At 36.9% G+C, this 57,671-nt stretch carries 56 protein-coding genes and 1 tRNA gene (1 of these 57 only partly in view); 27 read left to right on the forward strand and 30 right to left on the reverse strand.

Translation table 11 applies throughout. The annotated features are described in order from the left end of the window. The 4 genes in view from QV06_RS08625 to QV06_RS08640 are tightly spaced (at most 10 nt apart) and all read right to left on the reverse strand, a layout consistent with a single transcriptional unit that may run on beyond the window. On the reverse strand, positions 1–213 hold the 5' portion of the coding sequence (locus QV06_RS08625) for a YciI family protein (protein WP_065237795.1). The gene continues 84 nt to the left of window position 1, outside the view; the window shows 213 of its 297 coding nt (coding positions 1–213); it begins with the start codon at positions 211–213; its stop codon lies off the left edge, out of view. 10 nt (positions 214–223) lie between these two features. Next, positions 224–679 carry an acyl-CoA thioester hydrolase YciA gene (yciA, locus tag QV06_RS08630; protein WP_065237796.1) on the reverse strand — a complete coding sequence of 152 codons (456 nt, stop codon included), beginning with the start codon at positions 677–679 and terminating at the stop codon, positions 224–226. A gap of 3 nt (positions 680–682) precedes the next feature. Further along, positions 683–1,237: a septation protein A gene (locus QV06_RS08635; RefSeq protein ID WP_065237797.1), complete on the reverse strand. Its 555-nt coding sequence runs from the start codon at positions 1,235–1,237 to the stop codon at positions 683–685. Continuing rightward, positions 1,234–1,971, reverse strand: coding sequence for a hypothetical protein (locus tag QV06_RS08640; RefSeq protein ID WP_065237798.1), 738 nt, complete (start codon positions 1,969–1,971; stop codon positions 1,234–1,236). Before QV06_RS08640 ends, QV06_RS08635 begins: the two co-directional genes overlap by 4 nt. Positions 1,972–2,089: 118 nt before the next feature. Between QV06_RS08640 and QV06_RS08645 the strand changes: the two genes are divergently transcribed. Continuing rightward, entirely contained in the window at positions 2,090–3,838 is a 1,749-nt protein-coding gene (locus QV06_RS08645; RefSeq protein WP_065237799.1) for a protein-disulfide reductase DsbD, read from the forward strand. Positions 3,839–3,892: 54 nt separating this feature from the next. On the opposite strand, the gene pdxT is transcribed toward QV06_RS08645, so the two are convergent. From pdxT to nagK, 7 genes are all read right to left on the reverse strand, one after another. Beyond that, positions 3,893–4,462: a pyridoxal 5'-phosphate synthase glutaminase subunit PdxT gene (gene pdxT, locus QV06_RS08650; protein ID WP_065237800.1), complete on the reverse strand. Its 570-nt coding sequence runs from the start codon at positions 4,460–4,462 to the stop codon at positions 3,893–3,895. A 1-nt stretch (position 4,463) separates the two neighbouring features. Beyond that, positions 4,464–5,351, reverse strand: coding sequence for a pyridoxal 5'-phosphate synthase lyase subunit PdxS (gene pdxS, locus QV06_RS08655; protein ID WP_065237801.1), 888 nt, complete (start codon positions 5,349–5,351; stop codon positions 4,464–4,466). Positions 5,352–5,480: 129 nt separating this feature from the next. Continuing rightward, positions 5,481–5,738, reverse strand: a complete 258-nt coding sequence (gene yfaE / locus QV06_RS11550; RefSeq protein WP_065238827.1) for a class I ribonucleotide reductase maintenance protein YfaE — start codon at positions 5,736–5,738, stop codon at positions 5,481–5,483. 10 nt (positions 5,739–5,748) lie between these two features. Continuing rightward, positions 5,749–6,465 carry a kinase gene (locus QV06_RS08665; RefSeq protein ID WP_065237803.1) on the reverse strand — a complete coding sequence of 239 codons (717 nt, stop codon included), beginning with the start codon at positions 6,463–6,465 and terminating at the stop codon, positions 5,749–5,751. A gap of 19 nt (positions 6,466–6,484) precedes the next feature. Continuing rightward, positions 6,485–7,897: a nicotinate phosphoribosyltransferase gene (locus QV06_RS08670; protein ID WP_065237804.1), complete on the reverse strand. Its 1,413-nt coding sequence runs from the start codon at positions 7,895–7,897 to the stop codon at positions 6,485–6,487. 24 nt (positions 7,898–7,921) lie between these two features. Then, positions 7,922–8,569, reverse strand: a complete 648-nt coding sequence (locus QV06_RS08675) for a hypothetical protein (protein ID WP_065237805.1) — start codon at positions 8,567–8,569, stop codon at positions 7,922–7,924. 24 nt (positions 8,570–8,593) lie between these two features. Then, positions 8,594–9,511, reverse strand: a complete 918-nt coding sequence (gene nagK, locus QV06_RS08680) for an N-acetylglucosamine kinase (protein ID WP_065233902.1) — start codon at positions 9,509–9,511, stop codon at positions 8,594–8,596. Positions 9,512–9,776: 265 nt separating this feature from the next. Here nagK and ribA point away from each other — a divergent pair, with 265 nt between their 5' ends. After that, the gene (gene ribA / locus QV06_RS08685) at positions 9,777–10,403 is read left to right on the forward strand and encodes a GTP cyclohydrolase II (protein WP_065233903.1); all 627 of its coding nucleotides are present in this window, start codon (positions 9,777–9,779) and stop codon (positions 10,401–10,403) included. A 57-nt stretch (positions 10,404–10,460) separates the two neighbouring features. On the opposite strand, the gene lptD is transcribed toward ribA, so the two are convergent. The 5 genes from lptD to hinT all read right to left on the reverse strand — a co-directional run bounded on the left by lptD (position 10,461) and on the right by hinT (position 16,684). Continuing rightward, on the reverse strand, positions 10,461–12,806 hold the full coding sequence (gene lptD / locus QV06_RS08690; protein WP_065237806.1) for an LPS assembly protein LptD: 2,346 nt from the start codon (positions 12,804–12,806) through the stop codon (positions 10,461–10,463). 178 nt (positions 12,807–12,984) lie between these two features. Beyond that, complete coding sequence (gene tal, locus QV06_RS08695; protein WP_065233905.1) at positions 12,985–13,935, reverse strand: transaldolase; 951 nt, start codon at positions 13,933–13,935, stop codon at positions 12,985–12,987. A 101-nt stretch (positions 13,936–14,036) separates the two neighbouring features. Further along, a complete protein-coding gene (ubiD, locus tag QV06_RS08700) occupies positions 14,037–15,503 on the reverse strand; it encodes a 4-hydroxy-3-polyprenylbenzoate decarboxylase (protein ID WP_065237807.1) in 1,467 nt (488 codons plus the stop codon). A 12-nt stretch (positions 15,504–15,515) separates the two neighbouring features. Next, a complete protein-coding gene (bacA, locus tag QV06_RS08705) occupies positions 15,516–16,322 on the reverse strand; it encodes an undecaprenyl-diphosphate phosphatase (RefSeq protein ID WP_065237808.1) in 807 nt (268 codons plus the stop codon). A 14-nt stretch (positions 16,323–16,336) separates the two neighbouring features. Continuing rightward, on the reverse strand, positions 16,337–16,684 hold the full coding sequence (gene hinT / locus QV06_RS08710; RefSeq protein WP_065233908.1) for a purine nucleoside phosphoramidase: 348 nt from the start codon (positions 16,682–16,684) through the stop codon (positions 16,337–16,339). A 315-nt stretch (positions 16,685–16,999) separates the two neighbouring features. On the opposite strand from hinT, the gene focA reads away from it, so the two are divergent. The 3 genes from focA to ggt all read left to right on the forward strand — a co-directional run bounded on the left by focA (position 17,000) and on the right by ggt (position 22,161). Beyond that, the gene (gene focA / locus QV06_RS08715) at positions 17,000–17,842 is read left to right on the forward strand and encodes a formate transporter FocA (protein WP_065233909.1); all 843 of its coding nucleotides are present in this window, start codon (positions 17,000–17,002) and stop codon (positions 17,840–17,842) included. 40 nt (positions 17,843–17,882) lie between these two features. Further along, positions 17,883–20,195 (forward strand): formate C-acetyltransferase, encoded by a 2,313-nt coding sequence (gene pflB, locus QV06_RS08720; RefSeq protein ID WP_065237809.1) that lies wholly within the window; start codon positions 17,883–17,885, stop codon positions 20,193–20,195. 193 nt (positions 20,196–20,388) lie between these two features. After that, the gene (ggt, locus tag QV06_RS08725; protein ID WP_082985077.1) at positions 20,389–22,161 is read left to right on the forward strand and encodes a gamma-glutamyltransferase; all 1,773 of its coding nucleotides are present in this window, start codon (positions 20,389–20,391) and stop codon (positions 22,159–22,161) included. Positions 22,162–22,302: 141 nt separating this feature from the next. Here the strand turns inward: ggt and QV06_RS08730 are convergent, their stop codons facing one another. The 5 genes from QV06_RS08730 to QV06_RS08750 form a co-directional block, all read right to left on the reverse strand. Continuing rightward, a complete protein-coding gene (locus QV06_RS08730) occupies positions 22,303–22,692 on the reverse strand; it encodes a hypothetical protein (protein ID WP_082985078.1) in 390 nt (129 codons plus the stop codon). A 187-nt stretch (positions 22,693–22,879) separates the two neighbouring features. Next, complete coding sequence (mglC, locus tag QV06_RS08735) at positions 22,880–23,890, reverse strand: galactose/methyl galactoside ABC transporter permease MglC (protein ID WP_065237811.1); 1,011 nt, start codon at positions 23,888–23,890, stop codon at positions 22,880–22,882. A 20-nt stretch (positions 23,891–23,910) separates the two neighbouring features. Next, the gene (gene mglA / locus QV06_RS08740) at positions 23,911–25,428 is read right to left on the reverse strand and encodes a galactose/methyl galactoside ABC transporter ATP-binding protein MglA (RefSeq protein ID WP_065234476.1); all 1,518 of its coding nucleotides are present in this window, start codon (positions 25,426–25,428) and stop codon (positions 23,911–23,913) included. 60 nt (positions 25,429–25,488) lie between these two features. Further along, positions 25,489–26,481: a galactose/glucose ABC transporter substrate-binding protein MglB gene (gene mglB, locus QV06_RS08745; protein ID WP_065234477.1), complete on the reverse strand. Its 993-nt coding sequence runs from the start codon at positions 26,479–26,481 to the stop codon at positions 25,489–25,491. Positions 26,482–26,693: 212 nt separating this feature from the next. Then, entirely contained in the window at positions 26,694–27,698 is a 1,005-nt protein-coding gene (locus QV06_RS08750) for a substrate-binding domain-containing protein (protein WP_065234478.1), read from the reverse strand. Positions 27,699–27,874: 176 nt separating this feature from the next. Between QV06_RS08750 and galT the strand changes: the two genes are divergently transcribed. From galT to QV06_RS08765, 3 genes are read left to right on the forward strand one after another with little or no spacing between them, the layout of a single operon-like run. Then, on the forward strand, positions 27,875–28,921 hold the full coding sequence (gene galT, locus QV06_RS08755) for a galactose-1-phosphate uridylyltransferase (RefSeq protein WP_065237812.1): 1,047 nt from the start codon (positions 27,875–27,877) through the stop codon (positions 28,919–28,921). Between the two features lie 15 nt (positions 28,922–28,936). Then, positions 28,937–30,091 carry a galactokinase gene (gene galK / locus QV06_RS08760; protein WP_065237813.1) on the forward strand — a complete coding sequence of 385 codons (1,155 nt, stop codon included), beginning with the start codon at positions 28,937–28,939 and terminating at the stop codon, positions 30,089–30,091. Continuing rightward, entirely contained in the window at positions 30,085–31,113 is a 1,029-nt protein-coding gene (locus tag QV06_RS08765; protein WP_065237814.1) for a galactose-1-epimerase, read from the forward strand. Before galK ends, QV06_RS08765 begins: the two co-directional genes overlap by 7 nt. A gap of 35 nt (positions 31,114–31,148) precedes the next feature. Here QV06_RS08765 and QV06_RS08770 read toward each other — a convergent pair whose 3' ends face one another. Next, a complete protein-coding gene (locus QV06_RS08770) occupies positions 31,149–31,550 on the reverse strand; it encodes an NUDIX hydrolase (RefSeq protein WP_065237815.1) in 402 nt (133 codons plus the stop codon). Between the two features lie 103 nt (positions 31,551–31,653). Here QV06_RS08770 and QV06_RS08775 point away from each other — a divergent pair, with 103 nt between their 5' ends. From QV06_RS08775 to QV06_RS08785, 3 genes are read left to right on the forward strand one after another with little or no spacing between them, the layout of a single operon-like run. Then, the gene (locus QV06_RS08775; protein ID WP_065237816.1) at positions 31,654–32,004 is read left to right on the forward strand and encodes an ArsC family reductase; all 351 of its coding nucleotides are present in this window, start codon (positions 31,654–31,656) and stop codon (positions 32,002–32,004) included. Further along, a complete protein-coding gene (dapE, locus tag QV06_RS08780; RefSeq protein WP_065237817.1) occupies positions 32,004–33,137 on the forward strand; it encodes a succinyl-diaminopimelate desuccinylase in 1,134 nt (377 codons plus the stop codon). Before QV06_RS08775 ends, dapE begins: the two co-directional genes overlap by 1 nt. A gap of 4 nt (positions 33,138–33,141) precedes the next feature. Continuing rightward, positions 33,142–33,822 (forward strand): M15 family metallopeptidase, encoded by a 681-nt coding sequence (locus QV06_RS08785; protein ID WP_065237818.1) that lies wholly within the window; start codon positions 33,142–33,144, stop codon positions 33,820–33,822. On the opposite strand, the gene QV06_RS08790 is transcribed toward QV06_RS08785, so the two are convergent. After that, the gene (locus QV06_RS08790; RefSeq protein ID WP_065237819.1) at positions 33,823–34,695 is read right to left on the reverse strand and encodes an endonuclease/exonuclease/phosphatase family protein; all 873 of its coding nucleotides are present in this window, start codon (positions 34,693–34,695) and stop codon (positions 33,823–33,825) included. Between the two features lie 106 nt (positions 34,696–34,801). Between QV06_RS08790 and QV06_RS08795 the strand changes: the two genes are divergently transcribed. The 11 genes from QV06_RS08795 (at position 34,802) to QV06_RS11555 (ending at position 44,615) form a co-directional block, all read left to right on the forward strand. Then, positions 34,802–36,133 (forward strand): cation:proton antiporter, encoded by a 1,332-nt coding sequence (locus QV06_RS08795; RefSeq protein ID WP_065237820.1) that lies wholly within the window; start codon positions 34,802–34,804, stop codon positions 36,131–36,133. Positions 36,134–36,227: 94 nt separating this feature from the next. Then, positions 36,228–36,908, forward strand: a complete 681-nt coding sequence (gene cmk / locus QV06_RS08800; RefSeq protein ID WP_065234488.1) for a (d)CMP kinase — start codon at positions 36,228–36,230, stop codon at positions 36,906–36,908. Between the two features lie 103 nt (positions 36,909–37,011). Beyond that, complete coding sequence (gene rpsA, locus QV06_RS08805; RefSeq protein WP_065234489.1) at positions 37,012–38,661, forward strand: 30S ribosomal protein S1; 1,650 nt, start codon at positions 37,012–37,014, stop codon at positions 38,659–38,661. Between the two features lie 84 nt (positions 38,662–38,745). Then, on the forward strand, positions 38,746–39,024 hold the full coding sequence (locus QV06_RS08810; RefSeq protein WP_065234490.1) for an integration host factor subunit beta: 279 nt from the start codon (positions 38,746–38,748) through the stop codon (positions 39,022–39,024). Between the two features lie 175 nt (positions 39,025–39,199). Beyond that, complete coding sequence (locus QV06_RS08815) at positions 39,200–39,496, forward strand: LapA family protein (protein ID WP_065234491.1); 297 nt, start codon at positions 39,200–39,202, stop codon at positions 39,494–39,496. Next, the gene (gene lapB / locus QV06_RS08820) at positions 39,496–40,683 is read left to right on the forward strand and encodes a lipopolysaccharide assembly protein LapB (protein WP_065237821.1); all 1,188 of its coding nucleotides are present in this window, start codon (positions 39,496–39,498) and stop codon (positions 40,681–40,683) included. Before QV06_RS08815 ends, lapB begins: the two co-directional genes overlap by 1 nt. 29 nt (positions 40,684–40,712) lie before the next feature. Beyond that, positions 40,713–41,408, forward strand: a complete 696-nt coding sequence (pyrF, locus tag QV06_RS08825) for an orotidine-5'-phosphate decarboxylase (protein ID WP_065234493.1) — start codon at positions 40,713–40,715, stop codon at positions 41,406–41,408. Between the two features lie 3 nt (positions 41,409–41,411). After that, positions 41,412–41,732, forward strand: coding sequence for a stress response translation initiation inhibitor YciH (gene yciH / locus QV06_RS08830; RefSeq protein WP_065237822.1), 321 nt, complete (start codon positions 41,412–41,414; stop codon positions 41,730–41,732). A 269-nt stretch (positions 41,733–42,001) separates the two neighbouring features. Further along, positions 42,002–42,808, forward strand: coding sequence for an MIP/aquaporin family protein (locus QV06_RS08835; protein WP_065237823.1), 807 nt, complete (start codon positions 42,002–42,004; stop codon positions 42,806–42,808). A 25-nt stretch (positions 42,809–42,833) separates the two neighbouring features. After that, complete coding sequence (gene glpK / locus QV06_RS08840; RefSeq protein ID WP_065237824.1) at positions 42,834–44,354, forward strand: glycerol kinase GlpK; 1,521 nt, start codon at positions 42,834–42,836, stop codon at positions 44,352–44,354. A 105-nt stretch (positions 44,355–44,459) separates the two neighbouring features. Further along, positions 44,460–44,615, forward strand: coding sequence for an IS3 family transposase (locus tag QV06_RS11555; RefSeq protein ID WP_082985079.1), 156 nt, complete (start codon positions 44,460–44,462; stop codon positions 44,613–44,615). Positions 44,616–44,658: 43 nt separating this feature from the next. Here QV06_RS11555 and QV06_RS08845 read toward each other — a convergent pair whose 3' ends face one another. The 6 genes from QV06_RS08845 to putA form a co-directional block, all read right to left on the reverse strand. After that, the gene (locus QV06_RS08845) at positions 44,659–44,946 is read right to left on the reverse strand and encodes a type II toxin-antitoxin system RelE family toxin (protein WP_065237825.1); all 288 of its coding nucleotides are present in this window, start codon (positions 44,944–44,946) and stop codon (positions 44,659–44,661) included. Then, positions 44,936–45,196 (reverse strand): type II toxin-antitoxin system Phd/YefM family antitoxin, encoded by a 261-nt coding sequence (locus tag QV06_RS08850; protein WP_065235078.1) that lies wholly within the window; start codon positions 45,194–45,196, stop codon positions 44,936–44,938. Before QV06_RS08850 ends, QV06_RS08845 begins: the two co-directional genes overlap by 11 nt. A gap of 102 nt (positions 45,197–45,298) precedes the next feature. Further along, complete coding sequence (locus QV06_RS12215; RefSeq protein ID WP_082985080.1) at positions 45,299–45,535, reverse strand: P2 family phage major capsid protein; 237 nt, start codon at positions 45,533–45,535, stop codon at positions 45,299–45,301. Beyond that, positions 45,491–45,580 (reverse strand) — tRNA-Ser (locus QV06_RS08855). Before QV06_RS08855 ends, QV06_RS12215 begins: the two co-directional genes overlap by 45 nt. 187 nt (positions 45,581–45,767) lie before the next feature. Continuing rightward, a complete protein-coding gene (gene putP, locus QV06_RS08860) occupies positions 45,768–47,273 on the reverse strand; it encodes a sodium/proline symporter PutP (RefSeq protein ID WP_065237826.1) in 1,506 nt (501 codons plus the stop codon). Positions 47,274–47,292: 19 nt separating this feature from the next. Further along, positions 47,293–50,733, reverse strand: coding sequence for a bifunctional proline dehydrogenase/L-glutamate gamma-semialdehyde dehydrogenase PutA (gene putA / locus QV06_RS08865; protein WP_065237827.1), 3,441 nt, complete (start codon positions 50,731–50,733; stop codon positions 47,293–47,295). A gap of 278 nt (positions 50,734–51,011) precedes the next feature. Here putA and QV06_RS08870 point away from each other — a divergent pair, with 278 nt between their 5' ends. The 5 genes from QV06_RS08870 to QV06_RS08890 all read left to right on the forward strand — a co-directional run bounded on the left by QV06_RS08870 (position 51,012) and on the right by QV06_RS08890 (position 56,611). After that, the gene (locus QV06_RS08870) at positions 51,012–52,607 is read left to right on the forward strand and encodes an ABC transporter substrate-binding protein (protein WP_065237828.1); all 1,596 of its coding nucleotides are present in this window, start codon (positions 51,012–51,014) and stop codon (positions 52,605–52,607) included. A gap of 104 nt (positions 52,608–52,711) precedes the next feature. Further along, a complete protein-coding gene (locus QV06_RS08875) occupies positions 52,712–53,722 on the forward strand; it encodes an ABC transporter permease subunit (RefSeq protein WP_065237829.1) in 1,011 nt (336 codons plus the stop codon). Positions 53,723–53,735: 13 nt separating this feature from the next. Next, on the forward strand, positions 53,736–54,626 hold the full coding sequence (gene dppC, locus QV06_RS08880) for a dipeptide ABC transporter permease DppC (protein WP_065237830.1): 891 nt from the start codon (positions 53,736–53,738) through the stop codon (positions 54,624–54,626). 10 nt (positions 54,627–54,636) lie between these two features. Then, positions 54,637–55,620 (forward strand): dipeptide ABC transporter ATP-binding protein, encoded by a 984-nt coding sequence (gene dppD, locus QV06_RS08885; protein WP_065237831.1) that lies wholly within the window; start codon positions 54,637–54,639, stop codon positions 55,618–55,620. After that, positions 55,613–56,611 carry a peptide ABC transporter ATP-binding protein gene (locus QV06_RS08890; protein WP_065237832.1) on the forward strand — a complete coding sequence of 333 codons (999 nt, stop codon included), beginning with the start codon at positions 55,613–55,615 and terminating at the stop codon, positions 56,609–56,611. The genes dppD and QV06_RS08890 overlap by 8 nt, the downstream gene beginning before the upstream one ends. A gap of 113 nt (positions 56,612–56,724) precedes the next feature. Here QV06_RS08890 and QV06_RS08895 read toward each other — a convergent pair whose 3' ends face one another. Continuing rightward, positions 56,725–57,483 carry a hypothetical protein gene (locus QV06_RS08895; RefSeq protein WP_065237833.1) on the reverse strand — a complete coding sequence of 253 codons (759 nt, stop codon included), beginning with the start codon at positions 57,481–57,483 and terminating at the stop codon, positions 56,725–56,727. Between the last annotated feature and the right edge of the window lie 188 nt (positions 57,484–57,671).

Consider the following 57,671-nt stretch of genomic DNA (forward strand, 5'->3'; position numbering starts at 1 on the left):
TGCTTCTTCTAATGAAGCAAACTCAGCAATCACAGTAGAACCCGTAAAGCCAGCTGCTCCCGGATTTTCATCATCAATAGCTGGATTTGGTCCTGCTACTAATAAACGCCCTTGTTCTTGTAATAAAATAAGGCGTGCTAAATGTTTTTCTCTCACGGCTAAACGTTTATCTAACGTATTTGGTAAATCTTGTGCAAAAATAACGTAATACATATTCACTCCTTTATGCTTGCTGCTGATATTCAGTAATAATTTGTAATGCTTGATCTAATTCTGGATTATTTTCTCGTGGCACAGGACTTGGTCTGCCTTGTTCATCAATTGCTACATAAGTAAATAACGCATCTGTCACTAAATAACGATCAGAAATAGCATCTTGAAAAACACGTTTTACCCAAACTTCAACTTTAACTTGAATTGAAGTATTACCTACCTTAGTACAGCGCCCATAACAACAGACAACGTCCCCAACCGAAACAGGTTTATGAAATGTCATATTATTTACGTGGACTGTCACTACTCGGCGATGTGCAATTTCTTTTGCTAAGATTGCACCACCAATATCCATTTGTGACATAATCCAACCACCAAAAATATCGCCATTAGCGTTAGTATCTGATGGCATTGCTAATGTTCTCAGTAATAATGTGCCATCCGGTGTGCGAACTGTTGTTTCCATTAATTAATCTTCCTTATGATTCTGTTTTGCTTGAGAATTAAGATATGGATAAATATAAATACCAGTTAATAACGATGCGACTAAGGTTAAACCAAAGAAACCAAATGATTTAAAATCTACCCAAATATCATCCGATAAAAATTGGCTCACATAGATATTAATCAACATACAAACAACAAAAAATATTCCCCACCCTAAATTAAGATTTGCCCATACTTTTTCAGGAAGTTGAATCTCTTTGCCTAACATACTTTTGATTAATAATTTTTTAAAGCCATATTGGCTAACTAACAAGATTAAGGCAAATAACGCATAAACAATCGTCACTTTCCATTTTAAAAATTCAAGATCATTAAAGTAAGCTGTTAAACTACCAAAAAAGACGATCCCAATTGCCATAATCCATTGCGACTTTTCAATCTTACCGTATTTCACTTTTAAGATAATAAATTGAACAATGGTCGCCACAATCAAAATAATCGCTGCTTCGCGAACACCATATAATTTATAGACGGCAAAAAATAAGATCAGTGGGATAAATTCTAATAATTGTTTCATAGTGAGTTTGCCTTAATAAAAATACGGTAAAAACGATAGGCAAAAATTAGTGAGAATAAATTGATAAATGAGGTGATTAAAGTAAATAACACCAATAAATTTGCACCTAATAAGCCTACTAATAGATTACTGAATAATATTGGCACAAGATAAACTAACAGTAAATAAACCACCATTACCTTATATTGTTGGCGATGATTAACTAACTGATATAAAGCTCTTAGCCCCTTTCTGCCCGGTTCCAATAAATATGCATATGGCAGTAATGCAATACGAGTTAATAAATAACCACTTACTAATAAACACACTACACCACCGATAAAGAGTGAAATCCCGCCACTTACTGAGCCAATACTAATTCCCATAATAAATGGCATTAATGCCAGAATTAATAAGCAGTTATAACCAATAAATCCGATTAATTTTTGTAATACGGTTGGAATACATGAAAAGATATCGCCAATCCGATTGGTAGAAACCTGATCAATAGTCAAAATAAACCATATATTCAGGATCACAGAAAAAATTAAATTGAAAAAAGAAGCAAATATCACACTAGATGAGATTGAATTTGGCGTTGTTTGCAGCTGTTCTAAGCCACCATTTGCTTCCATAATGAGCTGAAAAATTAATGTATTCAATGCATACAATACAGTAAAAGTAACAACGATTGGGTAACGATTACGCACAAAATAGCTACTTTCTTGCAAAATTCGTACAAAATTTATCGACATTGTTTCCTCTTTCTTATGTACAACTTAAAATTAGCGAGTATAACAATTTTAGTTAAGAAATTCAGCTGTAAGTATGCTAAACTTCCACTTCTTTTATTCATCTATCAATAGTTACAATATGATTAGAAAATATTTATCATTTTTTTCCACTTTTATCTTATTTTTCTTAAGTATAACAACAACATTTGCTGGTATTTTTGATAAAAAAGCAGACTTCTTAACCGTTGAACAGGCTTTTCCATTTTCCCTACAAGCTACACCACAAAAAATCACTCTGCATTGGGATATTTTGCCTAACTACTATTTATATAAGCATACCGTCACCGTCAAAAGTGATAATGTTGCTTTTAATCAGCAAATTACCCCCATTATTGAAAAAACACACGAGGATCCTTACTTTGGTAAAACGCAAATTTTTGAACAAGGCTTAGATATTGTTCTTACCCCGACTCAAAATCAATTTGAGCCACAAGGCAAATTAATTATTAATTATCAAGGTTGTACAGAAGGATTATGTTATCCACCACAAACTCAAGAGATTGAGTTATCACAATGGATTAAACCTAGTACAGCTCAGGTTACTACCTCTGATTTAACCAACGAAAACGCACAAAGTAATACTACTGAAACCACGCCTTTTACTGAGCGCTTATTTCAAAGTAAATTTGCGGTATTTTGGTTCTTTTTACTCGGTATTGGCTTAGCCTTTACCCCTTGTGTATTACCAATGTTACCGTTGCTATCTGCTATCGTTATTGGCAAAGAACAACGTGTTAATACAGGTAAAGCTTTATTGTTAAGTATTATTTATGTACAAGGAATGGCTCTCACTTATGCGTTACTTGGGTTAGCTGTTGCTGCTGTTGGGTTATCCTTACAAGTTTGGTTACAAAGCTCTTACGTATTAGGAGCTTTTGCACTGCTATTTATCCTACTGGCTTGTTCTATGTTTGGTTTATTTACTTTACAGCTTCCTGTGAGTTGGCAAACTAAATTAACAGCATTAAGTCAAAAACAATCAGCTGGTATGTATGGTGGCGTATTTATGATGGGCGCTATCGCTGGCTTGATTGCATCCCCTTGTACTTCTGCCCCACTCTCAGGCGCCTTACTGTATGTGACACAAACTGGTGACTTAATTACAGGTGCCTTAACGCTCTATTTATTAGCGCTTGGTATGGGAACGCCATTGATCGCTATTACTGTCTTTGGCAATAAGATTTTACCTAAATCAGGTGCTTGGATGGAGAATGTAAAAATCGCTTTTGGCTTTGTATTATTAGCTCTACCGATTATCTTACTTGCCCGTTTTTTACCAAATTATTGGGAAAATATTTTATGGTCACTACTCGGGATTGCTTTCTTTGCTTGGCTAATCACCCTAGCAGGTAAACATAGCCGCATTTGGCAAGTTTTATCAATAATGGCGATGATGGTTGCTGCTGCACCGTTCTATGCTGCGATACAACAATTGTTACATCCTCAAATACAGCAATCAACTAACCATCAAGAATTTATCCAGGTTAAAGATTTAGCAAAATTACAGCAGCAACTACGCAATAATCCACATAAAATTGCAATGGTTGATCTCTATGCAGATTGGTGTGTCGCCTGCAAAGAGTTTGAACATAAGACTTTTAATCAAACAGAAGTTCAACAGCGCTTGCAAAAAATTCTTTTATTACGTGTTGATATGACCAAAAACAGTACTGCTAATCAAGCACTTAGCAAGGAATATCAGGTGTTAGGTTTACCGACTATTCTGTTTTTTGATCAACAAGGCAAAGAGATTAGTAATAGCCGTGTTACTGGATTTTTAGATGCCAAACAGTTTAGTGAATGGTTAGATCGATTAGCCACAGATTAAATCACAATACCTCACGTTTTCTCAACAGATGAAAAATTGTGAGGTATCAATTAATTATCTACATAACGTCAAAAACAATTTTAAAATTGCTAAATTATCCGTTAATTCTGGATGAAAAGAGCAAGCAAGTAACTTACCTTGGCGAGCTAATACAGGATGCCCCGCAAAAGAGGCTAACACTTCAACAGTGTTGCCTGTTTTCACAATATACGGCGCCCGAATAAATACCGCTGGTACAGGTTGTTCAATCCCTGTAACCTGTAACTCTGTTTGGAAGCTATCCACTTGCCGCCCAAATGCATTACGTTGTACTTGAATATCCAACAGCTGTAAATATGCTGATTCACCACCAACAATCTCTCTCGCTAATAAGATCATGCCCGCACAAGTACCAAAGATTGCTTTTGTCTGTGCAAATTGTTGTAACGCATCAATAAAACCATATTGGCGCATTAACTTGCCAATCGTTGTACTTTCACCACCTGGTAAGATAATTCCATCCAATTCTGCAAGCTGTTCAACACGTTTAACCGCAACACCCGTCACACCTAATTGTGCAAGTTGAGCTAAATGTTCACTAACAGCACCTTGCAAAGCCAATACACCTATCTTTAATGCTTTCATATTACCAACCACGATCTTGCATTCTTTCAGCAGCAGAAAGCTGTGATATTTCAATCCCTTTCATCGCTTCACCAAGATCTTCAGATAAACGAGCGATCAAATCATAGTCTTGATAATGTGTGGTAGCTTGTACGATTGCTTTGGCAAATTTTTCAGGATTTTCAGATTTAAAAATACCTGATCCAACAAAAACACCATCCGCGCCTAATTCCATCATTAATGCCGCATCTGCTGGTGTAGCAACACCACCCGCAGCAAAATTAACCACTGGCAATCTTCCTAACTGTTTAATCTGTAATAATAATTCAAAAGGAGCACCTAAATTTTTTGCCTCTGTCATTAATTCATCATGACTCATCGCAACTACCTTGCGAACTTGTGCATTGACTTTCCGCATATGACGTACCGCTTCTACAATATTGCCTGTTCCCGGTTCACCTTTGGTGCGCAACATTGCAGCCCCCTCACCAATACGTCTTAAGGCCTCACCAAGATCACGACAGCCACACACAAAAGGAACGGTAAACTCACTTTTTAACAAATGAAACTCTTCATCTGCTGGCGTTAATACTTCACTTTCATCAATATAATCCACGCCCATCGCTTCTAATACACGAGCTTCCGTAATATGACCAATTCTCGCTTTAGCCATTACAGGGATAGATACGGCATCCATCACTTCTTTAACGATACGTGGATTCGCCATTCTCGCCACGCCGCCAGCTTTACGAATATCAAAAGGTACACGTTCTAATGCCATCACCGCCACTGCACCCGCAGCTTCTGCAATACGAGCTTGCTCTGCATTGACTACATCCATAATCACGCCACCTTTTTGCATCTGTGCCATACCGCGTTTTACTACATCACTACCAATAATTGTACTCATCAATTTATCCTCCGTTGTTATTTGAACGAACTTATTCTGGCGTAAATTGATGGGTTTAAAAGTGTCAATTTTTGATTATTTAATGGGGTCAGAAAAAATAAATGATGTAGTAGAAATAGCAAATAATGATTAAAGATCGAGTTCAAGATCAGACTCTACCTGACAACAACAAAGTAATACATCATCCTCTTGTAAAAAGGCTAATGGTGGCTGGCGATAACTTACCTGCCCTTGTAATAATTTTGCACGGCAAGCCCCACAATATCCTGAACGACATTGATATTCATGGGGAATATGTTGCTGCTCTAAGTTTTCCAGTAATGAACATTGATTATCATGCGAAAAAACGTGTCCGCTTCGTGTCAATTTGATTTGGTAAATCTTCATATTCAGTACTCTACTTACCGTAAGCCAAAACAAAACGGAATAAATTCAATAATGCAATTAGATCAGTACGTGCAATACAACGGAATAAACGTAGTCCTGCATACAACCAGCGCCATTTATTGACTAATTGGTAAGTATATTGCCATTGCTGTTCACCACCTTGCTGTCGGTAAACTGAAATGCTCTCTGCAATTTGTTGATCAGATACTTTTTCACTTACATAAAGACTATGGATATAGAACAATAAATCACGTGCTTTTTGTAATTGCAAATTCTTACTAAATACTTGGGATTCAAAATCAATAAAACGCACGCCATCTTCTTTCCATCCCATATCTCGAATAGCTGGACGACCATGGAAAAGATCTTGCTGATGTAACTGCGCTAATGCGGTAGCTGCATCACTCAGTAGCCTTTTTGCAAATTCAGGGGTTGTAGTTGGTTCATTTAAGTATCGTTTTACTGATTGCCCAACATCTTCAATCACAAAATAAGTTTCTGCGACTAACACTAACGGTGCGACTGCGGCATGACGTTGATTTAAATCTTGCAGTGTTTTGATTTCCCGTTGTAATGAGGCTGTTGGATTTGGCTTTAACAGACGCATTGCCCCTGTTGTTTGTTCAACCTGTTTAATCCAATATTTCTTATCTGCATACTCAAATGGAAAAACCCTTTCATCAGGGTTTTTCGCAACTAAATCGGCAACATATTCAGAAAAATTCATAAAAACATCCAGAACTTTATTATTTTGTTACTTGTGGCTGATAACGCTGGGCATTCTGTTGTACGTCAGCTAAATTCCAATCTATGAGTAATTTCCCATTTTCAAATATAGTTTGCATCATTGAATTTTCTGCATATTCGTTTAATGGTAAGTGATCAATATTGATCGTTTTATATTTTTCACCATCCCAAATTAAATCTAAGCGTCCTTTTTTGCTTACTTTACCTTTATCTGTGATTGGTGCTTTATACACATCAACTAACTTACTATCTGTAATTACACAACTACATTTCATTGCAAAGCGGTGAGTATCTCGATTAATACTGGTATCAAAATTACCTTGTAGTAACGAACCACCACAACCGAGAATTAAATTTTCTACTGAGAAGCCATTATCTTGTAACGCTTTTAATAAATCCCATGTACTATTCTCATTAATCCCATCGCCCTGTAATACTCTGACATTATTTAATACAAGATAGCCTTTCTGATTACGAGTAGTACCAAAAGTCTCTGCCAATTTTTCACACGCGAACAGTACATTCGTGATTGCATCACCACTATCTGGACGTAAAACTAGTGGATATTTACGCTGTTTCACTTTATCCGCTAACTGCTTACAAAAGATATTGCCAATTGCGTTATAGTAGTCATAACTGTCAACCACAATCGAAATTACAGAATCTTGGTACTTATCGAGTAAATTAGCATACGCTTCTGCTTCTCGTGCTTTTGACCACGACGTTATTGTACTATGTTCAGCCGCAGGCACACTAAAGCCAGCCATTTCTGCTGCATAATATTGACGCATAAACAGCAACGCACTGACATTATCTGTCCCTTTAAAATTGACTAAATGCGCACCACCGCCAATTGAAGCACTTTCTTCACTCGATACCCCACGATAACCAAAATCATGCAGCATAAAAGGTAATGCATCAAAACTCTCTGCCGTTTCTTGTAGGAATTTACGACAAATTCGTTGATAGGAATGAGAAAGTGTTGCCACTGTACATGGATACCAAATTTTTAATAATAATGTTTCAAAAAAACTGACTAACCATGCACAGTTCTGATCGGTATTTTCTACTGTTAATAACACATTATGATTATTAACTAAGCTTCCTTCCGGTACGGCACGAATTCGCAACGGAAGATAACCTTTATGCGTATCCAAAATATATTGCCAATTCACCCGATCAAATGGTAATCCATGTATCCGCATAATTTCTTCTGCTTCATCAATCATGGCTTGGGTAATAGGTTGGCAAAGATATTTTTTTAAATAATATTGCAAACCAAAAAACTGGGTATATCCATAACGCCCACCACGACTTTCAATATAATGATGCATATACGTCATCTTGTTTGGATATTGTGCTGAGTGGGAATATTTATATGAATCACTCATCAAGATAATATTTTTTTCCATTATGGTTATCCTCTTGGCTTTAGCTTATTTTGCGATCAAACTTAATTTCGCTACCCGATCCCCTGAAAGGACACAGTCCATTTGATAAAATTTATTTCCATTCAAACGCATAGACGCTGTTAAACGCGATGTACTTTGCGCACTATTAGCTGAAGTACGTAATACTTTTTTCGTTCCCGCAACTTGTTGGATTTTTGCAATACATAAATAATTTAATTTTGCTTCATCACCTGTACGAACAGCAGAAATATTGCGATCCGCAGAGTTATAGCCTAATTTTTGCACCCATTTTTCTGCTGCTTTTTCTACTGCTAATTGTTCATTATTTAGATTACCTTTACTGAAATCATAGTAATGTTGATCATTGTTCACTGCTGCAACTCGCCCATTCTTCAAATAGATATTCTCTACTTTTTTTGGCGATTTCACGGTAATAAAGGTGATTTGTTGTTGATTAAAATAAGCGGTTGCTGTTTGTTGTCCTGTTTCATACGTGAAACTTGGTAAGCGTTGTGCAGTTTCTCTGATCGCTTTTAATGCAGCATCTTCTTTCGCTAATGGATCTGACACACTTTTAGATTCAGATACAGACGCTGTAGGAAAATGTAATTGACTACACGCTGATAATAATAATGCCACCAACATAGAGGTGAATACTGATAATTTTTTCATCTTTTTACTTCTCCATCTTATTAATTAATCTCGACTTAAAAATAATGCTGCTGCTCCGCGCACACCGCCAGAATCCCCATGTTTTGCTTTCAAAATTGCAGGTACTACAGCACTACGCATTAAGTGTTTTGGTAAGCGTTGTGGTAACGCTTCATAGATATAATCAAAATTAGATAATCCACCACCTAAAAAGATAGCGTCTGGATCTAATACTGTAATCAAATTACCAAAACAAATTGCCATTAATTCAATAAATTTATCAACAAATTCCACCGTTTTTGCATCATTTTGATAGAAGCGTTGAATAATTTCTTTTGCTGAAAGCTTCTCTTTGAGTAAATCATGGTGTAATAGCTCAAAGCCTCGCCCTGAAAGATAAGTATCTAAGCAGGCTTCATTACCACAACCACATTGATAAATTGGTGCTTGATCCCAACCAAGGAGTTTCAATGCATGGTAATTGAGTTGAATATGCCCCACTTCACCTGCCATACCAACTTTACCAGAATGTACTTTACCATTAAAGACTAAGCCACCACCAAAGCCGGTACCAATAATTAGCCCTAATACGGTTGCATATTGTTGACTATCAGCATCCCATGCTTCTGATAATGCAAAACAGTTTGCGTCATTTTCAATTCGTACTTCTCTTTGCAAACGTTCTGTTAAATCACGAATAATTGGTTTGTTATCTGCTACACGAATATTAGTAATTTCAGCAATCCCTGTATCACGACGCACAAAACCGGGTACACCAATACCCACTGTCCCCTTGCAATTAAATTTTGCATCTGCTCTCTCTACTAATTGCACTACCGCATTTAACCAATCTTCATAAGATGTTTGTGGCGTATCAACTCGTTCACTATGAAGCTTTTCTAATTGTTGATTAAATACTGCCAATTCAATTTTAGTACCACCAATATCAATTCCGTATAACATAATCTACGCTCGCTTAAGTTAGTCAAACTGGGCGGAATTATATCTTATTTTCTGGGCTTTACTAACCTTCCAAATCAATCATCAAGTTGTTATTAGAAACTATGACAATTTTTGCCTACAATACTGCAATAAATAAAATACCCATAGTTCCTAAATAATCATCAAAAAGTAACAGAAAAATCGACAAATAATGTATATAATGTCACCCTTTTACATTTTTATTTGATTAGCATCACGCCATACATAACATAACTAAGGACAGAAAATGGCAAAAATTGAACTTGTTGCTCAGGCAAACTTACCAACAGAATTTGGTATTTTTAAAATTATCGGTTTTGAACATCCAGAAACTCATAAAGAACACGTTGCTTTAGTGTTAGGAGATGTCACCAATGATGAACCTGTATTAGCGAGGATTCATTCAGAATGTTTAACTGGTGATGCATTACATAGTCTAAAATGCGACTGTGGCTTTCAATTACAAGCAGCATTAAAGCAAATTAGTGAAGCAGGACGAGGCGTATTAATTTATCACCGTGCAGAAGGTCGTGGGATTGGATTAATCAATAAAATTCGTGCTTATGCGTTACAAGATCAAGGAATGGACACAATCGAAGCAAACTTAGCACTTGGATTTAAAGAAGACGAACGTGATTTTAGTGTTTGTGCTGAAATGTTTGAGTTATTAGGTGTTAAAGCCATTCGTCTATTAACTAATAATCCTGAAAAAATTAATACGATGAAACAAGCAGGCATTAATGTAGTTGAACGTGTACCATTAAATGTAGGTGAAAACCGTTATAACACTGGCTATCTCACCGTAAAAGCAGAAAAAATGGGGCATATGATTGTGCATACTCATGATTGCCAATGCGATCAACATAAAAAATAACAAAACCCCCAGATTTATTATATAAATCTGGGGTTTTATCCTTTACTGGATTGAGATTTAACGTAAGCTAAATGGATCTGAATATGGGATAATTCCAGTACTTAACATCTTACTCATACTGCTACCGTGGCGATTACCCAATCCTGAAATCTCAAAGTTAATTCCAAATGAATTATTATAGAAGGTATCATTACGATTTGAGTATTGTTGCCCTTCTTTTGGCGCTGTGAGATAACGTCTTGCACCAATATTTGCTTTCCAACAACAGGTACGGTATTCAACACCAATATATTGCTCTACTGGCTTATTCAATGAAATATCTTGATATACATGCCCAACAACGGCCCAGTTGTCGTTAATCTGCCACGCCGTTGCCAACCCTACTTGACGAATCTTCTGATCATACACATTGCTTCCCGTTAAATTTTGATCAATATATTTTTCACTAACATAACGATAAGATAATTGGATCAAATTTTCGGTAGATCGACGATACTCAAGCGCCATATTCATTAATGCAGTTTCATCAAATAAAGTATCGTATTGATAACCGCCTTTCCAATTCCATTGTTGGTTAATCTTCCAGTTGGCTTCTGCCGCCCAAGAAGAGGAAGTTCCTTGAGTACGATTTCTACTACTTTCATCAATTTTTGACGGCGTAAAATAAAGAATTTGCCCTAAAGAAAGATTAAAACGTTCATCTGCATCTTTATCAAAGAAGCGTGTTGTTCCACCAATAGTTAATTGATTTGCTGAAGCTATCCGGTCTAAACCACTATAACGTCTATCATTAAATAATGAGTAGAAATCTTGCTGCAATAAAATTGAATCATAGCCAAAGCCTAAATAACTGTAATTATCAGTTCCAATATTACTTTGATTTCGATAAGGGCGATAAACGTATTGTACTTTTGGTTCAATAGTTTGAGTATAGCCATCAAATAATGTTTTATTTGATGCTAATACAGTAGCCACTTCTGCTTTAAACTGAGGAATTACACGATTCACCGATTTTTCCACCTCTACCGCATCAACAGCTTCGCCTTTTTTCTGCGAATAATGGGTTGCATACAATTTCGTTTCTAAATTTAGACTGCCATATCGATTGACCAATGGCATCGAAAGAGTAGGTTCCATATGGAAACGCCATGCTGATGGCATTTTTGCACTATCGTTTTTAAATTGTACGGCTTGTGAATAGAGAGAAAAATCAACTAAATCATTAAATAATCCATCACGATAATAATTAAAATCAATCTGCGGCAAAGTCCGATAAGGTCCTACCGATACGGTATCAAATACTTGGAATTGCGTTGCAGATACGGTGAGATTGTAATTTGGTTGATAATAGCTTAATGCGAAACTTTGAGTGGCATAACCATCAGTACTACTACCATAAGGTGATGAAAAATCATTAAAATAACGAGGATCACTCACTTTAGTATAATTCACATTAAAACGCCAATTATCCCAAAGAGAACCACCATTTTGCCAATACACTAAATAACGAGGGTCATCCTGCGTATAATCTTCATAACGATCATTTTTGATATATTCACCCGCTACAACTCCAGAACCTAAAATATTTAAATAACGCGCTTCACCCAAAAATTGTATCCCTCGACGACTCATATATTTTGGCGTAATCGTCATATCATAATTAGGTGCAAGATTAAGATAAATCGGTTGCGCATAATAATAGCCATCTGTACTTGAAGCCCCAAAATCTGGCATCAATAACCCTGAACGGCGACGATCTCCTATTGGGAATTGAACATAAGGAAAATAGAACACTGGCACGTCTTTTACATAAAACACCGCATTCCATAAATCTGCATACTCTTCTTTGATATGTTGCTTCATTTCAGAGGCACGAATCTTCCATGAATTATTATTTGGCAAACAAGAAGTGAACGTCGCATTCTTTAATAAACGGTAATCTTGACGTAACTCTGCTTTTTCAGCATCACCACGGCCTTGTCGATCAACAAATTGGTAGTTGGAACGATAAATATTGGCATCTTTAGAATTAAGATGAATATCTGCTTTTTCCCCAACAACTTGCACTAAATTATCTTGGTAATTCATATTACCATTTACATACGCATAACGTTGAAGATCTTGCTTATTTCCTTTTTGCTCGACAAAAACAGAATCAGCTTGTAATTTACGATTCCCCTGCTCAACTTGCACATTACCCGTATAAAGGGCGTTATTAGGTTGGTTAATTTCCGCACTATCAGAATCAATATAAACAGGTAAATCATTAGGATCAGTTTTCACAACCTCCCCAGTAAAATGAGGAACACCTAATAAACATTGACTGGTCAAATCAGCATAGCTCGCTTGACTATATAACGCCGAGAGAATCGACAAGGATAAGAATGAATAATATTTTTTCATCGGACGTTTCAACTATCTCTTTAACAACAAATGGTCAGCATTATAGCCTAAAACTAGGCCAAAGATGAGTAGTAAAATGAAATAAAAAAGCGTTGGGTAAGGAGAATATTAACACCAACGCTTTTTCTAAAAAATACAGGAATTATCTTACTGTATTAACATATCAATTCGCAATCACTTATAGTTTTGCACTTAACATTGCTTCTAATTTTTCGATATCTGCCGCAAATTTACGAATTCCATCAGCAAGTTTTTCTACTGCCATCGCATCCATATTATGTTGCCAATAGAACTCAGCTTCTGTCATGGCTGCTGGGCGTGGTAACACTTCACCTTGATAATTAAGTTTACGTGGTAACTCGCCATTATTCTCTTGTAATTCTTTTAATAATGCAGGAGAAATGGTCAAACGGTCACAACCAGCTAACTCAGTGATTTCACCAATATTACGGAAACTTGCTCCCATCACCACAGTTTTATAGCCATATTGTTTGTAGTAGTTATAAATCTTAGTTACAGAAATCACACCCGGATCTTCACTTGGTGCGAACTCTTTCTTATCGCCATTTGCTTTATACCAGTCTAAAATACGGCCTACAAATGGTGAAATTAAATAAACACCCGCTTCTGCACAAGCACGAGCTTGAGCTTCAGAGAATAATAGAGTGAGGTTACAGTTAATGCCTTCTTTTTCTAGAATTTCCGCAGCACGGATACCTTGCCAAGTTGAAGCAATTTTAATCAAAATACGATCATTGCTAATACCTGCTTCATTATAAAGCGCAATGAGTTTACGTGCTTTGGCAACGGTTGCTTCAGTATCATAAGAAAGACGCGCATCCACTTCAGTAGAAATACGTCCTGGGACAATTTTTAAAATTTCTAAACCAATATTTACCGCTAATTTATCTTCTGCATCAATTAATTGTTGTGCTTTATCTGCACTTTTACTTTTTGCATAAGCAACAGCTTCATCAATTAATGAAGCGTATTGTGGTAACTGTGAGGCACTTAAAACAAGTGATGGATTGGTTGTTGCATCTTCTGGTTGGTATTTTTTAATTGCTTCGATATCACCAGTGTCTGCAACGACAACTGTCATTTTGCGTAATGCATCAAGTTGAGACATGAATTTACTCCTTTATTTGTGTCTGAAAAACTTTTGCATAGTATCACAGAACAGAATGGATTGAGTAGTCAGTTCTATAGCAATTATTGCTATTATTAAAATTAATCAATCCCAAGTTCTTGCCAGATTTGATCAATATGAGCGACCACTGCTGGATCTTTTTTAATTGGTCGCCCCCATTCTCGTTGTGTTTCACCCGGCCATTTGTTAGTTGCATCAATGCCCATTTTTGAGCCTAACCCTGCCACAGGTGAAGCAAAATCAAGATAATCAATAGGCGTATTTTCAACTAAAGTTAAATCACGTGCAGGATCACAACGTGTGGTAATCGCCCAAATCACATCTTTCCAATCACGTGCATTAACATCATCATCACACACAATCACGAATTTAGTGTACATAAATTGGCGTAAGAATGACCAAACTCCCATCATCACTCGTTTCGCATGTCCTGCATATTGTTTCTTCATCGTCACTACTGCCAAACGATACGAACACCCTTCTGGTGGTAAATAGAAATCGACAATTTCAGGAAATTGTTTTTGTAAAATCGGAATAAATACCTCATTTAACGCTTCACCTAACACAGCAGGTTCATCAGGCGGACGCCCTGTATATGTTGAGTGATAAATCGGATCCTTACGCATCGTGATATGGGTTACCGTAAATACCGGGAAATACTCTTGTTCATTATAGTATCCAGTATGATCACCGTAAGGTCCTTCTAATGCTTTCTCCGTAGGATCAATATAACCCTCTAGTACAATCTCTGCGCCAGCCGGAATTTCTAGATCGCAGCTTAATGCTTTTGCTACCTCTGTTTTATTTCCCCGTAATAATCCAGCAAAAGCATATTCGGATAGGGTATCTGGAATTGGTGTTACTGCACTTAAAATTGTTGCTGGATCTGCCCCTAAAGCCACAACAACAGGGAAATTTTCTCCAGGATGTGCCTCCTGCCACTCTTGGAAATCTAACGCACCACCTCGGTGTGATAACCAACGCATAATTAATTTATTTTTACCAATTAATTGCTGGCGATAAATTCCTAAATTTTGCCGTTTCTTATAAGGGCCTTTTGTCACTGTTAGCCCCCAAGTTACCAATGGAGCGACATCTTCCGGCCAACATTGCATAATAGGCAACTTATACAGATCCACTTCATCCTCTTTCCATACAATAGCTTGGCAATCAGGATGACTGATAGTCTTAGTTGGCATATTTAATACAGGGCGAAATTGTGAAATACTACTAAACAAATCTTTAATGCCTTTTGGTGGCTCTGGCTCTTTCAGAAAGGCTAATAATTTCCCTACTTCACGTAATGCACTCACATCCTCCTGTCCCATACCTAATGCAACCCGTCTTGCCGTACCAAACAAATTACAAAGTACAGGCATTGAGAAACCTTTTGCATTTTCAAATAACAATGCTGGTCCACCTTTACGCAAGGTACGATCAGCAATTTCCGTCATTTCTAAATAAGGATCAATTTCATGGGAAATTCGTTTTAATTCCCCTTGTTCTTCGAGTAGTGCAATAAATTCACGTAAGTTCTTATATTTCACCCTGTATTCCTCTTATACCAACACAATCCACGCCAATAATAACGCTAAAATAAAACGATAAATGGCGAAGGAAACAAAAGAAATTTTTCCAATCACATGAAGGAAAGTTCGGATTGCAATCATTGCTACCACAAATGCGGTGACAAATCCCACTGCAAACATTGGTAAATCATTCCATGAAAGGAAAGGCAAGCTTTTATAAAGATCTAAAGCTGTTGCTCCCATCATCATTGGTACTGCTAGAATAAATGAATATTCTGCAGCAGCTTTCTTACCTACCCCCATTAATAAACCACCTGAAATTGTTGCGCCTGAGCGAGAAAATCCAGGAAACAACGCTAAGCATTGGAAAAGACCAATAGCAAAAGCTTGGCGATAGGTCATTTGATCCACCTCTTCTGCATAGGCTTGTTGTAGACGGAACTTTTCTGCCAAAATCAACAAAATCCCCCCAGCTACCAAAGAGCCAATCACATTATGAATGTTAAACCATGACTTAATCGTAGAATGAAATACCAATCCTAAAACAACTGCAGGAATCATTCCTAAAATAATATGCAATAAATTAAGATGCGGGCGTTTATTATCTACCTTTTCTCCAAAATGAATCCCAATTAGACCAAACATCTTACGCCAATAAACAAAAATCACCGCTAAGATAGAACCTAATTGAATAATTACTTCAAATGTTGCTGCTTTTTCGCCTTCAAAACCAAGAAAGTGTGCAGCAATAATCATATGCCCTGTTGAAGAGACCGGTAAAAATTCAGTTAGCCCTTCAACACAACCTAAAATAAATACAATTAACAACTCAGACATGAATAACCTCTCGTTTATGGCAACATTTTACCAAGTTGTTTGCCACCTACGAGGTGCATATGTAAATGGAACACTTCCTGACCACCATGTTTATTGCAATTCACAATTAAGCGATAACCATCTTCAGCAATTCCTTGTTGTTCTGCAATCTTTGCTGCTACCACAAACAAATGACCTAATACTTGTTCATCTTCAGCCGTCACATGATTTACAGTAGGAATAATCTTATTCGGAATAATTAAAATGTGAGTTGGTGCTTGTGGCGCAATATCACGAAATGCGGTCACTTGTTCATCTTGATACACAATATCCGCAGGAATTTCTTTACGAATAATTTTGCTAAAAATTGTTTCTGTTGTCATAACATCCTCGCTAAACAATAAAAAAATCGCTCCTTAGACAAGACTTTTATCCAAGAGTGCTGAATAAGTTAGAAATATATTATAAAAAAATTTTTTTGCTTATGCTTGTAAAAGCGTAGAAAACTTTAGATCATTGTTTCGCAACACTTTTTTAACATCAAAAAAGTAATCTGCTTTATAATTTGATCTGTATCAACTACAATGCAAAAGAACAAAAACTAGTCATAAAATTACTATGTATTTTTCTCAAAAATTTTTATAATTACCTAAATTTTTTGAAAATATAAAATTTTTTTGAAAAAGGAAATCGTCTTTATGAAAGATGCGACAACAGTAGCACTGAATCCAACAGAGATGACTAATCTTGCGGAAGATGTTGCCGCTTATAAAGCACAAAAAAAACCTTTTCTTTCCTTTGCTTCTGGCATTTCTGCTGGTGCATGTATCGCATTAGCATTTGTTTTTTATACAACCACTCAAACAGGATTAAATAATGCTTCATGGGGACTTGCTAAACTCGTAGGCGGTTTAGTATTCGCATTAGGCGTAATTATGGTTGTCATTCTAGGGACAGAATTGTTTACTTCCTCCACTTTAACCGTTACTGCAAAAGCATCTGGACGCATTACCACAACCCAGATGTTACGTAACTGGATTGTCGTGTATTTTGGTAATTTTGTAGGAAGTTTAATTATCGTTGCTTTAATCTGGTTTGCCGGTCAAACAATGGCTGCAGATGGTCAATGGGGATTAACCATTCTAAAAACTGCACAACATAAAATTCATCATACTTGGCTTGAAGCATTTTCGCTTGGTATTTTATGTAACATTATGGTGTGTGTTGCTATTTGGATGGCATATTCTGGCCGTACTGTCACAGATAAAGCATTTATTATGATTCTCCCAATTGGAATGTTTGTTGCTTCTGGTTTTGAACACTGCGTAGCAAATATGTTTATGATTCCAATGGGTATTATTACTGCTCATTATAGCAGTCCGGAATTCTGGCAACACTTGGGTATTGATGCTTCACTATATGCTGATCTCGATCTTTATCACTTCATAGTGAAAAACCTTATCCCAGTGACCTTAGGTAATATTGTTGGTGGTGCGATTTGTATTGGCTTATTCCATCGCTTCTTAGCCAAAGCGCACTAAAGATTTATTTTTTATTATTCATTTAATGAAGGAAATGATTATGACTCAACTAACTGAGCAACAACAAAAAGCATGGGCTGGTTTTGAAGCTGGCGACTGGCAACAAAATGTGAATGTGCGTGATTTTATTCAACACAACTACACTCCTTATGAAGGTGATGAATCATTCTTAGCTGGTGCAACTGCTGCAACTACTAAGCTTTGGAATAAAGTAATGGAAGGAATCAAAGAAGAAAACCGTACTCACGAACCTCTTGATTTCGATACTGATATTCCATCAACAATCATTTCTCACCCAGCTGGTTACATTGAGAAAGAATTAGAACAAATCGTTGGTTTACAAACTGATGCACCTTTAAAACGTGCAATCATCCCATTCGGTGGTATCAAAATGGTGGAAGGTTCATGTAAAGTTTATGGTCGTGAACTTGATCCACAAGTGAAAAAAATCTTCACAGAATATCGTAAAACTCATAACCAAGGCGTATTCGATGTTTATACTCCAGATATCTTACGCTGCCGTAAATCTGGTGTGTTAACCGGTTTACCAGATGCTTACGGTCGTGGTCGTATCATTGGTGACTATCGTCGTGTTGCACTTTACGGTATCGACTTCTTAATGGCTGATAAATTCAAACAATTTACTTCACTTCAATCTCGCTTAGAAAATGGCGAAGATTTACAAATGACTATTCAATTACGTGAAGAAATTGCTGAACAACACCGTGCATTAGGCCAAATCAAACAAATGGCTGCAACTTACGGTTGTGATATTTCCGGTCCAGCTACCAATGCAAAAGAAGCAGTTCAATGGACTTATTTCGGTTACTTAGCTGCTGTTAAATCACAAAATGGTGCAGCAATGTCTTTCGGTCGTGTATCTTCATTCTTAGATATCTACATTGAACGCGACCTTAAAGCAGGCAAAATTACTGAAGAACAAGCTCAAGAATTAATTGACCACTTAGTCATGAAACTACGTATGGTACGTTTCTTACGTACTCCTGAATATGATCAATTATTCTCTGGCGACCCAATTTGGGCAACTGAATCTCTTGGTGGTATGGGCTTAGATGGTCGTACTTTAGTAACTAAGAATACATTCCGTTTCTTAAATACCCTTTATACAATGGGTCCATCTCCAGAACCAAATATGACAATTCTTTGGTCTGAACAATTACCAGATAACTTCAAACGTTTCTGTGCAAAAGTTTCTATTGATACTTCTTCTGTTCAATATGAAAACGATGACTTAATGCGTCCAGACTTCAACAACGATGACTATGCTATTGCTTGTTGTGTAAGCCCAATGGTTGTGGGTAAACAAATGCAATTCTTCGGTGCTCGTGCAAACTTAGCAAAAACCATGCTTTACTCTATCAACGGTGGTATTGATGAGAAAAATGGTATGCAAGTTGGTCCAAAAACTGAACCAATCAAAACTGAATACCTTGACTTCGACGATGTAATGACTCGTATGGATAGCTTCATGGATTGGTTAGCAAAACAATATGTGACTGCATTAAATATCATTCACTATATGCACGATAAATACAGCTATGAAGCGTCATTAATGGCATTACATGATCGTGATGTTTACCGTACTATGGCTTGTGGTATTGCTGGATTATCTGTTGCAGCTGACTCACTTTCTGCAATCAAATACGCGAAAGTTAAACCAATTCGTGGTGATATCAAAGATAAAGACGGCAATGTAGTTGCGAAAGATGTTGCTATTGACTTCGAAATTGAAGGTGAATATCCACAATTCGGTAACAACGACAGCCGTGTTGATGAAATCGCTTGTGATTTAGTTGAACGTTTCATGAAGAAAATTCAAAAACTTAAAACTTACCGCAATGCAGTTCCTACTCAATCTGTATTAACCATTACTTCTAACGTTGTTTATGGTAAGAAAACTGGTAATACTCCTGATGGTCGTCGTGCAGGTGCACCATTCGGACCAGGTGCTAACCCAATGCACGGTCGTGACCAAAAAGGTGCGGTAGCATCATTAACTTCTGTTGCAAAACTTCCATTTGCGTATGCTAAAGATGGTATTTCTTATACCTTCTCAATCGTACCAAATGCATTAGGTAAAGATTACGAAGCTCAAAAACGTAACCTTGCAGGCTTAATGGATGGTTACTTCCACCACGAAGCAACTGTTGAAGGTGGTCAACACTTAAACGTTAATGTTATGAATCGTGAAATGTTATTAGATGCGATGGAAAATCCTGAGAAATATCCTCAATTAACCATTCGTGTTTCAGGTTACGCAGTACGTTTTAACTCTTTAACTAAAGAGCAACAACAAGACGTAATTACTCGTACTTTCACTCAAACTATGTAATCTGATAGCTATATTAAAAACTGCCCTACGGGGCAGTTTTTTTATGACTCTTAATCCACTAATCAATCGATTAATATTCCTGTTTTATTTTTCTAAATTAATTTAATCTCCCCTTTATTTTTTATATTGCTAAACTGTAAACAATTTGTTACAAATAAATTTCCTTTCACCTACTCATATAAGGAAATTTAATATGAAAAAATCCTATCTCTATAAAAAGAGCTTACTCTCGTTGTTGATCGCACTACCACTCATTACTTTAAATGTTGAAGCAAATACTCAACCGGTTAGTGCAACCACACAAACAACTGCCACAGCACAACGTTATGATAGTAGTAAAGATATTTTCCATCCTATTTATGCCAAACACGGTATGGTTGCAACTGAGCAACATCTTGCTACTGAGGTAGGATTATCAATCTTAAAAGAAGGTGGAAATGCCATTGATGCAGCTGTCGCTGTAGGCTTTGCTTTGGCCGTTGTTTTACCTAACGCGGGAAATATTGGTGGCGGTGGTTTTATGGTGTTACATGATGCCAAAACCGGTGAAGATTTTGCTATCGACTTCCGTGAAGTTGCCCCATTAAAAGCACATAAAGACCTGTATTTAGATGAGAAAGGTAATGTTGTTGATGGTAAATCTCTCTTTACGCATTTTGCCGTAGGTGTTCCTGGCACAGTTGCTGGTATGGAGTATGCCTTGAAAAAATGGGGCACTATGCCTTTAGAAAAGGTTATCCAACCTGCAATAAAACTCGCTGAAAAAGGATTTATTGTCAGTGATACGTTAGCAGATACGCTTAAAATTGAAAAAGATAATTTAGGTAAATGGGAAAGTACCAAGGCAATCTTCTTTAAAGATGGCGAACCGTTAGCAAGTGGTGATCGCTTAATTCAAAAAGATCTGGCTCACTCGTTAAAATTGATTGCGAAACAAGGATCAAAGGCTTTTTATCAAGGCGAAATTGCTGAAAAAATCGTAAAAGAGATGGAAAAACATGGTGGACTTATCTCGACGCAAGATATGAAAGAGTATCAAATTGTAGAGAGAAAACCGGTTACTGGAGAATATCGAGGCTATAAGATTGTTACTATGCCACCACCAAGTTCTGGCGGCGCACACTTAATTCAAATTCTTAATATCTTAGAACGTTATCCATTAAATGAGTGTGGTGCAAATAGTGCTAAAGCTATTCAACATTATGCTGAAGCGATGAAATTAGCGTATGCTGATCGTTCCGAATATTTAGGCGATCCTGACTTTGTTAAAATTCCACTGAAAGGGCTTATCTCGAAAAAATATGCTGATGAACTAGCACAAAAAATTTCTGACGATAAAATCACACCTTCAAGTACGATTAAGCCGGGTAAACCACAACCATATGAAAGTGATCAAACCACGCATTTCTCTGTCATGGATAAATTTGGTAATGCTGTTGGCGTAACCTATACCTTAAATCTTAATTTTGGTACTGGTATCGTAGCTGAAGGGACTGGAATTCTACTGAATAACGAAATGGATGACTTCTCCGCTAAGCCAGGTGTTCCTAATGCCTTCGGCTTAATCGGTGGCACAGCAAATGCAATTGAAGCGAAAAAACGTCCATTGTCATCAATGACACCAACTTTAGTAATGAAAGACAATAAACCTTGGTTAGTCACAGGCAGCCCAGGTGGAGCACGTATAATTACCACTGTATTACAAAGTATTGTAAATACTATTGATTACAATATGAATGTTGCTGAAGCAATTATGACACCACGTGTACATCACCAATGGTTACCTGATGAATTGCGTATTGAAGAAGGAATCAGTCCAGATACTATTCACCTGCTTGAAAAGCAAGGTTATAAAGTAATAACTAAAGCAACTATGGGACGTGTACAAATTATTCAAGCTAAAGATGACGGTTTCTATGGCGCTTCAGACCCACGTAATCCTGATGGAGCAACCTTAGGTTACTAACCTTTTATTCTGTTTATATTTATCACAAAACCTACTATTCGTGGTTGTTTTATAGGATTACATCATTTCATTAATAGTGAATGATTAAGAGCATAAAAAATCCCACTTTACTGTGGGATTTTATTCTGCTCATTTAAATTATTACCAATGTCCTCTACGCCAACGAGGTCCCAAATCATAAGGAGGATAATCTTCATAAAACTGCCGTTCAATTTCCATCTGTCTAATCTGTTGTTCTGCCATATAATTTTGTAATGCCAACTTATAACAAGCTTGGAACATAGGATCATTTACTTTCTTAGTATATTCTTCCTTAAACGCTTTTTGTTGTTGTGCAGTTAACCCAATATCTTGATCAAATTGACGCTTCATTAAATAAGCCGTTTCTTCATCGCACTGTTTTGCTAACGATACTTGCAAGGCTTGTTGTTTACGAATTTTTTCTTGTTCTATTGCACGTTGTTCTTCTGGCGATAACGCACAACCAGCAAGAACCGATATTGAAAGAAGAAGCGGTAATACTTTTTTCATAAGATTCACCTATAACTGATCATCAGTGGAATAAGCATACTATCAATTTTTCTAGATGGATAGATTAATTTAATTAACCCTTAATAATCATAAAAAACTGCACCTCACTTTCTGGAATAATCCCAGAGTTGGGGTACAGTAAACCGACAATAAACTTAATTAAGGAACTTACAAAATACTCTATCTATTATTTCTTCTTAGCATATTTCAATGAGTCAATCGCTACCGCTAAGATGATAATGGTACCTTTAATGATATATTGCCAATACGGGTTAACACCGATATAAGTTAAACCATAGTTGATAACAGTAAAGATAATTACCCCAGTGATAACACCGATTACTGTTCCCACACCACCAGCAAAAGATACACCACCAACCACACACGCAGCGATTGCATCCAACTCATACATAAAACCTAAGTTATTTGTTGCACTACCGATACGACCACCTTCTAACATACCTGCAAAACCATAGAATGCACCAGCAAGAACATAAACAAAGATTAAGTTACGAGCAACGTTTACACCAGATACTCTTGCTGCTTCTGGATTGCCTCCAATCGCAAACATATTTTTGCCAAAACGAGTTTTATTCCAAATAATCCAAACAAAGAAAGCGGCAATAGCAGCATAAATTGTGATGTAAGAAAGTCTAAATTCACCAAGTTGGAAGAAACCTTGTGTGAATTCTGAGAATGATTTACTAAACCCAGCAATTGGAGAAGAACCTACTGCATCATAGTAAAGGGAGTTTGTACCATAGACGATAATCATTGTACCTAAAGTTGCGATGAATGGTGTTACATTAAGATAAGCAACAATTAACCCATTGATCATCCCAATTACTGCACCAATAGCACAAACAATTAAAATAACTACTGGAATTGGCATTTCAGCGAGATCTGGGAATACACGATTAGTATTATCTAACGCTTGAAGCATAGTTGCTGAAACTACCGCTGCAAGACCAACTTGGCGACCAGCTGACAAGTCTGTACCTTGTGTAATCAAGATACCTGCCATACCTAATGCAATGATAAGTCTAACAGATGATTGAGTTAGAATATTACTGAAGTTTAGTAAACTTAAAAAGGTATCATCTTGAGAAACGATCACCCCTAACAAGATTAAAAGAACAAAATAAATTGCATTTTGTTTCATAAAATCTAGTGATTTTTTTTGTTGAATACCAGCCATAATTCAATCCTTTTATCAACTTATAAATATTTTGCAGCAAGTTGCAAAATTTCTTCTTGTGAAGTTTTTGCAGTTTCGACAATACCTGCAACACGACCATTACTCATTACTAAGATTCTGTCTGTTACCCCTAACAGTTCAGGCATTTCAGAAGAAATCATGATGATTCCTTTGTCTTTTTCAGCTAACTGCATCATTAATTGGTAGATTTCAAATTTCGCCCCAACGTCAATACCACGTGTAGGTTCATCCATCATTAAGATTTCTGGTTGAGTTAATAACCAACGCCCAATAATTACTTTTTGTTGGTTACCACCAGATAATGAACCAATATTAGTACGATGAGATGGCGTTTTTACATTCATTGAGTCAATTACCCATTGTGTATCGCTTTTCATTCTTGCTGTACTCAACAAGCCAAATTTGCCTAGATACGCTTTCATATTTGAAATCAATGAGTTAAATTCGATACTCAAGTTAGCATAGATACCAGTTGAACGGCGTTCTTCGGTAATCAACGCAAAGCCATTATTAATCGCTTCTAAGGCACTACGATTACGCATTTCTTTACCATGCAATTTAATCGTACCGCTACTTCTTTCACGAATACCAAAAATAGTTTCAACAATATCTGTTCGTTTTGCACCGACGAGACCCGCTATACCTAAAATTTCGCCTTTACGAAGTTCAAAACTAATGTCTTGAATAGAAGGTTGGTTTTTCGCAGTTAAATGTTCTACAGTGAGGATAGTTTCTTTTGGTACATTATGTTTTTCAGGGAAACGTTGCGTTAACTCACGTCCCACCATCATTGCAACTAATTGATCCATATTGGTATCTTTAATTGCAACTGTATTTACCCATTTACCATCTCGTAAAATAGTGACTTCATCACAAATTTTGAAGATTTCATCCATTTTGTGTGAAATATAAATAATTCCACAACCACGATTCTTTAATTTATCAATAATTTTAAATAAGTGATCAACTTCTTTTTCAGAAAGCGACGAAGTTGGTTCATCCATGATCACAATTTTTGCGTTATAAGAGAATGCTTTTGCAATTTCGATCATCTGCATTTGTGAAACAGATAATTTGGCAACTTTTTCTTTTGGATCGATATCAATATCTAACTCTTCAAAAATTGCCTTTGTATCACGATACATTTTACCATGATCGACTAAACCAGCTTTAAGTGGATAACGACCTAACCAAAGGTTATCCATTACACTACTTTGGCGAACCAAGTTTAACTCTTGGTGCACCATAGAAATCCCATTTTCTAATGCTTCTTTCGATGTTTTAAAATTAACTGTTTTTCCGAGATAAAGAATTTCACCTTCATCTTTGGCGTAAATACCGAACAGACATTTCAGTAATGTTGATTTTCCTGCACCATTTTCACCCATTAATGCATGCACGGAATATGAACGTACCGTTAAGTTTGCATGATCGAGCGCTTTCACACCGGGAAATGACTTACTGACGTCCTTCATTTCTAACAGTATTTCACTTCGGTTTTCGACTTGCATTGACATATCTAACCCCAAACTAACGAAAGAGGGGAGATTCTCCCCTCTAGGAACTACATCACGGTATTATTTTAAGAAATCACCTAAGTTATCTTTATCTACGCCAACATATGGAACGCGAATATAACGATTGTTGATTTTCCATTGAGTACCTTCACCAGCTTCTTTACCATGTGCTAAGTTGTTAGAAAGTTCTACAACTGCTTTCGCTTGGTTAACACCATCATTTAATACGGTACCTGCAATTTCACCTTTCTTAATTAATTGCAATACTTCTGGTAATGCATCAACACCAAAGATTGGTAGTTTTTTACCGTGTGCTTTAGTCGCTTCTAACGCCCCCATTGCCATACCATCGTTGTTAGAGATGATAACTTCGATATCTTTAGCTTTTGAGCTTGATAACCATGCGTCAGTTTTATCTTTAGCCATTGCCGCATCCCACATACCAGTATCTAAGAAGAGTTGCTCAGTTTGGATGCCTTTTGCATTTAATTCTTCGATAACATATTTAGTACGAGCTTCAGCATCTGGGTGACCTGGTTCGCCTTTTAATAATACAAATTGGATTTTGCCATCTTTATTTAAGTCCCAATCTGGATTTGCTTTCCATTGTTTTGCAATAAGATCACCTTGGATTACACCAGATTCTTTCGGATCAGTACCTACAAAGAACGCTTTATCATAGCTATCAATAGCTTTTTGACCTGGGTCTTTATTGAAGAAAACAACTGGTACATTGCTTGGTTTAGCTTTAGCGATAATGGTTGGTGCAGCTGAAGGGTCAACTAAGTTGATTGCTAATGCTTTAACACCTTTAGAAAGTAGAACATCTACTTGGTCATTTTGGATTGATTGTGCGTTTTGAGAGTCATTCATTAATAATTTAATGCCTGGGATTTGTTCTGCATCTTTATTAATTTCTTTACGCATTAATGACATGAAGTTGTCATCATATTTGTAAATGGTTACACCGATACGAACATCTTTCGCTTGTGCTACAGAACCTAAACCTAAGCCTAATGATAAAGCAATCGCACTTAATACAATTTTCTTCATAATACAGATCTCCTGATTGTAATTTTACTGGAAATTCATTGTGTTAAAGTTAACAACTTTCCTTCATATAACAGCTCGTTAGCGAATTAACCAGCTGTCTTGTTATCTTTCCATACCACTCTTGCAGAAATATAACTGTTTATAGCATACCGATTTTTTTTGTCCTTTGATGTGATCGGTTTCACAAAAATGTAACTCCATTACAAATTTTTTTATTTTTGTCGTCTTTCTACAGAAAAACGTCTAACTAAAGTAGGATTAAACTGTATCGGTTTTGGCAAGTTTTCATCATCATTAGCTAAACTCAAAGCCAGCTCAGCAGCATAATTCGCCATTAAATCAATAGGATACCTAATTGTTGTTAATTTGGGGATTAAATGGTTTGCAATCGGCATATCATCAAAGCCAATCACAGAAAAATCTTTTGGCACAATAATACCGTTTTCACTTAATACGGACATTGCCCCTGAAGCCATAGAATCGTTATAAGCAACGACAGCAGTTAAGTCACTGTTATAGCTTAATAAATTAATCATCGCCTCTTCACCACCTTCAAAATTAGGTGACCCTTTTGTAATGGCTAATTTTCGAATAGGTAGATTATATTTCTGCAACATATTCAAATAGCCTTGTAAACGATCTGTTTCATCATGAATTGGATGATTAGAACCAATATAACCAATGCTCCGATGCCCGCATTTAATCAATGTTTCTGTTGCAATTTCAGTACCTTTTGTATTGTCTAAACCAATGCAACGGTGTTCGAAGCCAGGAATGATTCGATTAATAATCACCATCCCTTTCACTGTACGCAAATAATTTGCTAACTCCTCATCAGATAAGGCTTTAGCATGCACCACTAAACAGGTACAACGTTTACGTAAAAGGTTATCTATTGCTTTGCGTTCTTTCTCTGCATTGTGATAGCCAATCCCAATCAAAATATTTTTTTGATATTTTTCAGCAACTTGATCAACTGATTTAACTAAAATTGCAAAAAATGAATCTGTTACATCAGTTACAACAACACCAATAGTGTCAATACTTTGTGAAGCTAAAGCTTGTGCATTCGCATTTGGTTGGTAATTTAATTCTGTAACTGCTTGTAATACTTTATTTTTTGCTTTTTCACTAATACTTTCATGGTTATTCAATACCCGAGAAACGGTGGCGACTGATACACCAGCCAATTTAGCGACATCACGAATTGTTACCATATTTTTAACCCATCAATGACTTTGTTACATTATTTTGCTAAATAATAACGCTAATTTAGCCAATATAGGGATAAATATGTTCTTTTTGTGATCTAGATAACAGTTTATTATGCAAATAATTGGTATCTTACGCAGAAAATTTGCAAACGCTTTCATTTTAGTGTGAGGAATTATTCATGAGTGATGTATTTGATCCAACAGAACACCCACATCGTCGCTATAATCCATTAAAAGGTGAATATGTATTAGTTTCACCGCATCGAGCAAAACGCCCTTGGCAGGGACAACAAGAAAAAACAGCAGATGAGCAAAAACCGAGTTATGATCCTACTTGTTATCTTTGTCCAGGGAATAAACGGATTACTGGCGAACAAAATCCCCAATACACTAAACCATTTGTATTCAAAAATGATTTTTCAGCATTGTTGAATCAAACACCAACACCACCAACCAGTGATAACCCGCTATTCCAAGTTTCTCAGGCAACAGGAGAAAGTCGTGTTGTTTGCTTTTCACCAGATCACAGCAAGACATTACCTTTATTAACAACACAAGAAATTGTTGAAGTGATCAAAGTATGGCAAGAACAATTACTAGAACTTGGACAGCAATACCTTTGGGTACAAATATTTGAAAATAAAGGCGCTGCAATGGGGTGTTCTAATCCACACCCTCACGGACAAATCTGGGCAAATAGCTTTTTACCAAATGAAATCGCCCGAGAAGATCTTATGCAACGTCAATATCTACAACAACATGGTTCTGTATTATTGGTCGATTATGTGCAACAAGAGTTGCAACGCAAAGAACGCATTGTTGTAGAAACTGAACATTGGGTTGCAGTAGTGCCATTCTGGGCAGTTTGGCCATTTGAAACCTTATTATTACCAAAAGCACACGTGAAACGTTTAACCGATTTAACAGCAGCACAACGAGATGATTTAGCGGTAGCGATTAAACAACTTACAACAAAATACGATAATTTATTCTCTACTTCATTCCCTTATTCAATGGGCTTCCATGGTGCACCATTTAATCAAGAGGATAATCAACATTGGCAGTTACACGCCCATTTCTATCCACCACTTTTACGTTCAGCAACAGTACGTAAATTTATGGTCGGTTATGAAATGTTAGCTGAATCACAACGTGATTTAACTGCCGAGCAAGCTGCTGCACGCCTTGCTGCGTTACCTACTATCCACTATAGCCAAACAAATTGATCAAGTGAGGAATTTATGAATCCAATTCAGCAATCTAGACAAGTTTTTCTTGAGTATTTCGCTGTTAAACCAACTTTACAAGTTTATGCACCAGGTCGTGTTAATCTCATAGGAGAACATACTGATTACAATGATGGGTTTGTTATGCCATGTGCGATCAATTACGGTACATCAATTTGTGGAAATCCGCGTAGCGATCATCAATTCCATCTTTTTGCCGCAGACTTAAATGAAATGGATCAATTTTCATTATTAGAGGAAATCAAACCTGTTGAACGCAAATGGTGTAATTATATTCGTGGTGTCGTTCATTTTATTCAACAAGCGTATCCTGAATTTAAGCAAGGGGCAAATTTGGTCGTTAGTGGTAATGTTCCTCAGTCTTCTGGCTTAAGTTCTTCCGCAGCATTAGAAGTCGCCACAGGCAAATTCTGTCAACAGCTAGGATTACTTCCATTAACTAATACCGATATTGCTTTAATTGGTCAAAAAGCAGAAAACATTTTCGTAGGTTGTCAATGTGGCAATATGGATCAACTCATCTCTGCTTTAGGGCAAGAACATCATGCGCTTATGATCGATTGTCGCAGCTTAGATACTGTGCCAACACCAATTCCTGATAACTTAGCGATTATGATCATCAATTCACACGTAAAACATGATTTAGTTGATGGTGAATACAATACTCGCCGCCAACAATGTGAACAAGCGGCAGCATTTTTTGGGGTTAAAGCCTTACGGGATGTCACACTTGAACAATTTGAAACTAAAGGCTTTGAGTTAAAAGCGACTAACCCACTCGCCTACAAACGCGCAAAACATATTGTTACCGAGAACCAACGTGTTCTAGAAGCAGTGGAAGCATTAAAACATAATAATATTAGTTACTTAGGTGAATTAATGGCGCAATCTCACAACTCTATGCGTGATGATTTCCAAATTACTGTGCCTGAGATTGATTACTTAGTTGAACTGGCACAAGTAGCTATTGGCAAAACAGGTGGCGCGCGTATGACAGGTGGCGGTTTTGGTGGTTGTATTGTTGCTATTGCACCTCATGATCGAGTAGATGTTGTTCGTAAAATGATTGCAGACAACTATGAAAAACAAACAGGATTAAAAGAGGACTTTTACGTTTGTACTGCATCACAAGGAGTTCATGTATGTTAATAACAAGTCGTATTGTTGCACCTGATCAACACCCCTATCATGTCATTACCCTACGTAATAACTGTGGTATGCAAGTAAAAGTAACTGATTGGGGTGCAACGTTACTCTCTGTTATTGTTCCTGTGCAAGGTAAACTTCGTGAAACATTATGTAGCTGTCCTTTATCACAACTAGCCAATAATCAAGCTTATCTTGGTGCAACTATTGGGCGCTTTGCTAATCGTATTAATCAAGGTAAGTTTCGTTTAAATGGCTATACACAACATATTGTGAAAAACCAACAAAACCGCCATACCCTACATGGCGGTAAAGGATTTGATCAACGCCGTTGGCAAATTGAACAAGTAAATGACAATAAAGTCACACTCTCACTCTTTTCAGCTGATGGCGATCAAGGTTTTTCAGGAAATCTTTCTGTACAAGCAACTTATCAGTTAATGGCAGATAATCGGTTAGTCTTAACTTTAACTGCGGTTAGCGATCAAGATACTGCATTGAATTTAACCAATCATGCTTACTTTAATTTAGATGGTCATCTATCTGACGTTCGCCAACATCAGCTCCAACTATTCGCTGATTATTATCTGCCTGTTGATCCACAAGGTATTCCAAATCGCCCATTAACAAAAGTTGAAAATAGTCATTTTGACTTCCGTCAACCAAAGAAAATTGCACAAGATTTCTTACAAGATAACGATCAACAAGCCGTTGGTGGTTATGATCATGCTTTTTTATTACAAGGTAAGTTAGGTGAATTAAAACCAGCAGCAAAATTGACTTCTGCTTCTGGTGATTTAACTTTGTTATTTTCTACTAACCAAGCGGCAGTTCAAGTTTATACAGGTAATTTCCTTGCTGGAAACCCTAGTCATTCTGGTATTTATCAAAACCATCAAGCTATCGCTTTAGAACCAGAAGCACTTCCTGATGCACCAAACCATCCTGAATGGTATCAATATGGTGGTATTCAGAAAGCTAATAGACGTTATCAACATCAGATTGTTTATCAATTTTTAGATTAAAAAAGAGTGGTATTTTGCCACTCTATTCTATCTCTCTAATCAATTAATCCATGTTCAAACAGATAATCCAACACCAAACACCCTGCTTGTGAACAAATTGCTTTATCTTTCGTAGTTAGCCAACGAATTTCTTCAATTTCTGCACTCGCTGCTGGCTCGCCTCGATAATCACCTTGGTAGCAACGCATAATCACCATTACACCTTCTGCTTTACCATGTGCTTGAGCTTGGAATGTTTCTACTAATTGTAACGTTTCTGGTAATAACTCAACATTAAGCTCCTCTTTAATTTCTCGCAATAATGCTTGTTGATCGCTTTCTCCCGCTTCTCTTTTTCCGCCCGGTAAATAATATTGATCCTTACCATAAGATCGAGTCATTAATACACGACGATTATCTAATAGAATCCATGCAAGTTTATCAATGTGTTGTGTCATTTATTTCTCCTATTAAAATGATCTGGTCTGTTTCCTTGTAGGAAATTTCTTTGTTAGTATAGAGCGTTTTTCAATAACCGAAACCTCTATTTATAGGATTATTATGCTAACTGTTTATGGAATTAAAAACTGTGATACTGTGAAAAAAACGTTAACTTGGCTACAACAACATCATATTGATGCTGAACTGCATGACTATCGTCAGCAAGGAATTACCGCAGATTTTTTACAACAAGCGATCAATTCTTTTGGTTGGGAAGCCTTAGTGAATAAGCGTAGTACAACTTGGCGTAATCTTGATGAGAAAACCAAACAACAATTAAATCCAAATAATGTCATCACATTATTACTTAATCAACCTACATTGATTAAACGCCCTATTATCTTAGAACAAAATCTTCAATTAATCGGATTTAATGAAAAGCAATATGCTACTGCTTTTGGAGTCAAATAATGAATCAACCTGTTATTTCTCTTGCACAAGAATTAATTCGTCGTCCATCTATTAGTCCAGACGATCAAGGATGCCAACAATTAATTGCTGAACGTTTAACTAAATTAGGCTTTGAAATTGAATGGATGCCTTTTGGCGATACCTTAAACTTATGGGCAACACACGGTCATTCTGCTCCAACAATTGTTTTTGCTGGGCATACTGATGTTGTTCCAACTGGAGATGAAACACAATGGCATTACCCACCTTTCTCTGCTGAAATTGTTGATGATCTTCTCTATGGTCGCGGTGCAGCAGATATGAAAGGCTCATTAGCCACAATGATTGTGGCTGCTGAACAATATGTACAACAATATCCTCAACATCCAGGGCGAATTGCATTTTTAATTACATCTGATGAAGAAGCGGCAGCAAAAGATGGCACAGTTAAAGTAGTTGAAGCCTTAATGGCACGTGGTGAACAAGTTGATTACTGTTTAGTTGGTGAACCTTCCAGTACCGCAAAACTAGGTGATATTGTGAAAAATGGTCGTCGCGGTTCAATTACTGGAAATCTCTATATTCAAGGTATTCAAGGTCATGTAGCGTATCCACACTTAGCAGATAACCCAATTCACAAAGCAGCTGCTTTTATTCAAGACCTCGTTAATATTCAATGGGATCAAGGTAATGATTTTTTCCCACCGACTAGTTTGCAAATTGCCAATATTCATGCTGGTACAGGTTCAAACAATGTAATTCCTGGTGAACTCTATATCCAATTTAATTTACGTTTTAATACCGAAACCACTGACGACAAAATTAAACAATGTGTAGAACAACTATTACAGCAACAAAACCTAAAATATCGTCTTGAATGGTGGCTTTCTGGGCAGCCATTTCTTACTGCAAAAGGCAAGTTAGTTGATGCCGTTGTTGGTGCATTACAAGAAATTGCGAATATTACACCAACATTAGAAACCAGTGGTGGGACTTCTGATGGACGCTTCATTGCGCTAATAGGCGCTGAAGTAGTTGAATTAGGCCCATTGAATAAAACTATCCACCGCATTGATGAATGTGTCAGTTGTAAAGATTTAATTACACTTACTGCTGTCCATGTTAGAATGCTCCAACTTTTATTAGGAGAATAATTTAATGTCATTATCTATTGACTGCCTAACAGGGAAATCTCGCCAACATTTATCCCCGTTACCATTAGCTCACTCGACAGCTCATTTTCTACAAAAAGAAGCTGTACAAGCCTTTCTGGCTTTGCAGCAAGCAGCAAAACAGGCTGGATTTAATTTACAACCCGCAAGTAGTTTTCGTGATTTTGCTCGCCAACAATGGATCTGGAATCATAAATTTAATGGCGTAAGAAAGGTTCATGATGAATATGGTAATAACATCAATATTTCTATGTTTAATGATTGGCAAAAATGTGAGGCTATTTTACGTTGGTCAACAATGCCGGGAGCAAGTCGCCATCATTGGGGAACTGAAATTGATATTTTTGATCCAGATTTATTGCCTGACGGACAATCATTGCTATTGGAACCACAAGAATATCAACCAGGTGGTTATTTCTTTCCTTTAGTTGAATTTCTATTAGAAAATATGGCGACATATGGATTTACCCTGCCGTTTGTAGATATCCCCGCTAATAAAAGAATTGGTACTGAATATTGGCATATCAGTTACCAACCTCTTGCCGAATTAGCAACACAGCAATTTACGCCAGAAATTTTAATTGCTGCTTGGGAAAACGAAAACATTGCAGGTAAATCTACATTAATTGCACATTTACCTGAAATCTTTGAACGCTTTATGTTGTAACTATTGGAACGACAATTCTAATAATAATGGATTGTGATCTGATGCTTTATTCTCTTCTGTTTTAGCTTGGATCACATTCATTCCTCGTACAAACACATAATCGAGAGGATGTTGATTAAAGCGAACTCGATAATCTGGTTCAAATTTCACCTCGACTAATCCCAATTGTTGTGCCATATCTCGCAGTAGTTTCGTTCTTTCTTCACTCCAAGCATTAAAATCCCCAGCTAAGATGACCGGCCCCGTATGCCATTTCACTTGTTGAGAGAGTTGCTGTAACTGTTGCTGATAGGCATCAGGAATTAATTCAAAATTAATCAAATGTGCACTTATCACTAATAAAGACTGTCCATTGGCTAATGGATACAACGAACTAATACTTGCTTTAGGAAAACGAATCCATGGTTCAGCCACAGATGCACTGCAATAAGATTGTGGCGTAAATTTTGTTAATAACGCCACCCCAGAATGTACACCTCGATAGGCAAAAGGCATGGCAAAAAGCTGATTAGATAAATTTGGCAGTAATGTTGGTAATTGTTGTTCACTGGTTGCTTCTTGTAATAAAACAAAATCCGCGAATTCACTATAATCAGTTAAGGCTTGCTGCCAACCTTTATCTAATCCCTTATGCAGATTCCAAACCAATAAACGTAAATGATTTTGCGTTATATCCTTGGTAGTCAAGCTTGGTTGATAACAAGTAATCGCATTTTTATCATCTTGCGACAAAACAACCGCCTCAACTTTAGTTGCTGATGTGATTAATGTCGTTTGTGGTGATGGATAAATTGTCAAAGAGTGTATTAAAAACCAACAAATGGCGATCAATATCAAGACAATACCAGAACCTTTCTTAACCAATTTTTTCATAATTTCTAAAAAAATTTTAAAATATACCTACATACTACCACTTTACTTCTCACCAATGAATTGCTTTAATAGCGCGCGTTAATGACTTTACCCAAGAAGGCTTATTATGAGCATTTATACCTATATTTGTTTTTTATCCGCCATTTCTATCATACTTGGTTTTTTAACTAGTAAAATTAGCGATAAAATTCAATCTACTATCGCCATTACTGCTGCAGCAATGGTGGGTTCATTGCTATTACTTTTACTTGGTTATTTGGGGTGGTTCCAGATTGACTCCATTGCTATTGAAGTAATGCAAAAAATTGACTTTAAAAGTTTCTTACTCGATGGAATCTTAGGTTTCTTATTATTTGCAGGTGCATTGGGAATTAAAATTCCTGTCTTGCGGGATCAAAAATGGGAAATCACCATCTTTGCGCTCTTCTCTACATTAGCCTCTACATTTATTGTCGGTGCTTTAATTTACTTAGTTGCTAACTTAATTAGCTTACCAATTGATTTTATTTACTGTTTATTGTTTGGAGCATTAATCTCGCCTACCGACCCAATTGCTGTATTAGCTATTATTAAAAATTTACGTGCACCAAAACGCTTATCTATGCAAGTAGAAGGTGAATCATTATTTAATGATGGTGTTGGTTTAGTAATTTTCGTAACTATTTTTACGGTAGCCTTTAGCACTGAAGAAATGACCGCTAGTGAAGTTTTACATTTATTCCTACATGAAGCGATTGGTGGAATCTTATTCGGTTTTATTCTCGGTATCATTGCTCACTTCCTCATTTCATCAACCGATGATGGTAGCTTGGAAATCCTACTTACTTTGACTATTCCAACAGCTGGTTTTATGTTGGCAAATATGCTAGGTGTTTCTGGGGCATTAGCAATGGTAGTTGCAGGAATTATGGTTGGGAACTGGACACGTCACCGTGGTTTCTCAGAACAAAGTCAACGCTATCTTGACCACTTCTGGGAGATGATCGATCATTTCTTAAACTCATTACTATTCTTCCTCATCGGATTCGCTTTATTATTAATTGACTTTACCTTTAAAGGCTTCTTGATGATGTTATTAGCGATTCCTGTTTGTTTGGCGGCGCGTTATCTCAGTCTATGGATTCCATATTCTGTTTTAAAATTCTTCCGTACCTATAACCCTTATACGCTCAAAATTATGACTTGGGGTGGTTTACGTGGTGGATTAGCGCTTGCAATGGCACTTTCATTACCAGCCAAAACTGTCTTTGTGAATGGTATTGATGTTAAAGATATCATCCTAGTGATGACTTATGCTGTCGTTGTTTTCTCAATTTTGGTACAAGGTGTAACAATTGAAAAAATGATCAAAAAATCGAAATTAGTTGATCCAAACCGTGAGGAATACCTTACACCAAGTAGCCATTTTGAATCTCATACATCAGCACAGCATAAATAATTTTGCCCGCTATCAGAAGAATCTGTATAATTTATTCATCTCGCCGCACAAACATTTGTGCGGCATCTTTTTATATTTACCTAGGTAGTAAGTTATGACAGCAACAATTATTACGGTTGATGGCCCAAGTGGTGTTGGTAAAGGAACTTTATGCCAAGCATTAACCAAACATTTCGGTTTTCACCTTTTAGATTCTGGTGCTATCTATCGTATTCTTGGTTTAGCCGTATCACAAAATCAGATTGACTTCAGCGATGAAGCCGCTATTACTCAATTAGCTAAATCTATTCAAATTCACTTTATTGCAAATGAAAATGGCGTAACCACATTATTAAATCAGCAAGACGTGAGTAACATCATTCGCACTCAACAAGTTGCGGATTATGCCTCCAAAATTGCTGTATTTCCGGATGTTCGTGCGGCGTTATTACAAAAGCAGCGTGATTTTGCTGTGGAACCGGGGTTAGTCGCTGATGGACGTGATATGGGGACGGTAGTTTTCCCACAAGCACAAATTAAATTTTTTCTTGATGCTACCGCAGAAGAACGTGCAAAAAGACGCTTAAAACAGTTGCAGGAAAAGGGAATTAATGGTAATTTTGCCCAGATTTTATCCGAAATTCAGGAACGAGATTATCGTGATAGAAATCGTGCGGTAGCGCCGCTTGTTCCAGCGGACGATGCGATTCTATTAGACTCATCTTCCCTTTCTATAAATGAAGTTTTTTCGTTGGCTTTACATCATATTCGCCAGCGACTCCCTCATTTGGGATAAATCATTTTTTGTGTGTTTATTCACGGATGGATAAACAATTATTATCAGCCCCGTTTAATAGGATTTTAAACGGTCGTTATTAACTTATTGAAGATTAATTTATATGTCAGAATCTTTTGCTCAACTTTTTGAAGAATCACTAAAAGAACTTGAAACTCGTCAAGGTTCAATTGTTACTGGTACCGTTGTTGCTATCAACAAAGGTTTCGTTTTCGTTGATGCTGGTTTAAAATCTGAAGCAGCTATCCCTGCTGAAGAATTCCAAAATGCACAAGGTGAAATCACTGTTCAAGTTGGTGATCAAGTTCAAGTTGCGTTAGACGCTGTTGAAGATGGTTTCGGTGAAACTAAACTTTCTCGTGAAAAAGCAGTTCGTCACGAATCTTGGATTGCCTTAGAAAAAGCATACGAAGATCAAGAAACTGTTGTTGGTTTAATCAATGGTAAAGTAAAAGGTGGTTTTACTGTTGAGTTGAATGGTGTTCGTGCATTCTTACCTGGCTCATTAGTGGATACTCGCCCTGTGCGTGATACTCTTCACTTAGAAGGTAAAGAATTAGAATTTAAAGTAATTAAATTAGACCAAAAACGTAACAATGTAGTTGTTTCTCGTCGTGCAGTTATCGAATCTGAAAACAGCCAAGAACGTGATCAATTACTTGAAACCTTACAAGAAGGCGCTGAAGTTAAAGGTATCGTTAAGAACTTAACTGACTACGGTGCATTCGTTGATTTAGGTGGTGTTGATGGTTTATTACACATCACTGATATGGCTTGGAAACGTGTTAAACACCCAGGTGAAATCGTAAATGTTGGTGATGAAGTCACTGTTAAAGTATTAAAATTCGACCGTGATCGTACCCGTGTATCTTTAGGCTTAAAACAATTAGGTCAAGATCCTTGGGCAGCAATCGCTGAAAATCATCCAGTAAACAGCAAATTAACTGGTAAAGTAACTAACTTAACTGACTATGGTTGCTTCGTTGAAATTTTAGATGGTATTGAAGGTCTTGTTCACGTTTCAGAAATGGATTGGACTAACAAAAACATCCACCCATCTAAAGTAGTTAGCGTAGGTGATGAAGTTGAAGTTATGGTATTAGAAATCGATGAAGAACGTCGTCGTATTTCTTTAGGTTTAAAACAATGCAAACCAAATCCATGGCAACAATTTGCTGACACTCACAACAAAGGTGACCGTGTTCAAGGTAAGATCAAATCAATTACTGACTTCGGTATCTTTATCGGTTTAGAAGGTGGTATTGATGGTTTAGTTCACTTATCGGACATCTCTTGGAATGTTCCAGGCGAAGAAGCTGTTCGTAACTACAAAAAAGGTGATGAAGTAGAAGCGATCGTATTACAAGTTGATGCAGCTAAAGAACGTATTTCTTTAGGTATCAAACAACTTGAAGAAGATCCATTCAATAACTTCGTTGCTGTAAACAAAAAAGGTAGTGTTGTAAGTGCGAAAGTTGCTGAAGTTGATTCTAAAGGCGTTAAAGTTGAATTAGACAATGGTGTTGAAGGTTATATCCGTACTGCAGATCTTAACGGCGATGTGAATGTTGGTGATGTAGTTGAAGCTAAATACACTGGTGTTGATCGTAAAGCTCGTATTGTTCACTTATCAATTCGTGCGAAAGACGAAGCTGAAGAAGCAGCAGCATTAGCAAGCGTAAATAACAAACAAGAAGAAGTTGTTATTCCTAACGCAATGGCTGAAGCATTCAAAGCAGCAAAAGGTGAATAATCGCTAAGATCATTCATTGATTGAAATAAAAATCCGATATGCTTGCATATCGGATTTTCTGCGATTTTACAGAAGGATACTAACATGACAAAGTCAGAATTAATTGAAAAATTAGTCAATCGTCATCCTGCTATGCCGATTAAACAAATCGAAGGCTCTGTTAAAGAAATTTTAGAACATCTCTCAAATACTTTAGCTGAGGGAGATCGTATTGAAATTCGCCGTTTTGGCAGTTTTGCCTTACGTTATCGTCAACCTCGTACAGGACGCAACCCAAAAACTGGCTCTCAAGTTAGTCTTGAAGCGAAATCAGTTCCGCATTTCAAAGCTGGTAAAGAATTGCGCGAACGTGTTGATAACTAAATGTGATTCATATGATCCTATCAAACTAAATGCTGTTAATTTTTTCCTTAATTAACAGCATTGTCTTTTAATTTCTATAAACTTAAGCCGCTTAAATTCAGAATTCTACTATTATAGTTTCGCTATTTTTGGCATAATGAACTATCTTTAAATCTATTTATCTTTAGGGGGCAACGTGAAATTAAAATATATTCTAACGCTCGTTATCGTTATTGCTTTAATTATCGTCGGCATTACCGTTGGTGCGAATAACGATCAAGTCATTGCAATTAATTACATCATTGCTAAGAGCAATATCCAACTTTCTTCTCTTGTTGCACTCTTATTTGGTTTTGGTTTCTTGCTTGGTTGGTTAGTCACAGGTTTCTTCTACCTTAAACTCAAAATGAAAAATCTTGCCTTAAATCGACAAATCAAAAAACAACTACAACAGATTAATGAGCTAATGACTGCAAAAGATAAAAACGCATAATGCTAGAACTTCTCTTTCTTCTGTTGCCGATTGCAGCTGCTTATGGCTGGTATATGGGGCATAGAAGTGCGAAAAAAGATCAAGAAGAAATTAGTAATAAATTATCCCGTGATTATATGACAGGGGTAAATTTTTTGCTTTCTAATCAACAAGAGAAAGCTGTCGATCTTTTTTTGAAAATGTTAGAGAAACAAGAATCAGAAAATGCTATCGACAATAGCTCCCAATTTGAAGCTGAACTTACATTAGGTAATCTCTTTCGTTCTCGAGGAGAAGTAGATCGTGCGCTACGTATTCATCAAAACATTGATAGTAACCCTAATTACACCTATGAACAAAAATTACTGACTAAACAACAACTGGCTAAAGATTTTATGTTCATCGGTTTTCTAGATCGTGCAGAAAAATTATATCAAGAGCTAAGTGATGAACCTGATTATGCTGAAAATGCATTACATGAATTAGCAAATATCTATCAGCGGACTAAAGAATGGCATAAAGCTATTAATGTTGGTGAACGCTATCGCAAACTTACACAATCTGAAAATAATATTGCCCTTTCTCATTATTATTGCGAATTAGCGCTTCAACAAGAACAAGAAGAAAAGAAAAATCGTCAACAAATCATCTCTTATTTAACCAAAGCGCTCATCGTATCCCCAAATTGTGTGCGAGCCTCACTAATTTTAGCTGATGAATATGCCTTACAAAACGATCACAAACAAGCGATCAAAACGTTAGAACACATTGCAGAACAAAACATTTCTTACGTTAGTGAATCACTTCCGGCATTGGTAAATTATTATCAACAACTGCCGAATCACCAAGACTTAGAGCTATTTCTTCTTAAATTACATGAACAAAAAGTAAATAGTGAGGTGACGTTAACGCTTACTCGCTATATTGAACAAAAATCTGGTACCACAGCCGCAAAAAAATACCTTTACCATCAACTTGAAAAACGTCCAACTATGCGAATTTTTCATCGTTTTATTCAATACCAAATCGATGAAGTAGAAGAAGGAAATGGCAAAGAGAGTTTAAAACTACTCTACAATATTGTTGATGAAAGGCTTAAACAAGGCTTTAAATACCGTTGTAATCATTGTGGTTTTCAAAGTCACAAATTAATATGGCAGTGCCCATCTTGTCGTCACTGGGAAACAGTTACACCAATTGATAACTAAATTTAACCTTAAACATAACGAGGAAAATCATGGAAAATAAAGTTATTGTTGCTTTAGATTATGAAACGAGAAAAGAAGCGATGCAGCTTGTAGATCAACTTGATCCAAGTTTATGTCGTCTAAAAGTCGGTAAAGAGATGTTTACAACTTTGGGCACAGAATTCGTCAAAGAGTTACAAAAACGTCATTTTGATGTTTTCCTAGATCTCAAATTCCATGATATTCCTAACACTGTTGCAAGAGCTGTGCGTTCTGCTGCTGATTTAGGGGTATGGATGGTTGATATGCACGCAAGTGGTGGTCTAAGAATGATGGAAGCCGCAAAAAAAATTCTCGAGCCTTATGGTAAAGATGCCCCAATTTTAATCGCAATTACTGTTTTAACCAGTATGGAAGAAGCAGATTTATTACAAATTGGTGTAAATACTTCTCCTGAAGAACACGTTATTCGTCTAGCACGTTTAAGTCAACGCGCTGGTTTAGATGGTGTTGTGTGTTCACCACAAGAGGTTGAAATTCTACGTCAACGTTGTGGAGATGATTTTAAATTGATTACGCCGGGCATCCGTCCAGAAGGTAGTCAATTAGGTGATCAACGTCGTGTAATGACGCCAAGAGAAGCGATTGATGCAGGTTCAGATTATTTAGTTATTGGTCGCCCAATCACTCAAGCAGCAGATCCTATCGCTGTATTGAAACAAATCAATGCGTCTATTCAGGGATAATTCATGTCTGATAGTCAACTCGTTTATTCAACGGAAACAGGTCGAATCAAACCAGAAAAGGTATCTGAACAACGTCCTAAAGGTGATGGTATTGTCCGCATACAGCGCCAGACTTCTGGTCGTAAAGGAAAAGGTGTTTGTGTGATTTCGGGTATCGATCTTGATACAACTGCTTTAAACCAACTCGCGTCTGAATTAAAGAAACGGTGTGGTTGTGGAGGTTCTGTCAAAAATGGGACTATCGAGATCCAAGGTGAAAATCGTGACCTTATAAAACAACTACTTGAAAATAAAGGATTTAAAGTAAAACTTTCTGGTGGTTAATCATATTACTCTCTCGATCTTACGCATTTTTGAGCAAAATCGAGAGAGTTTTCTATTTTTAACGAACATTTAAATTTTACCCCTCCATTTTTTGTGAAATACCGCTCATTTATTTAGAAAAAAACAACAATTTTTTTGACAAACCTCTCATTTTCGAAAAAACAAACTTTATAAAAGTACATTTTTGTCCTTAAATACCCAAAAAATATTCGATATTGAACATTAAATTTACTTACTCTCTACTTATCTCGACATATTAAGGAGTCTTTATGGCACTTGATCATTCACTTAAAGGTCAATGTATTGCTGAGTTTCTTGGTACTGCATTATTGATCTTTTTTGGTTGCGGTTGTGTAGCCGCCGCTCGTGTTGCAGGCGCACAATTTGGTCTGTGGGAAATTAGTATTGTTTGGGGAATGGGTGTAGCGCTGGCAGTTTATTTGACTGCTGGCGTATCAGGAGCTCATCTCAACCCTGCAGTGACTATTGCATTATGGAAGTTTGCTTGTTTTGATGGTAAGAAAGTGTTGCCTTTTATTGGTGCACAAATGCTTGGTGGATTCTTTGGAGCAGCAATTGTTTATCTACTCTATCGTGGTGTCATTATTGATTATGAAGCAACACAACATATTATGCGTGGCTCCGTAGATAGCCTCTTTACAGCAGGGATCTTCTCAACTTACCCAAATCCTCATATTGATATCGCTACTGCCGCATTAGTCGAAATGACTTTAACCGCGACTCTTGTTGCTTTGATTTTAGCTCTTACTGATGATGGTAACGGCGTTCCTCGCGGTCCACTTGCACCATTGCTCATTGGTATTTTAATTGCTGTACTCGGCGGTGCTATGGGACCATTAACTGGTTTTGCAATGAATCCAGCACGTGACTTTGGTCCAAAACTCTTCGCAACACTTTTTGGTTGGGGTGAAATTGCGATGACTGGAGGTACTGCTATTCCTTACGCATTAATTCCAATCATTGCTCCAATTATTGGTGGTTTAATCGGCGCTTGGGGCTACCGTCAATTTATCGGTGCGAATCTCCCATGTAATAGTTGTAAAATTAATAACTAAATACTTCGTTTAAAAGGTAATTATTATGACAGATAAAAAATACATCATCGCTTTAGATCAAGGTACAACCAGTTCTCGTGCAGTCTTACTCGATCATAATGCTAATATTGTTGGGATTGCTCAACGTGAATTTACACAAATCTATCCAAAAGCAGGCTGGGTTGAACATGATCCTATGGAAATTTGGGCAACACAAAGCTCAACATTAAACGAAGTTGTCGCTAAAACTGGTATTAGTTCCGATCAAATTGCTGCTATCGGTATCACTAACCAACGCGAAACAACGATTGTCTGGGATAAAAATACGGGTAAACCAGTTTACAATGCTATCGTATGGCAATGCCGCCGTACTGCCGAATTTTGTGACAAATTAAAAGCTGAAGGTTATGCAGAATATATTCGTAATACAACTGGTTTAGTGGTTGACCCATATTTCTCTGGTACAAAAGTCAAATGGATTCTAGATAACGTCGAAGGTGCAAGAGAACAAGCAGAAAAAGGTGATTTACTTTTTGGTACTGTGGATACATGGTTAATTTGGAAATTAACTCAAGGTCGTGTTCATGTTACAGATTACACCAATGCTTCTCGCACAATGATGTTCAACATTCATACTAAACAATGGGATGAAAAGATGCTGGAAATTCTTGGTATTCCTCGCTCAATGCTCCCAGAAGTAAAAAATTCATCTGAAATTTACGGACAAACCAATATTGGTGGTAAAGGAGGAATTCGTATTCCAATCGCAGGGATTGCTGGCGACCAACAAGCAGCACTCTATGGACATCTTTGTGTTAATCCGGGACAAGCAAAAAACACTTATGGCACAGGTTGCTTTATGTTAATGAATACTGGTGATAAAGCTATTACCTCAAAAAATGGTTTATTAACCACCATCTGTTGTAATGCCAAAGGTGAACCAGCGTATGCTCTAGAAGGTTCTGTATTTGTCGCAGGTGCATCTATTCAATGGTTACGTGATGAACTCAAAATTGTTCATGATAGCTCTGATACTGAATACTTTGCTCAAAAAGTTCATGATTGTAATGGCGTTTATGTTGTTCCTGCCTTCACTGGTTTAGGTGCACCATATTGGGATCCTTATGCGCGTGGTGTCATTGTTGGTCTTTCTCGCGGAGCTAACCGTAATCACATTGTACGGGCAACATTAGAATCTATTGCATATCAAACTCGCGATGTTTTGGAAGCAATGCAGTCAGATTCAGGCGAAAAATTACAAACCTTACGTGTTGATGGTGGCGCAACAGCCAATAATTTCCTAATGCAATTCCAAGCAGATATTCTTAACACTCACGTTGGGCGCCCGACAGTAAAAGAAGTTACTGCACTAGGCGCAGCTTATCTTGCTGGTCTAGCAACAGGTTTCTGGCAAAATCTTGAAGAGTTACGTGATAAAGCCTCTGTGGAAAGAACCTTTATTCCAGATCAAGATGAAGCAAAACAACAACGTCGTTATAAAGGTTGGAAAAAAGCGGTTAAACGTGCTTTAGAATGGGCAAAAGAAGACGCTGAAGATGATATCTAAACCTTAACAATTCCATAATCGTCCACTTAAATCAAAACCCATAATTTCCCACAAAGTTATGGGTTTTTCTATACCATTTTATATAATGAATAATCTTCTCCTAAGTTGGACTTATTATCCAATACACAGAAATGCACAGATCACAGTAAAGAACTTGATTCCGTTATCACAGTAAACGTTCGTTATTACAATGAGGAAAGAATACAATTAAAACTAAACAGACTGAGTCCTGTTCAATACAGAATTCAGTCCTTAAAATAACAACTCAATTTGTCAGAGGAGGGAAGGGGGGGGGGAAGGCAGATCAAACTTTGCGTGATAATGCCTTTTTATATACTTCTAATCTTTCTCTTTTTCCAACTGAAAGCACAATCACCGTTATTTCATTGTCGTTTACGTCATAAACGAGACGATAACCTGAAGAACGTAATTTTATTTTATAAAGTGTTTGAAACCCATGTAATTTATCACTAGGAATTAATGGATTCTCTAACCGTTCAGCAAGTTTTATTTTAAATTGTTCTCGAACAGTATCACCTAATTTTTGCCATTCTTTCAACGCTCTTTTATCAAAAATAAGTTTATAGGTCATCAAGTGTAACCTCTACTGGCTCAAGCGTTGCAAGGCGTTGTTTCGCTTGTTCACCTAGTTCAGCGTCTTCTAGTACCTCTTGAATATAGGCAAATAATTCTGGGCTAACACAATAAAAAACAGGTTCATTTCTGTTTAAGATTGCGATTGCGCCATCTTCTATCGTGCCTTGTGTAATTACACCCATCGGATTTTTTTTCAAGTCTGTAATGCTTGCTACATTACTTGTTAATATTTGATGAATAGCCATTGTTTATACCTCACGGTTATCATTTAGCACTAAATATAGCACCATTAAAATTTTTTTTATAGTCTTGAATTATAACCAGCCTAGTTTGAAGAGTTTCGGAGCTTATTCCACAAGGTTTATATTTTCAATCAATGCTACGATGTTATAGTCTTCCATAACAAAATCCAATGCTAAAAAAGAAGTAATCACATCTAAGCAATTTCTCATCGAGTTAAGATCTAATAGATTTCTGATTATGACTTTTTGGATATAAAGCGAAAGATTATCAAAGCGAGTAATTAAAATGCTATTTTCTGGCGGTGAGAGAGGGATTCGAACCCTCGATGCACTTTCGCACATACACACTTTCCAGGCGTGCTCCTTCAGCCTCTCGGACATCTCACCACTGAAAGAATTCATCAATAGAATGGAGGAGTTGCAATATATTCACTTTCCTTGATTTCGTCAAGTCTTTTTAAAATAAGGATTTAAGTTTGTTTCTTCTTTAGGCAAATCAATTAAAAAATCCCCTCTTTCTTACACAAATAAGGGCTGAAAACTCAGCCCTCATCAGAATGGTTAACTTAATAAGTTATCCATTTCTTTGTGCATTAAAAGTTTCTACCGCCACATCAAATTTCTCTGCAACATCTTTCGCTACTGGTGAGAAAATTGATGAAGTTACAGTTACAATTGAACAAGCTAAGAAACCAGGAATAATTTCATATAAGTTAGCAATATCATTCCAATTTAATGTATGCATTAATGGTTTCCACGCCACCACAGTAACTGCACCTGCCAACATTCCCCATAATGCCGCATTTGATGTAATGTTACGGTTAAATAAAGATAAGATAACTAATGGTCCAAATGAAGCACCAAAGCCAGCCCAAGCATAAGAAACTAAGCCCATAACTTTAGAGTTTGGATCTTGTGCAATTAACATCGCAACTACAGCAATGATTAACACCATAATACGCCCAACCCAAACCAGCTCTTTACTTGATGCGTTTTTACGTAAGAAGCCGTGATAAAAATCTTCTGTAATCGCTGCTGAACACATTAAAAACTGAGCAGATAATGTACTCATAATCGCGGCCAAAATCGCTGATAATACAATACCTACGATCCAAGGGTTGAAGATCGCTTTTGAGATTTCAATAAAGACTGATTCAACAGAATCAAGCATCACTTTATTTACTTCAAAATAAGCTAAGCCAAAATAGCCTACTGCACAAGCGCCACCTAAACATAAGATCATCCAGGTAATCCCAATTACGCGCGCTTTTTCTAAAGCTTTTACTGAGCTTGCCGCCATAAAACGTGCCAAAATATGTGGCTGACCGAAATAACCTAATCCCCAAGAAAGTGCTGAAATCACGCCAATGCCTGATACGTTATAAAGCCAGTTTGAATAAGGAATACCAGTTTGTTCTGATTTAATCGCTAAGGCAGCTGAAATTTCATCCCAGCTAATATTTAATAACACAATCACTGGTGCAAGTAATAAAGCAAAAATCATTAACGAAGCTTGAATTGTATCACTCCATGAAATTGCTAAATAACCACCAATAAATGTGTATGTAATCGTTGCAATAGCGCCGAAAAGTAATGCGGTGCCATAATCAATACCAAGCAAACTTTGGAATAATTTCGCACCTGCCACTACACCAGAAGCACAATAAATCGTAAAGAAGAATAAAATCACAGAAGATGAAATAATTTTCAATGATTTAGCACGATGTGGGAAACGTACTGCAAAAAACTCAGGAAGAGTTAAGGCATTACCATACTGTTCTGTGAAAACACGCAAACGTCCTGCCACAATTCGATAATTAAAATAAGCACCAACTGTTAACCCTACGGCAATCCAAGCTTCAGACAAACCAGTAACAAAAATTGCTCCCGGCAGCCCAAGCAACAACCAACCCGACATATCAGACGCACCAGCAGACATTGCAGTTACAAAGCTTCCCATTTTACGACCACCTAAAATGTAGTCATTAAAATTTTTCGTGGAGTAGTAGGCATAAACACCGATGCCTAAAATGACAACAAGATATAAGGCAAAAGCCGTGTAAATTTGATAGTTTTGCATATGTTCTTCCTGCGTTAAATTATTGTTCTTCAATCGCCATCAGTGTTGCGTTACCACCTGCGGCTGCAATATTTTCACTACGTGAAAATTCATGATACAACAAGGTTAAATCCTGTGTTGTTGTCCAATCATATAAGCATAAAATTGCTGGATTATGTTCCGCCAAAGCTTGTCGTTTTTCTAGACTCACTGGAGAAACAAATACTGCTTTCTGATAATGTTGCCCCTGAATACGACTTTCTAAATCAGGTAAATCCTGTGCTAATAATGGACTATCCTTTTCCACAACAACTTTAAACCCTGCTTGTTGTAAATTTCGATATGCCGCGAGTAATCGCGCAATATCATCACCAAGTAATAAAATACTCGTTGGTTTATAGTCGATACTATTTAACTCCCCCGTAATACTTGGTAATACTTTTGGTCTTTCTACCAAAGAAGAATAATATTGCGTAGTTTTTGTTAAACGTTGAACATAAAGCTCACCACCCGCTTTTGGTCCTGTTCCTGATAGGCCATGACCACCGAATGGTTGTACGCCAACAACTGCGCCAACAATATTACGATTAATATAGAAGTTACCGCATTGTAAGTTTTCTTCGACAAATCTTACTGTACGTTGGATTCGGCTATGACATCCTCCTGTCAATGCGTATCCTTTTGCATTCACTTCAGATAATAATCTTGGTAATGACTGTACTTTATAACGAACAAAATGGAGAATTGGCCCAAATACTTCATGGGTAATTTGATCGAGTGAACCGACTTCATAAATAGATGGCGCGACAAAATGTCCACTTGTTGGTGTTGTTAATTCTAAGTAACGTCGAGAGATTTTACGGACAGTTTCTTGATAATCAAGTAATTTTTGTTTGGCTTCTGCATCAATTACTGGCCCAATATCTGTATTTAAATAGGCTGGATTCCCTAATACTAATTCTTGCATCGCTTGGGTTAGCATTTCATACAAGCGATCTGCAATGTCTTCTTGTACTAATAAAATACGCAATGCAGAACAACGTTGTCCGGCGGAATCAAAAGCAGAACTGAGTACATCTGTAATCACCTGCTCTAATAAAGCAGATGAATCAACCACCATGACATTCATTCCACCTGTTTCAGCAATCAACACTGGCTGAGCTTCACGAGAGATTAATTGTTTATTAATCAAATGGGCAACTTCTGTTGAACCGGTGAACATCACTGCATTAAATGGCTGTGCGACTAACGCTGCACCCAATTCACCTGCACCTAACGTTAATTGCAACGCATCTTGTGGAACACCCGCTTGATGTAAAAGTTTCACTGCATAATATGCAATTAATGATGTTTGTTCTGCTGGTTTCGCTACCACACTATTACCCGCTGCTAATGCCGCTACGACTTGCCCCGTAAAGATCGCTAATGGGAAATTCCACGGTGAAATACAAAGGACAGAACCTAATGGTTCAGCTAATACCCCTTTTTCTTCTAGTAAACGAATTTGTTCCGCATAATAACGTAAAAAATCAACAGCTTCTCTCAGCTCGCCAATTGCATTTGGTAATGTTTTTCCAGCTTCTTCAATCGCTAATTTAATTAATAAACCAAAGTTTTCTTCATAGAGATCCGCCGCTTGCTCAAGAATAGAAGCTCGCTCAGCCACTGATTTTTGTTGCCAACTACTATTTTTAGCAGCTTGAAACACCGTTGCAACAGACTCTGCTGACATAAAGGTGACATTAGCTAACGCTTGATCGAGTTGAGCTGGATTAACGGTGGCATATTGTTTATCGGTCATTACTGTTTCAGCACATAACGAAGTAATATCTGAATATTGTGCTTGATTCAATGCTTCCTCTAAACGAAGTAACGCCATTTCATCATTTAAGTTAAATCCTGCTGAATTACGGCGATTAGCAAATAAATTAGCAGGTAACTTAATCGCTTTATTAGGTTCACCTTGAAAACGAGCAAATTTCTTCCAAGGTGCTTCAATTAATTCTTCAATTGAAATATTAGGATCGACAAGTTGATGCACAAAAGAAGAATTTGCACCATTTTCTAATAAACGGCGCACTAAATAGGCTAATAAGGTTTGATGAGTACCTACTGGTGCATATACACGAACACGGCGATTAAATTGGTGTGCACCAACCACATTGTCATAAAGGGTCTCCCCCATACCATGTAAACATTGAAACTCAAACTCTTTGTCTTTTCCTAATTCAGCAATGGTTGCAAGGGTTTGTACATTATGGGTGGCAAATTGTGGATAAATCACATCTTGTGCAGCTAATAATTTTTGTGCACAACTTAAATAGGAAATATCGGTATGTACTTTTCTAGTATAAAGTGGGAATCCTTCTACCCCTTCGGTTTGAGCCCATTTAATTTCGCTATCCCAGTAAGCCCCTTTAACTAAACGCACCATCATTTTACGTTGATAACGGCGGTTCATCTCAATAATGTAATCTAATACGTAAGGACAACGCTTTGAATAGGCTTGTACTACAAACCCAATCCCATCAAAACCAGCTAAATCAGGATCTTGTAATAATTTTTCTAAAAGATCTAACGAGATCTCTAAACGTGAAGCTTCTTCTGCATCAATGTTTAGACCAATATTGTATTGTTTTGCCAAAACAAATAGTTGTTTTAAACGAGGATACAATTCATCCATGACACGCTGTTGCTGAGAACGGGAATAACGTGGGTGAATTGCTGACAATTTTACCGATACACCATTTGAATCATACAAAGAGCGTCCAGCTGATTGGCGACCGACTGCATGAATAGCTTCAACATAATCTTGTAAATATTTATCAGCATCCTGCATTGTCATCGCAGCTTCACCAAGCATATCAAAAGAGAAGCAATAACCCATTTTTTCACGATCAACAATATTCTTTAGCGCATCGTCCATAGTTTCACCTGTTACGAACTGATCGCCAAGAATCCCCATCGCTTTTTCAATCGCTAGCTTCATCATTGGTGCTGATAGCTTCGCAAAACTTTTCATTAATGCTGATGAAAGAATTTCTTCACTTAATGCTGCACTAATCTTACTTCCTAATAACAAACCATAACTTGCTGCATTAGTGAATAATGAACCAGAACGCTTCACATGTGCACGCCAGTCACCTAATTTTAATTTATCATTGATTAAAGCATAACGGGTTTCTGAGTCAGGAATACGTAATAACGCTTCGGCTAAACACATCAATGCAATACCTTCTTCACATCCTAACGAAAATTCATGCATTAACGCATCTACACCATAATGTTTCTGTTTTTTTGCTCGTATCTTGGTAATTAATTGCTGTGCTACCTGACTAATAGAGGCTTCTTGCTCAGGAGAAAAATGAAGTGTTCCAACTAATTTTGTTACTGCTTCTTTTTCAGAACAAGTATAATTTTGGCTAATTAAACGGCGTAATTCAGATTTTTGACCTAAGTCATTTGCGTATTGATATTGCATTTTAGATATTACCCATGAATGGTTATAGGAAAGAAACAAGCTAAGTGTAAAAGATTACTCAAAATAATAAATACGAAATTGTTAAAATTGTGACTACATTCAAAAAATATTTAACATTATTAACATAAATACATCTTTTAACCTAAAAAAAGTTACATTTAATACCTCAAAAAACACACTTTTCCTCTTGACAAACCTATCTATTAATACGTAAATAAATGGGTTTTATACAACTTTTATAAAAAAATTACTGCCAAACACACAAAACTGGAGAAAATATGAAAAAACTCACTACACTCTCATTAACTGCTTTAGCATTAGCATTATCTACTTCCGCATTTGCTGCTCCAAAAACCTTAGTTTACTGTTCTGAAGCCTCTCCTTCCTCTTTCAACCCACAACTCGTTACCGACGGTTCTTCTATTGATGCAAGTGGTCAAGCAATTTATAACCGCTTAACTGCATTTGAACGTGGTAAAACAGATGTTGTACCTTCATTAGCAGAAAGCTGGGATGTTTCTGAAGATGGTAAAGTTTATACTTTCCACTTACGCAAAGGCGTGAAATTCCAATCAAATAAGTTCTTTAAACCAACTCGTGAACTTAATGCTGATGACGTTTTATTCTCATTTAATCGTCAATTAGATCCAAATAATCCATATCACAAAGTTTCTGGCGGTTCTTATGAATATTTCGTCGGGATGGATATGGGAAATATCATTGATAAAATTGGAAAAGTTGATGACTACACTGTACGTTTTACCTTAAAAGCACCTAACTCACCATTCTTAGCAAACTTAGCAATGGACTTTGCATCTATCTTCTCTAAAGAATATGCAGATAAAATGTTAGCGACTGGTAAACCAGAAACCATCGATACTAACCCAATTGGTACTGGTCCATTTGAATTAGTTTCTTATCAAAAAGACTCTTTAATCCGTTATAAAGCGTTTGAAAACTATTGGGAAGGTAAAGCAAAAATTGATCGTTTAGTATTTGCGATTACACCAGATGCTTCTGTACGTTATGCAAAATTGAAGAAAGGTGAATGTCAAGTGATGCCATATCCAAACCCAGCGGATATTGCAGAAATGAAAAAAGATCCTAACTTAACCGTACATGAAAAAGCAGGTTTAAATATTGGTTATTTAAACTTTAATGTTACTAAAGCACCATTTGATAATGTGAAAGTGCGTCAAGCCTTAAGCTACGCAGTAAACAAAAAAGCGATTATTGATGCTGTTTATCAAGGTAGTGGTCAAGTAGCGAAAAACCCTATTCCACCAACAATGTGGTCGTATAACGATGATATTAAAGATTACGAATACAACCCAGAAAAAGCAAAACAATTATTAAAAGAAGCTGGTTTTGAAAAAGGTTTCAGCACAGAACTTTGGGCAATGCCAGTATCTCGTCCATATAACCCAAATGCACGCCGTATGGCTGAAATGATCCAAGCAGATTGGAAAAAAGTTGGCGTTGATGCAAAAATTGTTAGCTACGAATGGGGTGAATACTTACAACGTATGCGTAAAGGTGAAGATCCAACCGGTATGATGGGCTGGACTGGTGATAACGGTGACCCAGATAACTTCTTTGGTACGTTATTAAGTTGTGCATCTAAAGAACAAGGATCTAACTATGCGAAATTCTGTTATGCGCCATTCGATAAATTGATCCGTGAAGCTGTTCAATCTAACGATCACGAAAAACGTGTTGAGCTTTATAAACAAGCCCAAGTTATTTTCAAAGAACAAGCGCCTTGGATCACTATCGCTCACTCAACTATGTATGAGCCAGTGCGTAAAGAGGTTAAAAACTATGTGATTAACCCATTCGGATTACACCCATTCTATGGCGTTGACTTAGAATAGTCTAAATCGCTATTATTATGCACTTTTCTGATAACTATAATAAATATTCTTGCCATAGCTTCTATGGCAAGAATCTTTTAATAATTTAGTGAGCAAACAAATTTATGTTTCGATTTATTTTTAAACGGGTAGCCATGGTTATTCCGACTTTTATTGGTATTACCCTTTTAACTTTTGCCTTAATTCATCTTATTCCTGGCGATCCAATCGAAATACGTATGGGCGAACGTGGGTTAAGCCCTGAAGTACATCAACAAATGATGCATCAATTAGGTTTAGATAAACCTTTGCCAGACCAATATTTCGATTATTTAAAAGGAATTGCCCATGGAGATTTCGGCACATCTTTTAAGAATAATGTTCCTGTATTAGATGAATTCTTATCTTTATTCCCAGCAACTATTGAATTAGCTACTTTTGCGATTCTATTTGCCATTATTATTGGTATTCCAATTGGGATTCTCGCAGCAATAAAACGAGGGTCTATTTTTGACCACTCAGTGATGGCAATCTCGCTGACCGGTTATTCAATGCCAATTTTCTGGTGGGGTTTGCTATTAATGTTATTAGTCTCTGTACAATGGAACTTAACACCAGTTTCAGGGCGTATTGATGCCGAATATTGGATTGATTCTGTCACTGGTTTTATGTTGATTGATAGCTGGCTTTCTAGCGAACCTGGTGCATTTAAATCAGCCGTAATGCACTTAATTCTTCCTTCCATTGTGTTAGGCACGATTCCTCTTGCCGTGATTTCACGTATGACACGTTCTTCTATGTTAGAAGTATTAGGGGAAGACTATATTCGTACTGCACGTGCTAAAGGGGTATCGTCTATGCGGGTGATCGTCATTCACGCATTACGTAACGCGTTGATTCCTGTGGTCACGGTAATTGGCTTAATTGTAGGCCAACTTTTATCGGGCGCCATTTTAACCGAAACTATTTTCTCATGGCCGGGAATTGGTAAATGGGTAATCGAAGCGATTCGAGCGCGAGATTATCCTGTTGTACAAAGTGCCGTTCTCATTATTGCAACGATTATTATTATTGTGAATTTATTGGTTGATCTCTTATATGGTGTGGTCAATCCTCGTATCAGATACCATAAATAATAAGGATTAAAAAATGTCGAATCCCGCTATTTCCGCGCCAGTACCACGCACGCCATTACAAGAATTTTGGTTTAACTTTAGCCGTAATAAAGGTGCTGTTGTTGGTTTAGTCTATATTGTGATTATCTTTTTGATCAGTGTATTTGCTGATGTTATTGCACCTCACGATCCAATTGCTCAAGTGCGAGATGCCTTTTTATTACCACCCGCATGGATCGATGGCGGTACTTGGAACCATATTTTAGGAACTGATGATGTAGGTCGAGATATTCTTTCTCGTTTAATTTATGGTGCTCGCCTTTCTTTATTCATTGGTTTATTAGTGGTTTCACTTTCATTTATTTTTGGGATTACTCTCGGTTTAATTGCAGGCTATTTTGGTGGTATCGTTGACGTTATCATTATGCGTATTATTGATATTATGTTGGCATTACCTAGCCTCCTATTAGCAATTGCAATCGTAGCAATTCTTGGCCCATCTCTACTCAATGCCTCATTTGCGATTGCCTTTGTTTCATTACCAAGCTATGTACGCTTAACACGTGCCTCTGTTTTAAACGAAATTAATCGTGATTATGTGACTTCGTCCAGAGTCGCTGGCGCGGGAATTCTTCGTTTAATGTTTATCACTATCTTACCAAACTGCCTTGCACCTTTAATTGTGCAAACCTCAATGGGATTCTCTAATGCGATCCTTGATATGGCAGCACTCGGCTTCTTAGGTATTGGTGCACAACCGCCAACACCAGAGTGGGGGGCTATGCTCGCTGAAGCATTACAATTTGTACAACGTGCTTGGTGGGTAGTGACTTTCCCTGGATTGGCAATTTTATTTACTGTTCTCGCCTTTAACCTAATGGGTGATGGTTTGCGAGATGCCCTTGATCCAAAATTAAAACAATAAGGAGTTATTGATGGCATTATTAACTGTAAATAATCTTTCTGTGCATTTTGGTGAGAAAGACAAACCTTTTAAAGTAGTAGATCGTGTTAGTTATCAAGTAGAACAGGGTGAAGTGTTAGGCATTGTAGGCGAATCTGGCTCAGGTAAATCTGTAAGTTCACTAGCAATTATGGGGCTAATTGATTTTCCGGGTCGAGTTTCTGCGGATGATTTACAATTTGATGGACAAGATCTATTAGCTCTTGATCAAAAACAAAAGCAAAAATTAGTTGGTGCGGATGTTGCGATGATTTTCCAAGATCCAATGACCAGCTTAAACCCTTGCTACACCGTTGGTTACCAAATTATGGAGGCATTAAAAGTACACCAAGGCGGAAGCAAAAAAGCGCGCCGTGAACGTACTATTGAGTTACTCCGAATGGTAGGCATTCCAGCGCCAGAATCACGTCTTGATGTCTATCCACACCAACTTTCTGGTGGAATGAGCCAACGCGTGATGATTGCCATGGCGATTGCGTGTAAACCTAAACTCTTGATTGCTGATGAACCAACTACCGCGTTAGACGTTACCATTCAGGCGCAAATTATCGACCTGTTACTAGAATTACAACAAAAAGAGAATATGGCGTTAATTTTAATTACGCACGATCTCGCATTAGTTGCTGAGTCTGCTCATCGCATTATCGTGATGTATGCAGGACAGGTTGTGGAAGAAGGGTTAGCGGAAGATATTTTCCGTGAACCAAAACACCCTTATACCCAAGCCTTGTTACGTTCATTACCAGAATTCGCTACTGGAAAATCTCGCTTGGAATCCTTACCAGGTGTGGTTCCGGGTAAATATGATCGTCCACAAGGATGTTTATTGAATCCAAGATGTCCGTATGCAACCGATGAATGCCGCCAAACTGAACCTGTATTACAGCAAATTGGTAACCGCCAAGTGAAATGTCATACGCCATTAAATACAGAAGGAAATCCACAACATGTCTGAAGCTATTATTACACAACAATCGCCTACAGATACTCCTTTACTCGAGGCGATTGACTTAAAGAAATATTATCCTGTTAAAAAAGGAATGTTTGCCCCTGTTCAATATGTGAAAGCTCTGGATGGCGTTTCTTTTAAATTGGAACGAGGCAAAACGTTAGCGGTGGTAGGTGAATCAGGATGTGGTAAATCCACATTAGGACGTTTACTAACAATGATTGAATCGCCAACTGAAGGTGAGCTTTATTATCAAGGAAAGAATTTCTTAGAAAAAGATAATGAAACCGTTAAATTACGCCGTCAGAAAATTCAAATTGTTTTCCAAAATCCATATGCGTCACTCAATCCGCGTAAAAAAATTGGCACAATTTTAGAAGAACCATTAAAAATTAACACCAATTTAAGCAAAGAAGAACGTAAAGCAGCCGTATTAGCCATTATGGAAAAAGTTGGCTTACGCTCAGAGTTTTATGATCGCTATCCACATATGTTCTCTGGTGGACAACGACAACGGATTGCAATCGCTCGTGGCTTAATGCTGAACCCAGATATCGTGGTTGCAGATGAACCTGTTTCTGCATTAGATGTGTCTGTACGAGCACAAGTGCTAAATTTGATGATGGAATTACAAGAAACGTTAGGACTTTCTTATATCTTTATTTCTCATGATCTGTCTGTGGTTGAGCATATTTCTGATGAAGTGATGGTGATGTATCTTGGACGTTGTGTAGAACAAGGCACGACAGAACAAATTTTTAGTAATCCTCGTCATCCTTATACGAAAGCATTATTATCAGCGACCCCAAGATTATCGCCTGAGTTGAGACGTGAACGGATTAAATTAACCGGTGAATTACCAAGTCCGTTAAATCCACCGAAAGGTTGTGCATTTAATGCTCGTTGTCAATTTGCAACTGATAAATGTCGTGAGCAACAACCTGAATTAAAAACCTATCCTGATGGAACAAAAATCGCCTGTTTTATGGTGAGCTAATCTTTAAATATGGCTCGTTAAATCAGTAACTAAAAAATAACGAGCCAACTTCTTTACATAATTAAAACATAATATTGGAATATATCTCATAAAGAGTTTAGATGTCTGATTCTCTAAAGTATTTTCTTTCTCATCTTTGGACGAAAAGATACCTCTTTATCAAATCCTTTTATCTGAATTTTAAGATCATCTGATATTTCTGGCACAACTTCTTTATCACTTCTTTGTTTGGATAAAAAATCTACTAATGATTGCCATATAAAATCAGGATCAATATAAATACCAATAGATTGCAAGTTTGGGCTATATGTTAGTTTAAAAACCTCAATACTCTTTCTATTATCAAAATCATACACATGATTTATATACTCTATTAAGACTATAGGATGATTATAAAATACTTCCCACTCTTTTACCTCAGGGAACATTAACTCCCTACGTCTGTAAAACATTTTATTAACAAAGGCATTAGCAAATTCTTTTCTATCCATAGTCAGCATTTCATAAAGATACGATTCCGTACCTACCCCAAAAAACCTAGATATAACATCTAAATTGGTACCATCTTGGAAAGTTAAAGACAGTTGATAAATTAGATTACCTAATTGCTTAGATGGAGATAATTGCAAACTATTTATATTAAGTAAATCAAAGTGAGAATATACTTTATTTTCTCTATGAAACAGATGAACTGTTTGATTACCAACTAAAAGTATAGAGTGATTTATTGCGTTTTTTCTATAAGAAATTTTATAGCTATTAGGTTCATTAGAATACTTTTTTGTTCTTCTATTATAGATAAGCTTTTCATCTATACCATATTTTGCCACTTTAAAGTCATATAAATCTTTAAATTTACTAATAATCTTCATAAACCTATCTCAATACTAAGAGTTAAATCAAAGTATATTAATAATTACTTTCTTTATATTTACTGAAAGATTTGATACATAACATTCTACCGAAATCATATTCCTCTTTATCTTTGGAATCAAATACTGTCTTTGAAGCTGCTGTTTCAATCTTTTTACGTATATTTAGCTGTACTTCATACTAAGTA

Source organism: Gallibacterium genomosp. 3, assembly GCF_001678475.1.
In the GTDB taxonomy this organism is placed as follows: Bacteria; Pseudomonadota; Gammaproteobacteria; order Enterobacterales; family Pasteurellaceae; genus Gallibacterium; species Gallibacterium faecale.

Bases quoted from the DNA above. Each gene is read 5' to 3' on its own strand.
- QV06_RS08645 (WP_065237799.1), top strand. From the start codon at position 2,090: ATGATTAGAAAATATTTATCATTTTTTTCCACTTTTATCTTATTTTTC.
- tal (WP_065233905.1), bottom strand. From the start codon at position 13,935: ATGTCTCAACTTGATGCATTACGCAAAATGACAGTTGTCGTTGCAGAC.
- rpsA (WP_065234489.1), top strand. From the start codon at position 37,012: ATGTCAGAATCTTTTGCTCAACTTTTTGAAGAATCACTAAAAGAACTT.
- QV06_RS12215 (WP_082985080.1), bottom strand. From the start codon at position 45,535: ATGTGCGAAAGTGCATCGAGGGTTCGAATCCCTCTCTCACCGCCAGAA.
- hinT (WP_065233908.1), bottom strand. From the start codon at position 16,684: ATGACAACAGAAACAATTTTTAGCAAAATTATTCGTAAAGAAATTCCT.
- glpK (WP_065237824.1), top strand. From the start codon at position 42,834: ATGACAGATAAAAAATACATCATCGCTTTAGATCAAGGTACAACCAGT.
- dppD (WP_065237831.1), top strand. From the start codon at position 54,637: ATGGCATTATTAACTGTAAATAATCTTTCTGTGCATTTTGGTGAGAAA.
- pdxT (WP_065237800.1), bottom strand. From the start codon at position 4,462: ATGAAAGCATTAAAGATAGGTGTATTGGCTTTGCAAGGTGCTGTTAGT.
- QV06_RS08845 (WP_065237825.1), bottom strand. From the start codon at position 44,946: ATGACCTATAAACTTATTTTTGATAAAAGAGCGTTGAAAGAATGGCAA.
- QV06_RS08770 (WP_065237815.1), bottom strand. From the start codon at position 31,550: ATGACACAACACATTGATAAACTTGCATGGATTCTATTAGATAATCGT.
- putA (WP_065237827.1), bottom strand. From the start codon at position 50,733: ATGCAATATCAATACGCAAATGACTTAGGTCAAAAATCTGAATTACGC.
- pflB (WP_065237809.1), top strand. From the start codon at position 17,883: ATGACTCAACTAACTGAGCAACAACAAAAAGCATGGGCTGGTTTTGAA.
- QV06_RS08635 (WP_065237797.1), bottom strand. From the start codon at position 1,237: ATGAAACAATTATTAGAATTTATCCCACTGATCTTATTTTTTGCCGTC.
- ribA (WP_065233903.1), top strand. From the start codon at position 9,777: ATGGCAAAAATTGAACTTGTTGCTCAGGCAAACTTACCAACAGAATTT.
- QV06_RS08665 (WP_065237803.1), bottom strand. From the start codon at position 6,465: ATGAATTTTTCTGAATATGTTGCCGATTTAGTTGCGAAAAACCCTGAT.
- QV06_RS08895 (WP_065237833.1), bottom strand. From the start codon at position 57,483: ATGAAGATTATTAGTAAATTTAAAGATTTATATGACTTTAAAGTGGCA.
- mglB (WP_065234477.1), bottom strand. From the start codon at position 26,481: ATGAAGAAAATTGTATTAAGTGCGATTGCTTTATCATTAGGCTTAGGT.
- QV06_RS08765 (WP_065237814.1), top strand. From the start codon at position 30,085: ATGTTAATAACAAGTCGTATTGTTGCACCTGATCAACACCCCTATCAT.
- yfaE (WP_065238827.1), bottom strand. From the start codon at position 5,738: ATGAAGATTTACCAAATCAAATTGACACGAAGCGGACACGTTTTTTCG.
- focA (WP_065233909.1), top strand. From the start codon at position 17,000: ATGAAAGATGCGACAACAGTAGCACTGAATCCAACAGAGATGACTAAT.
- QV06_RS08795 (WP_065237820.1), top strand. From the start codon at position 34,802: ATGAGCATTTATACCTATATTTGTTTTTTATCCGCCATTTCTATCATA.
- QV06_RS08640 (WP_065237798.1), bottom strand. From the start codon at position 1,971: ATGTCGATAAATTTTGTACGAATTTTGCAAGAAAGTAGCTATTTTGTG.
- bacA (WP_065237808.1), bottom strand. From the start codon at position 16,322: ATGTCTGAGTTGTTAATTGTATTTATTTTAGGTTGTGTTGAAGGGCTA.
- QV06_RS08810 (WP_065234490.1), top strand. From the start codon at position 38,746: ATGACAAAGTCAGAATTAATTGAAAAATTAGTCAATCGTCATCCTGCT.
- QV06_RS08790 (WP_065237819.1), bottom strand. From the start codon at position 34,695: ATGAAAAAATTGGTTAAGAAAGGTTCTGGTATTGTCTTGATATTGATC.
- QV06_RS08775 (WP_065237816.1), top strand. From the start codon at position 31,654: ATGCTAACTGTTTATGGAATTAAAAACTGTGATACTGTGAAAAAAACG.
- QV06_RS08835 (WP_065237823.1), top strand. From the start codon at position 42,002: ATGGCACTTGATCATTCACTTAAAGGTCAATGTATTGCTGAGTTTCTT.
- lptD (WP_065237806.1), bottom strand. From the start codon at position 12,806: ATGAAAAAATATTATTCATTCTTATCCTTGTCGATTCTCTCGGCGTTA.
- QV06_RS08675 (WP_065237805.1), bottom strand. From the start codon at position 8,569: ATGAAAAAATTATCAGTATTCACCTCTATGTTGGTGGCATTATTATTA.
- galK (WP_065237813.1), top strand. From the start codon at position 28,937: ATGAATCCAATTCAGCAATCTAGACAAGTTTTTCTTGAGTATTTCGCT.
- nagK (WP_065233902.1), bottom strand. From the start codon at position 9,511: ATGTTATACGGAATTGATATTGGTGGTACTAAAATTGAATTGGCAGTA.
- QV06_RS08785 (WP_065237818.1), top strand. From the start codon at position 33,142: ATGTCATTATCTATTGACTGCCTAACAGGGAAATCTCGCCAACATTTA.
- QV06_RS08870 (WP_065237828.1), top strand. From the start codon at position 51,012: ATGAAAAAACTCACTACACTCTCATTAACTGCTTTAGCATTAGCATTA.
- yciH (WP_065237822.1), top strand. From the start codon at position 41,412: ATGTCTGATAGTCAACTCGTTTATTCAACGGAAACAGGTCGAATCAAA.
- mglA (WP_065234476.1), bottom strand. From the start codon at position 25,428: ATGTCAATGCAAGTCGAAAACCGAAGTGAAATACTGTTAGAAATGAAG.
- lapB (WP_065237821.1), top strand. From the start codon at position 39,496: ATGCTAGAACTTCTCTTTCTTCTGTTGCCGATTGCAGCTGCTTATGGC.
- QV06_RS08875 (WP_065237829.1), top strand. From the start codon at position 52,712: ATGTTTCGATTTATTTTTAAACGGGTAGCCATGGTTATTCCGACTTTT.
- QV06_RS08890 (WP_065237832.1), top strand. From the start codon at position 55,613: ATGTCTGAAGCTATTATTACACAACAATCGCCTACAGATACTCCTTTA.
- mglC (WP_065237811.1), bottom strand. From the start codon at position 23,890: ATGGCTGGTATTCAACAAAAAAAATCACTAGATTTTATGAAACAAAAT.
- putP (WP_065237826.1), bottom strand. From the start codon at position 47,273: ATGCAAAACTATCAAATTTACACGGCTTTTGCCTTATATCTTGTTGTC.
- yciA (WP_065237796.1), bottom strand. From the start codon at position 679: ATGGAAACAACAGTTCGCACACCGGATGGCACATTATTACTGAGAACA.
- pdxS (WP_065237801.1), bottom strand. From the start codon at position 5,351: ATGAGTACAATTATTGGTAGTGATGTAGTAAAACGCGGTATGGCACAG.
- pyrF (WP_065234493.1), top strand. From the start codon at position 40,713: ATGGAAAATAAAGTTATTGTTGCTTTAGATTATGAAACGAGAAAAGAA.
- cmk (WP_065234488.1), top strand. From the start codon at position 36,228: ATGACAGCAACAATTATTACGGTTGATGGCCCAAGTGGTGTTGGTAAA.
- QV06_RS08670 (WP_065237804.1), bottom strand. From the start codon at position 7,897: ATGGAAAAAAATATTATCTTGATGAGTGATTCATATAAATATTCCCAC.
- QV06_RS08850 (WP_065235078.1), bottom strand. From the start codon at position 45,196: ATGGCTATTCATCAAATATTAACAAGTAATGTAGCAAGCATTACAGAC.
- ggt (WP_082985077.1), top strand. From the start codon at position 20,389: ATGAAAAAATCCTATCTCTATAAAAAGAGCTTACTCTCGTTGTTGATC.
- QV06_RS08750 (WP_065234478.1), bottom strand. From the start codon at position 27,698: ATGGTAACAATTCGTGATGTCGCTAAATTGGCTGGTGTATCAGTCGCC.
- QV06_RS08730 (WP_082985078.1), bottom strand. From the start codon at position 22,692: ATGAAAAAAGTATTACCGCTTCTTCTTTCAATATCGGTTCTTGCTGGT.
- galT (WP_065237812.1), top strand. From the start codon at position 27,875: ATGAGTGATGTATTTGATCCAACAGAACACCCACATCGTCGCTATAAT.
- dapE (WP_065237817.1), top strand. From the start codon at position 32,004: ATGAATCAACCTGTTATTTCTCTTGCACAAGAATTAATTCGTCGTCCA.
- dppC (WP_065237830.1), top strand. From the start codon at position 53,736: ATGTCGAATCCCGCTATTTCCGCGCCAGTACCACGCACGCCATTACAA.